The 57,671-nt window shown below is 52.0% G+C and carries 54 protein-coding genes (1 of these 54 running past the window's edge); 30 read left to right on the top strand and 24 right to left on the bottom strand.

The genetic code is table 11. The features are described 5' to 3' along the window. The 4 genes in view from CYQ09_RS17175 to CYQ09_RS17160 are tightly spaced (at most 30 nt apart) and all read left to right on the top strand, a layout consistent with a single transcriptional unit that may run on beyond the window. Window positions 1–69 carry the final stretch of a double zinc ribbon domain-containing protein gene (locus CYQ09_RS17175; RefSeq protein ID WP_106746622.1) on the top strand. Its footprint begins 654 nt before the window's first position, so 69 of the gene's 723 nt are visible here — the last part of the coding sequence; the start codon falls outside the window, past its left edge; the stop codon is at window positions 67–69. 30 nt (window positions 70–99) lie between these two features. After that, entirely contained in the window at window positions 100–354 is a 255-nt protein-coding gene (gene grxC, locus CYQ09_RS17170; RefSeq protein ID WP_106358680.1) for a glutaredoxin 3, read from the top strand. Further along, entirely contained in the window at window positions 354–1,184 is an 831-nt protein-coding gene (locus CYQ09_RS17165; RefSeq protein WP_106746621.1) for a carbon-nitrogen hydrolase family protein, read from the top strand. Before grxC ends, CYQ09_RS17165 begins: the two co-directional genes overlap by 1 nt. Further along, window positions 1,184–1,627, top strand: a complete 444-nt coding sequence (locus CYQ09_RS17160; RefSeq protein ID WP_106746620.1) for a MarR family winged helix-turn-helix transcriptional regulator — start codon at window positions 1,184–1,186, stop codon at window positions 1,625–1,627. The genes CYQ09_RS17165 and CYQ09_RS17160 overlap by 1 nt, the downstream gene beginning before the upstream one ends. 2 nt (window positions 1,628–1,629) lie before the next feature. Here the strand turns inward: CYQ09_RS17160 and ubiG are convergent, their stop codons facing one another. Further along, complete coding sequence (gene ubiG, locus CYQ09_RS17155) at window positions 1,630–2,376, bottom strand: bifunctional 2-polyprenyl-6-hydroxyphenol methylase/3-demethylubiquinol 3-O-methyltransferase UbiG (RefSeq protein ID WP_106746619.1); 747 nt, start codon at window positions 2,374–2,376, stop codon at window positions 1,630–1,632. 49 nt (window positions 2,377–2,425) lie between these two features. Between ubiG and pip the strand changes: the two genes are divergently transcribed. From pip to infB, 9 genes are all read left to right on the top strand, one after another. After that, entirely contained in the window at window positions 2,426–3,421 is a 996-nt protein-coding gene (gene pip, locus CYQ09_RS17150) for a prolyl aminopeptidase (protein ID WP_106746699.1), read from the top strand. 59 nt (window positions 3,422–3,480) lie between these two features. Beyond that, window positions 3,481–4,473 carry an ABC transporter permease gene (locus tag CYQ09_RS17145; RefSeq protein ID WP_106746618.1) on the top strand — a complete coding sequence of 331 codons (993 nt, stop codon included), beginning with the start codon at window positions 3,481–3,483 and terminating at the stop codon, window positions 4,471–4,473. Further along, on the top strand, window positions 4,470–5,669 hold the full coding sequence (locus CYQ09_RS17140) for an ABC transporter permease (RefSeq protein ID WP_204353983.1): 1,200 nt from the start codon (window positions 4,470–4,472) through the stop codon (window positions 5,667–5,669). Before CYQ09_RS17145 ends, CYQ09_RS17140 begins: the two co-directional genes overlap by 4 nt. Then, the gene (locus CYQ09_RS17135; RefSeq protein WP_106746617.1) at window positions 5,666–7,312 is read left to right on the top strand and encodes an ABC transporter ATP-binding protein; all 1,647 of its coding nucleotides are present in this window, start codon (window positions 5,666–5,668) and stop codon (window positions 7,310–7,312) included. The genes CYQ09_RS17140 and CYQ09_RS17135 overlap by 4 nt, the downstream gene beginning before the upstream one ends. A 73-nt stretch (window positions 7,313–7,385) precedes the next feature. After that, window positions 7,386–8,927: an ABC transporter substrate-binding protein gene (locus CYQ09_RS17130; protein WP_106746616.1), complete on the top strand. Its 1,542-nt coding sequence runs from the start codon at window positions 7,386–7,388 to the stop codon at window positions 8,925–8,927. 225 nt (window positions 8,928–9,152) lie between these two features. After that, complete coding sequence (rimP, locus tag CYQ09_RS17125) at window positions 9,153–9,728, top strand: ribosome maturation factor RimP (RefSeq protein ID WP_106746615.1); 576 nt, start codon at window positions 9,153–9,155, stop codon at window positions 9,726–9,728. Beyond that, a complete protein-coding gene (gene nusA, locus CYQ09_RS17120) occupies window positions 9,728–11,341 on the top strand; it encodes a transcription termination factor NusA (protein WP_106746614.1) in 1,614 nt (537 codons plus the stop codon). The genes rimP and nusA overlap by 1 nt, the downstream gene beginning before the upstream one ends. 26 nt (window positions 11,342–11,367) lie before the next feature. Next, window positions 11,368–12,003 carry an RNA-binding protein gene (locus CYQ09_RS17115; protein WP_106746613.1) on the top strand — a complete coding sequence of 212 codons (636 nt, stop codon included), beginning with the start codon at window positions 11,368–11,370 and terminating at the stop codon, window positions 12,001–12,003. Beyond that, a complete protein-coding gene (infB, locus tag CYQ09_RS17110; protein WP_106746612.1) occupies window positions 12,000–14,498 on the top strand; it encodes a translation initiation factor IF-2 in 2,499 nt (832 codons plus the stop codon). Before CYQ09_RS17115 ends, infB begins: the two co-directional genes overlap by 4 nt. Before the next feature lie 74 nt (window positions 14,499–14,572). Here the strand turns inward: infB and mutT are convergent, their stop codons facing one another. Genes mutT through CYQ09_RS17095 form a run of 3 tightly spaced genes read right to left on the bottom strand, consistent with a single transcriptional unit; the run spans window position 14,573 to window position 17,032 of the window. Next, entirely contained in the window at window positions 14,573–14,971 is a 399-nt protein-coding gene (gene mutT / locus CYQ09_RS17105) for an 8-oxo-dGTP diphosphatase MutT (RefSeq protein ID WP_106746611.1), read from the bottom strand. Next, on the bottom strand, window positions 14,968–16,182 hold the full coding sequence (gene argJ / locus CYQ09_RS17100; RefSeq protein ID WP_106746610.1) for a bifunctional glutamate N-acetyltransferase/amino-acid acetyltransferase ArgJ: 1,215 nt from the start codon (window positions 16,180–16,182) through the stop codon (window positions 14,968–14,970). Before argJ ends, mutT begins: the two co-directional genes overlap by 4 nt. A gap of 4 nt (window positions 16,183–16,186) precedes the next feature. Continuing rightward, on the bottom strand, window positions 16,187–17,032 hold the full coding sequence (locus CYQ09_RS17095; protein WP_106746609.1) for a peptidylprolyl isomerase: 846 nt from the start codon (window positions 17,030–17,032) through the stop codon (window positions 16,187–16,189). Between the two features lie 183 nt (window positions 17,033–17,215). Here CYQ09_RS17095 and secA point away from each other — a divergent pair, with 183 nt between their 5' ends. Both secA and CYQ09_RS17085 read left to right on the top strand, forming a co-directional pair. Further along, window positions 17,216–19,903: a preprotein translocase subunit SecA gene (secA, locus tag CYQ09_RS17090; protein WP_106746697.1), complete on the top strand. Its 2,688-nt coding sequence runs from the start codon at window positions 17,216–17,218 to the stop codon at window positions 19,901–19,903. Between the two features lie 69 nt (window positions 19,904–19,972). Beyond that, window positions 19,973–20,956, top strand: a complete 984-nt coding sequence (locus tag CYQ09_RS17085; RefSeq protein WP_106746608.1) for a hypothetical protein — start codon at window positions 19,973–19,975, stop codon at window positions 20,954–20,956. Here the strand turns inward: CYQ09_RS17085 and radC are convergent. From radC to CYQ09_RS17065, 4 genes are all read right to left on the bottom strand, one after another. Beyond that, window positions 20,953–21,720 carry a RadC family protein gene (gene radC, locus CYQ09_RS17080; protein ID WP_106746696.1) on the bottom strand — a complete coding sequence of 256 codons (768 nt, stop codon included), beginning with the start codon at window positions 21,718–21,720 and terminating at the stop codon, window positions 20,953–20,955. The genes CYQ09_RS17085 and radC overlap by 4 nt on opposite strands. 73 nt (window positions 21,721–21,793) lie before the next feature. After that, window positions 21,794–22,942 (bottom strand): molecular chaperone DnaJ, encoded by a 1,149-nt coding sequence (dnaJ, locus tag CYQ09_RS17075; RefSeq protein ID WP_106746607.1) that lies wholly within the window; start codon window positions 22,940–22,942, stop codon window positions 21,794–21,796. 75 nt (window positions 22,943–23,017) lie between these two features. Next, the gene (gene dnaK / locus CYQ09_RS17070; RefSeq protein ID WP_106746606.1) at window positions 23,018–24,922 is read right to left on the bottom strand and encodes a molecular chaperone DnaK; all 1,905 of its coding nucleotides are present in this window, start codon (window positions 24,920–24,922) and stop codon (window positions 23,018–23,020) included. A 211-nt stretch (window positions 24,923–25,133) separates the two neighbouring features. Beyond that, a complete protein-coding gene (locus CYQ09_RS17065; protein ID WP_106746605.1) occupies window positions 25,134–25,955 on the bottom strand; it encodes an ABC transporter permease in 822 nt (273 codons plus the stop codon). Between the two features lie 122 nt (window positions 25,956–26,077). On the opposite strand from CYQ09_RS17065, the gene cysQ reads away from it, so the two are divergent. From cysQ to CYQ09_RS17030, 7 genes are all read left to right on the top strand, one after another. Next, window positions 26,078–26,875, top strand: a complete 798-nt coding sequence (gene cysQ, locus CYQ09_RS17060) for a 3'(2'),5'-bisphosphate nucleotidase CysQ (RefSeq protein ID WP_106746604.1) — start codon at window positions 26,078–26,080, stop codon at window positions 26,873–26,875. Further along, window positions 26,875–27,675 (top strand): 3-deoxy-manno-octulosonate cytidylyltransferase, encoded by an 801-nt coding sequence (locus CYQ09_RS17055; protein ID WP_106746603.1) that lies wholly within the window; start codon window positions 26,875–26,877, stop codon window positions 27,673–27,675. The genes cysQ and CYQ09_RS17055 overlap by 1 nt, the downstream gene beginning before the upstream one ends. 91 nt (window positions 27,676–27,766) lie before the next feature. After that, window positions 27,767–28,660 carry a UTP--glucose-1-phosphate uridylyltransferase GalU gene (gene galU / locus CYQ09_RS17050; protein WP_106746602.1) on the top strand — a complete coding sequence of 298 codons (894 nt, stop codon included), beginning with the start codon at window positions 27,767–27,769 and terminating at the stop codon, window positions 28,658–28,660. An 18-nt stretch (window positions 28,661–28,678) separates the two neighbouring features. Then, window positions 28,679–29,695, top strand: coding sequence for a glycosyltransferase family 2 protein (locus tag CYQ09_RS17045; protein WP_239495995.1), 1,017 nt, complete (start codon window positions 28,679–28,681; stop codon window positions 29,693–29,695). Window positions 29,696–29,753: 58 nt separating this feature from the next. After that, a complete protein-coding gene (locus tag CYQ09_RS17040) occupies window positions 29,754–30,734 on the top strand; it encodes a glycosyltransferase family 2 protein (RefSeq protein ID WP_106746601.1) in 981 nt (326 codons plus the stop codon). Then, entirely contained in the window at window positions 30,731–32,434 is a 1,704-nt protein-coding gene (locus CYQ09_RS17035) for a beta-1,6-N-acetylglucosaminyltransferase (protein ID WP_106746600.1), read from the top strand. Before CYQ09_RS17040 ends, CYQ09_RS17035 begins: the two co-directional genes overlap by 4 nt. Then, on the top strand, window positions 32,431–33,864 hold the full coding sequence (locus CYQ09_RS17030; RefSeq protein WP_106746599.1) for a nodulation protein NodH: 1,434 nt from the start codon (window positions 32,431–32,433) through the stop codon (window positions 33,862–33,864). The genes CYQ09_RS17035 and CYQ09_RS17030 overlap by 4 nt, the downstream gene beginning before the upstream one ends. On the opposite strand, the gene CYQ09_RS17025 is transcribed toward CYQ09_RS17030, so the two are convergent. The 8 genes from CYQ09_RS17025 to CYQ09_RS16990 form a co-directional block, all read right to left on the bottom strand. After that, window positions 33,861–34,325: a PTS sugar transporter subunit IIA gene (locus tag CYQ09_RS17025; RefSeq protein ID WP_106746598.1), complete on the bottom strand. Its 465-nt coding sequence runs from the start codon at window positions 34,323–34,325 to the stop codon at window positions 33,861–33,863. The two genes, CYQ09_RS17030 and CYQ09_RS17025, sit on opposite strands and share 4 nt — an antisense overlap. Window positions 34,326–34,356: 31 nt before the next feature. Further along, on the bottom strand, window positions 34,357–34,932 hold the full coding sequence (hpf, locus tag CYQ09_RS17020) for a ribosome hibernation-promoting factor, HPF/YfiA family (protein ID WP_106746694.1): 576 nt from the start codon (window positions 34,930–34,932) through the stop codon (window positions 34,357–34,359). Window positions 34,933–35,165: 233 nt separating this feature from the next. Then, the gene (gene lptB, locus CYQ09_RS17015) at window positions 35,166–35,915 is read right to left on the bottom strand and encodes an LPS export ABC transporter ATP-binding protein (protein WP_106358651.1); all 750 of its coding nucleotides are present in this window, start codon (window positions 35,913–35,915) and stop codon (window positions 35,166–35,168) included. Beyond that, window positions 35,915–36,400 carry an LptA/OstA family protein gene (locus CYQ09_RS17010; protein ID WP_430383359.1) on the bottom strand — a complete coding sequence of 162 codons (486 nt, stop codon included), beginning with the start codon at window positions 36,398–36,400 and terminating at the stop codon, window positions 35,915–35,917. Before CYQ09_RS17010 ends, lptB begins: the two co-directional genes overlap by 1 nt. Before the next feature lie 29 nt (window positions 36,401–36,429). Further along, entirely contained in the window at window positions 36,430–36,957 is a 528-nt protein-coding gene (locus CYQ09_RS17005; RefSeq protein ID WP_239495992.1) for a hypothetical protein, read from the bottom strand. A 74-nt stretch (window positions 36,958–37,031) separates the two neighbouring features. After that, window positions 37,032–38,000 carry a KpsF/GutQ family sugar-phosphate isomerase gene (locus CYQ09_RS17000; protein WP_106746596.1) on the bottom strand — a complete coding sequence of 323 codons (969 nt, stop codon included), beginning with the start codon at window positions 37,998–38,000 and terminating at the stop codon, window positions 37,032–37,034. After that, window positions 38,000–38,611: a ribonuclease D gene (locus CYQ09_RS16995; protein ID WP_106746595.1), complete on the bottom strand. Its 612-nt coding sequence runs from the start codon at window positions 38,609–38,611 to the stop codon at window positions 38,000–38,002. The genes CYQ09_RS17000 and CYQ09_RS16995 overlap by 1 nt, the downstream gene beginning before the upstream one ends. Before the next feature lie 54 nt (window positions 38,612–38,665). Next, window positions 38,666–40,702: a putative bifunctional diguanylate cyclase/phosphodiesterase gene (locus tag CYQ09_RS16990; protein WP_239495991.1), complete on the bottom strand. Its 2,037-nt coding sequence runs from the start codon at window positions 40,700–40,702 to the stop codon at window positions 38,666–38,668. Window positions 40,703–40,852: 150 nt separating this feature from the next. Here CYQ09_RS16990 and CYQ09_RS16985 point away from each other — a divergent pair, with 150 nt between their 5' ends. Continuing rightward, complete coding sequence (locus CYQ09_RS16985; RefSeq protein ID WP_239495990.1) at window positions 40,853–42,202, top strand: polysaccharide biosynthesis/export family protein; 1,350 nt, start codon at window positions 40,853–40,855, stop codon at window positions 42,200–42,202. On the opposite strand, the gene CYQ09_RS16980 is transcribed toward CYQ09_RS16985, so the two are convergent. Beyond that, on the bottom strand, window positions 42,199–42,690 hold the full coding sequence (locus CYQ09_RS16980) for a GNAT family N-acetyltransferase (RefSeq protein WP_106746592.1): 492 nt from the start codon (window positions 42,688–42,690) through the stop codon (window positions 42,199–42,201). The genes CYQ09_RS16985 and CYQ09_RS16980 overlap by 4 nt on opposite strands. Beyond that, window positions 42,687–43,277 carry a YfbR-like 5'-deoxynucleotidase gene (locus tag CYQ09_RS16975; RefSeq protein ID WP_106746591.1) on the bottom strand — a complete coding sequence of 197 codons (591 nt, stop codon included), beginning with the start codon at window positions 43,275–43,277 and terminating at the stop codon, window positions 42,687–42,689. Before CYQ09_RS16975 ends, CYQ09_RS16980 begins: the two co-directional genes overlap by 4 nt. Before the next feature lie 110 nt (window positions 43,278–43,387). On the opposite strand from CYQ09_RS16975, the gene ahcY reads away from it, so the two are divergent. The 3 genes from ahcY to CYQ09_RS16960 all read left to right on the top strand — a co-directional run bounded on the left by ahcY (window position 43,388) and on the right by CYQ09_RS16960 (window position 46,025). After that, window positions 43,388–44,776, top strand: coding sequence for an adenosylhomocysteinase (gene ahcY, locus CYQ09_RS16970; RefSeq protein WP_106746692.1), 1,389 nt, complete (start codon window positions 43,388–43,390; stop codon window positions 44,774–44,776). 117 nt (window positions 44,777–44,893) lie between these two features. Continuing rightward, entirely contained in the window at window positions 44,894–45,556 is a 663-nt protein-coding gene (locus tag CYQ09_RS16965) for an extensin family protein (RefSeq protein WP_239495989.1), read from the top strand. Window positions 45,557–45,683: 127 nt separating this feature from the next. Beyond that, window positions 45,684–46,025 carry a DUF2853 family protein gene (locus CYQ09_RS16960; protein WP_106746589.1) on the top strand — a complete coding sequence of 114 codons (342 nt, stop codon included), beginning with the start codon at window positions 45,684–45,686 and terminating at the stop codon, window positions 46,023–46,025. 212 nt (window positions 46,026–46,237) lie between these two features. Here CYQ09_RS16960 and CYQ09_RS16955 read toward each other — a convergent pair whose 3' ends face one another. From CYQ09_RS16955 to tsaD, 5 genes are read right to left on the bottom strand one after another with little or no spacing between them, the layout of a single operon-like run. Continuing rightward, window positions 46,238–46,633 carry a DUF1761 domain-containing protein gene (locus CYQ09_RS16955; protein ID WP_106746588.1) on the bottom strand — a complete coding sequence of 132 codons (396 nt, stop codon included), beginning with the start codon at window positions 46,631–46,633 and terminating at the stop codon, window positions 46,238–46,240. A gap of 47 nt (window positions 46,634–46,680) precedes the next feature. Continuing rightward, on the bottom strand, window positions 46,681–47,100 hold the full coding sequence (locus CYQ09_RS16950; RefSeq protein ID WP_106746587.1) for an EVE domain-containing protein: 420 nt from the start codon (window positions 47,098–47,100) through the stop codon (window positions 46,681–46,683). After that, window positions 47,100–47,372 carry a YciI family protein gene (locus CYQ09_RS16945; RefSeq protein ID WP_106746586.1) on the bottom strand — a complete coding sequence of 91 codons (273 nt, stop codon included), beginning with the start codon at window positions 47,370–47,372 and terminating at the stop codon, window positions 47,100–47,102. Before CYQ09_RS16945 ends, CYQ09_RS16950 begins: the two co-directional genes overlap by 1 nt. Further along, entirely contained in the window at window positions 47,373–48,335 is a 963-nt protein-coding gene (locus CYQ09_RS16940) for an NAD(P)H-dependent glycerol-3-phosphate dehydrogenase (protein WP_106746585.1), read from the bottom strand. Beyond that, entirely contained in the window at window positions 48,332–49,408 is a 1,077-nt protein-coding gene (gene tsaD / locus CYQ09_RS16935; protein ID WP_106746584.1) for a tRNA (adenosine(37)-N6)-threonylcarbamoyltransferase complex transferase subunit TsaD, read from the bottom strand. The genes CYQ09_RS16940 and tsaD overlap by 4 nt, the downstream gene beginning before the upstream one ends. Before the next feature lie 69 nt (window positions 49,409–49,477). Between tsaD and CYQ09_RS16930 the strand changes: the two genes are divergently transcribed. From CYQ09_RS16930 to CYQ09_RS16920, 3 genes are all read left to right on the top strand, one after another. After that, the gene (locus tag CYQ09_RS16930) at window positions 49,478–50,185 is read left to right on the top strand and encodes a uroporphyrinogen-III synthase (RefSeq protein ID WP_106746583.1); all 708 of its coding nucleotides are present in this window, start codon (window positions 49,478–49,480) and stop codon (window positions 50,183–50,185) included. 91 nt (window positions 50,186–50,276) lie between these two features. Continuing rightward, window positions 50,277–51,431: a COG4223 family protein gene (locus CYQ09_RS16925; RefSeq protein WP_106746582.1), complete on the top strand. Its 1,155-nt coding sequence runs from the start codon at window positions 50,277–50,279 to the stop codon at window positions 51,429–51,431. An 11-nt stretch (window positions 51,432–51,442) separates the two neighbouring features. Further along, complete coding sequence (locus CYQ09_RS16920) at window positions 51,443–52,885, top strand: heme biosynthesis protein HemY (RefSeq protein ID WP_106746581.1); 1,443 nt, start codon at window positions 51,443–51,445, stop codon at window positions 52,883–52,885. Between the two features lie 48 nt (window positions 52,886–52,933). On the opposite strand, the gene CYQ09_RS16915 is transcribed toward CYQ09_RS16920, so the two are convergent. Beyond that, the gene (locus tag CYQ09_RS16915; RefSeq protein ID WP_106746580.1) at window positions 52,934–57,169 is read right to left on the bottom strand and encodes an ExeM/NucH family extracellular endonuclease; all 4,236 of its coding nucleotides are present in this window, start codon (window positions 57,167–57,169) and stop codon (window positions 52,934–52,936) included. A gap of 206 nt (window positions 57,170–57,375) precedes the next feature. Between CYQ09_RS16915 and CYQ09_RS16910 the strand changes: the two genes are divergently transcribed. Then, window positions 57,376–57,671 (top strand): transposase (locus CYQ09_RS16910; protein ID WP_162617716.1); only part of this gene is annotated, 296 nt, incomplete at its 3' end.

Genomic DNA, 57,671 nt, shown 5'->3' with positions numbered 1-57,671 from the left:
GCTGCAAAGACTGCTGGTGCCACACATGTGTCTATTGTTACACTGGCACGAGTTGTCAAAGACGCTTAGATGCAGGGTAACTGTACTAAGGATGAAGCGATGAAAACTGTTGAGATTTACACAAAATCGACTTGCGGGTTTTGCCATATGGCAAAGCGTCTTTTGACGGCCAAAGGCGTGAGCTTTGCTGAGGTCGATATTCTGGCCCAGCCTGATCGACGCGCCGAAATGATCCAGCGCGCGAATGGTGGCAGCACTGTTCCGCAGATTTTTATTGAAGGAAATCATATCGGTGGCTGTGATGATCTGATGGGGCTTGATCGAAGTGGTAAGTTGGATGCTATGCTGGCCTGATGAAGGCCGCACTTTTACAACTCAATGTCAGCGATTCTCCGGAAGCAAACCTGCCCGGAACGGTTGACCTCGTCGCGCGCGCCGCTTCGTTGGGCGCGGGTTTTGTTTTGACGCCGGAAGTCACGAATTGCATTTCGCAAAGCCGACAACAACAGCAAGAAGTCTTGCAGCACGAGGAAGACGACCTAACGCTTGCAGGGTTATGCGCTGCTGCAAAAGACAACGGCGTCTGGCTGTCGATTGGGTCGCTCGCGCTGAAAACGGATGATGTGGATGGGCGATTTGCGAATAGATCCTTCTTGATCAACCCAGAGGGCGAGGTCGTCGCTCGGTATGACAAAATTCACATGTTTGATGTCGCGGTGTCTGAGACCGAAGTTTATAATGAATCTGCAGGTTATCGTCCCGGTTCGCGGGCGGTTGTCGCAGAAACACCGTTCGCAAAGCTGGGGCTAAGCATCTGCTTTGACGTCCGTTTCCCGTATCTCTACCGCGCGCTAGCGCAGGGTGGAGCGGACGTTATTCTTGTTCCATCTGCATTTTCGCCCGTCACAGGTGCCGTCCATTGGGAATCTCTATTGCGTGCCCGCGCTATTGAAACCGGGTCGTACATCTTGGCTGCGGCACAGACAGGTGAACACGCATCCTCGACAGGAAAACCCAGACGGACCTATGGGCATTCGCTCGCAATTTCACCTTGGGGCGAAGTGTTAGCGGATTCTGGCTCGGCGCCGGGCATCGCAATGGTTGATATTGACCTATCAGAAGTGGCAGAAAGCCGGAAACGTATTGCGGCCCTTACTCAAGACAGGGCCTTTGAAGGGCCTTAATGTCGGAAACCACGAATAATCTCGCTGTTTCACTATTTAGTGAGATTCTTGTTGTCGACCAATTGGCGCGGGCAAGTGTCGCGCGGGTATTGCCTAAGGGCATGGAGCTATCGCATTTTTCGGTTCTGAACCAACTTGGTCATGCCGGGATGGAACGCACACCGGCGCAACTGGCAAAAACGTTTCACCTGACGCGCGGTGCTATGACCAATACTGTCAACAAATTGGAACGCGCCGGTTGGGTGCATATTCGTCCGGATTGGGATGATGCACGTCGCAAGATGGTTTCAATTAGCCCGGCAGGCCAAGCAGCCCGAGACGCCGCGCTGGCCGCTATCGCGCCTGTCATCGCCGAAGTTGTTGATAAAGTTGGCGCAGACAAGGTGCGCATTGCCTTGCCCGTTCTTCGTGAATTACGTCTAAAGCTAAGTGAGCTCGAGTAGCATTAAGTAATTGGCTTTGTTGCGGCTGTGACATAATTCACGGATAAATCGCGGTCTGATATCGACCATGTGAAACGGGCAAAGTTGAATACGAAACCTTTCCGGTCAACGGGGGTCATTCCTGCATTTTTAATCAATGAAAACAGTTCATCCGGTGTGATGAACTTGGCCCATTCATGGGTACCTTTGGGTAGCCAACGCATGACCCACTCTGCCCCGACAATCGCCATTGCAAAGGATTTTGGGTTTCGGTTGATGGTAGAACAAATATGAATGCCGCCGGGTTTCAATAGTTGCTGGCAGGCGGTCAGGTAGCCAAGCGGATCTGCAACATGTTCGACCACTTCCATATTTAGCACGGCATCAAATTGCTCTCCAGCGTCAGCCAATGCCTCGGCAGTCACGTGACGATAGTCGATATCCAGCCCGGATTGTTCGGCGTGCACCATAGCGACCGGAATATTTCCCGCCGCTGCGTCAGCGCCTACGACAGTCGCGCCCAACCGTGCCATGGGTTCGCAAAGTAACCCACCACCGCAGCCGATATCTAGTATGCGCAGGCCCTCGAACGGCTTGGGTTCGGTCAAGTCACGCCCGAATTCAGCGGCGATTTGGCGCGTGATATAATCCAAACGCACCGGATTCATCATATGTAATGGCTTGAACTTTCCGTTCAGATCCCACCATTCTGCTGCCATGGCTTCGAACTTGGCGATTTCAGATGGGTCGACGGTGTTGGTGGCAGACATGCGCTTGCTCCGGATGGTCAGTGCTTCTTAGACGCGATATAGGATGATTATGGACAAAGTCGTAGGACAAAAGAGCGCATACGCATATCTTTACCCGCCCATTGACCCATTTGATCGGCAAATGCTGGACGTGGGCGATGGGCATCAGATCTATGTTGAACAATGCGGGAACCCGAATGGTATACCTGTTGTCGTGCTTCATGGGGGTCCGGGTGGCGGCTGTAGCCCAGCAATGCGCCGATATTTTGACCCGGCGGTCTATCGCGTGGTGCTGTTCGATCAACGCGGGTGCGGTCGGTCACGCCCCCATGCGAGCGTAGAGGCAAATACAACTTGGCACTTGGTCGCTGATATCGAAATGATCCGATCTGTTCTAGAGATCGGTTCATGGGTGGTCTTCGGCGGAAGCTGGGGCGCGACACTTTCTTTGATCTATGCCCAAGCGCATCCGGACCATGTATTGGGCTTGGCCCTGCGCGGTGTTTTCTTGATGACACAGCCAGAGCTAGACTGGTTCTATGGCGGCGGCGCGGGCAAGTTCTGGCCAGATTTGTGGGACCGCTTTACATCTTTGATCCCCGAAGATGAACATGATGATCTTATCGCCGCATATCACCGTCGTTTATTCGGTGGCGACCGTTCTGAAGAAGTTAAACATGCCCGTGCATGGGCGGCTTGGGAAAACGCGTTGGCCGCGATTGATAGCGATGGGGTAACAGGTGAAGCGCCGGCTGAATATGCCCGTGCATTTGCAAGGCTCGAGAACCATTATTTCGTCAACAGCGGATTTTTGGCGGAAAACCAACAAATTTTGCACCCCGATCAGATGGCGAAAATTGCGCATATTCCGGGGGTCATTGTGCAGGGTCGTTACGACATGATTTGTCCGCCGACATCTGCGCATAAGCTATCGAAACTATGGCAGAATTCCCGGTTGACGATGGTTGGCCGTGCTGGTCACGCATTGTCCGAACCGGGCATTAGCGCAGAGCTCGTCCGCAGCATGGATATGTTCAGCGCCAAAGGGGACTTCTTGGGTCTTTAGGGTTTACAGCTGAATTCTAGCCGTTACTGTTACGTCTAACTAACTGGGAACACGTTATTTTGGACAATGTCCTAAAGATTATCATGCAGCGTCTTGCGCTGGGCTTGCTTACTTTGCTTATCGTATCAGTGGTGATCTTTGTTGCAGTGAACATGCTGCCCGGCGATTTCGCGCAAGCGATTTTGGGGCAAGGCGCCACCGAAGAATCCGTTGCGGCAATTCGCCGTGATCTTGGTTTAGATCAGCCAATGATTACGCGGTATTTTGATTGGTTGGGCGGTGTTGTTCAGGGTGATTTTGGTGCAAGTTTTGCTAGCGCAAACGCTGCCAGCTTTAGTGGCACAACATCTGGCGTAAAAACGGTGGCGCAACAGATCGGACCACGTTTCGCCAACACGATGTTCCTTGCGGCGGTAACTGCTGTCATTGCGGTCCCTCTGGCTGTCACTTTGGGTATCTTGGCCGCGCTTTATCGCAATTCGGTGTTTGATCGCGCTGCGAACATTTTCACGCTCACGTCGATCTCTAGCCCTGAATTCTTTCTGGCCTATGTCTTGATCTTGTTCCTTGCTGTGCTGAACCCGATCTTTCCATCCTTGTCGAATATTTATGACGGGATGGCGTTTAGCGAACGGTTGAACAAATCCATGTTGCCTGCGCTGGTACTGACCCTTGTTGTGACGGCGCACATGATGCGTATGACACGCGCGGCGATCATCAATCTGTTGGCCAGCCCATACATCGAAATGGCGCGCCTTAAGGGGATGTCTCCGATGCGGGTGATCGTTAAACATGCGCTGCCAAATGCGCTCGCACCGATTATCAACGTAGTTGCATTGAACTTGGCCTATCTGATCACCGGCGTTGTCGTGGTCGAGGTGGTGTTTGTTTACCCCGGTATCGGCCAGTTGTTCGTTGATAGCGTTAAGACCCGCGACATTCCGGTTGTTCAGGCCTGCTGCCTGATCTTTGCCGCCGCTTATATTTTGCTGAACCTGACGGCTGACATTATGTCGATCCTGTCCAACCCACGTCTGAGGCATCCGAAATGATACTATGGATCGCAGCAGTATTGATTGGCATGGGCGCTTTGGCGTGGGTGTTTCGCTTTGCCGGGCAGGCCGCGACAGGGAACGCACCCAAGTTTCGCGATATGCCGTTTGGTGTCGCCTACGGTTATGTCTTGGCGGCTTTGGTCGTTGGCTGGTTGATCTGGGCCTATTTTCAGGGTCGCAGCAGTGATCCTGCCATCGCGAATAAGTTCTTCTTTCTACGCATAGGCATCGAAGGTTTCATTATCTTTGCCATTGCGGCATGGTTGTTCCGTCTTGCTGGCCGTCGGGTCGGCACCGCGTGGAGCCGCAAGATGTTCCGCGCCATGCCTTTGACTGCGGCCTTTGGCGTCATGATCATTTTGATCTACGCGATCTTGGCAATCTTTGCTGGCCTGCTGGCACCATATGGCCAAGAACAAATCATTCCGGGCGTTGCCGCCAACATCACCCCCGGTGGGGACCCTGCGTTGGGTGGTAACCTTGATTTTCCATTGGGCACGGACCAGATTGGTCGCGATATTCTGAGCCGCTTGATTTACGGCGCGCAGAACACAGTTGGTATTGCTTTTGCAACAACGCTTCTGGCGTTCTTCTTGGGCGGCACGCTCGGGTTCTTGGCCGCGACATTCGGCGGTTGGTTGGACCAAGTGCTATCGCGCATGGTCGATGTGCTGATGGCGATCCCTTCACTGATCTTTGCATTGTTGTTGATGACAATCGCAAGCGTCTGGGCGCCGCGTCTGGGTATCCCGCTCACCGTGTTCATGGTGATCATCATCGCTGTAATCGACAGTACGCGTGTTTTCCGCCTTTCGCGTGCAGTCGGGCAGAACATCGTTGTGATGGACTATATCGAGGCTGCAAAGCTGCGTGGCGAGGGCTTTGGCTACATCATTTTCAAAGAAATTCTGCCCAACGCGACTGCACCTCTTCTTGCTGAATTTGGCCTGCGCTTTTGCTTTGTGTTCTTGACCATTGCCGCACTGTCGTTCCTTGGTGTGGGTATCCAGCCGCCATTGGCCGACTGGGGCACGATGGTTCGCGATCTAAGTGGTTTTGTGAACTACGCACAATTTGCGCCAATGGCTGCGACTGCACCACTGTTGGCGGCGGGTGCGATTGCGCTGCTAACCGTCGCTGTGAACTTTGTTGTCGACTGGATGCTGCATAAATCATCGGGGCTAAAAGAATGACCGAACCGCTGTTGAAAATGCGCGGCGTCAAGATCGAAGGCCGCAGTGACGAAATGTGGAACCCGATCATCAATGGTGTTGATCTAACGTTAGCTCGTGGAGAGGTCCTTGGCCTGATCGGTGAATCTGGCGCGGGGAAATCCACGCTGGGTCTGGCCGCGATGGGTTATACCCGCGATGGCGTTCGGATTAGCGACGGTACGATTGAATTCGACGGTATTGATCTGCTGACCGCATCTGCTGCGGTCAAACGTGAATTGCTAGGTAAGCGGATCGCATATGTCGCGCAGTCCGCCGCCGCCAGCTTTAACCCTGCACATCGCCTGATCGACCAGCATGTCGAAGGTCCTTCGCAACATGGCGTGATGAGCCGGGCCGAAAGCGAAGCCGACGGGATGGAGCTGTACCGCAAGCTGCGTTTGCCAAACCCGGACGAGATCGGCTTTCGCTATCCGCATCAGGTATCTGGCGGACAATTGCAGCGCGCAATGACCGCGATGGCGATGTCATGCCGTCCTGATTTGATTGTTTTTGACGAACCGACAACTGCGCTAGATGTGACCACCCAGATCGAAGTGTTATCGGCCATCCGCGATATCGTTGATCAGTTTGGCACCGCTGCGATTTATATCACGCATGATCTGGCCGTTGTGGCGCAAATGGCTGACCGGATTAAGGTGCTGCTAAAGGGTGATGAGGTCGAAACCGCCGATACCCGCACCATGCTCGACGCGCCAACACAAGAATACACGAAATCGCTTTGGGCTGTGCGCAGCTTTGAACGCCCGGCCAAACCTGCGATTGCGACCGGCGCTGTGCCTGTTGTCAGTGTGCAGAATGTCGATGCCGCATATGGGACGACCCCTGTTCTGCACGACGTTAGCTTTGACATGCACGAAGGCCGCACTGTCGCTGTGGTTGGTGAATCTGGGTCAGGTAAATCCACGACTGCACGGTGTATTACCGGGTTGCTGCCCCCAACGTCTGGACAGATTTTGCTAGACGGAGAGGCCCTGCCGGCGAGTTACAAAAAACGCAGCAAAGATCAGTTGCGTCAGGTGCAGATGATTTATCAGATGGCCGACACCGCGCTAAACCCACGTATGTCCATCGGTCAGATCATCGCGCGCCCGGTCCAGTTTTATCTGGGGCTGACGGGTGCTGCGAAACGCAAACGCGTCGATCAGTTGTTAGAACAGATCGAGCTAGAGCCGTCAGAATACTATAACCGCCTGCCATCAGAACTGTCGGGTGGTCAAAAACAACGGGTTGGAATCGCGCGTGCCTTAGCGGCCGAGCCAAAGTTCATCATCTGTGATGAGGTTACATCCGCGCTGGATCAACTCGTTGCCGAAGGCATCCTGCGTTTGTTGGCTAAATTGCAGGACGACTTGTCACTTTCATATATGTTCATCACACATGACCTCGCGACTGTGCGCGCAATTGCAGACGAAGTCGTCGTGATGAAAGATGGTCGCGTGGTAGAGCAGGGCCCAAAGGCCGACATGTTTACCCCACCGCATCACGCCTACACAGATCTATTGCTTAGCTCGGTCCCTGAAATGGATCCGGATTGGCTGACTAATCTGCTGAAAGAACGCGGAGTTGATAACGTCGGCGACGCAGCAGTCGATAAGATGTAACACGAATCACCCATTCTAAGATGGGATAAGCGGGCAAAATATCGCCCGAATAAGATAACTGGGAGTACGATCAATGAATGGAATTAGTAGACGCGGTCTGTTGAAAACGGGTGTCGCCGCTGGCGTATTGGGTCTGTCCGGTATGCCGCTGCGCGCGCAAACACGTGGCGGTAAATTCACCGCTGGCCTAAACGGCGCAAACACATCGGATAGCTGGGACGGGCGTACGCACGCCGATATGTTCATGATCGGTGCCGGTATGGGCGCTGTTTTTGATTGTCTGACCGAAAACGGTGCTGACGGTTCGCTCAAAGGTGAATTGGCAGAAAGCTGGGAAGCAAGCCCAGATGCCAAAGTTTGGACATTCAACCTGCGTCAGGGCGTGACATTCCACAACGGCAAATCTTTTGGCGCTGATGATGTGATTGAATCCCTTCAACTACACGTGGCCGAAGGTTCGAAATCTGGCGCGCAGCCGATCGTCTCTGCGATCACCGAGATGAAGAAAATCACTGAGCATCAGGTTCAGTTCACGCTTGCCTCTGGCAACGCTGATTTCCCATATCTGATGTCTGACTATCACCTGTTGATCTACCCTGCTGGTCAGATCGAAGAGGCGATTGCAAAAGGTATCGGTACGGGTCTGTACGAAGTCGTCGCATTTGATCCCGGCGTACGTTTTGTCGGTAAGCGTTATGAAAACCACTACAAAGGTGACAGCGCTGGTTTCTTTGATGAAATCGAATACATCGCGATCAACGACAACACGGCACGTATGAACGCACTGCTGACTGGTCAGGTTGATGCGATCAACCGGATCGACTTTAAGGGCGAAGCGCTGCTGAACGCGAACCCTGCTGTGCGCGTGCAAGAAGTGACTGGCAACCAGCACTATACTTTCCCAATGCACACCAATACCGCGCCATTTGATGACGTGAACGTGCGTCAGGCGCTAAAGTACGGCATCAACCGTCAGGAAATGGTCGACAAGATCCTTCTTGGTCACGGTCAGGTTGGTAACGACAGCCCAATCGGTCCAGCGAACCAATACTACAACGCTGATATGGAACAACTGGCTTACGATCCAGACAAGGCAAAGTTCCACCTGCAGCAAGCCGGGCTTGATAGCCTTAGCATCGATCTGTCTGCATCCAACGCAGCGTTCGAAGGTGCAGTTGACGCGGCACAGTTGTTCCAAGCATCTGCATCTGCAGGCGGGATCAACATCAATGTAGTGCAGGAGCCCGCTGATGGGTACTGGTCCAACGTTTGGCTGAAGAAACCATTCTGTGCGTGTTACTGGTCTGGTCGCGCGACAGAAGATTGGATGTTCTCATCTGCTTATGAATCCGGCGCACCTTGGAACGATACCAAGTGGGAAAACGCGCGCTTCCAAGAGCTATTGATTGCGGCACGTGCAGAGCTGGATAGTGATACGCGCCGTGATCAATACGGCGAAATGCAACAAATCCTTAGCACTGAAGGCGGTGCATTGGTGCCAATGTTTGCGAACTACGTACAAGCTGTGAACAACCGGATCGCATCGCCTGACGTTGTTGGTAACCTATGGCAGATGGATAACTGCCGCATGGCAGAGCGTTGGTGGGGTGCGTAAGTCGCACCGTGTTAACCAATCTAATGCGCCCCTCCGAAAGGTGGGGCGTTTTTGCTTTGGGGCGGCATTTTGGCGTTCTTAAAATAGCAAAACGCGGAGGGGTTGCAGACTCGGGCGTCTCGGCGTATATGATCGGCAATAGCGGCGCCTTGGCTTCCAAAACCAACGGCTCCACCGGGAAATATCAACGGGCCGCGCGCCCGTTTTTTTGTGCTTGAGAGAGATATGAACGACCTGATCGCTAAAGCGGCCATCGACCGCCGTATCGCTGAAATTATTACCCCTGTCGTCGAAGGCATGGGGTTCGAAGTTGTGCGGGTTCGTCTGATGACCGGCAAGGAAAGTATTTTGCAGATCATGGTGCAAAAACCTGATGGCACGATGGAAGTCGACGATTGCGGGCACGTGTCCACAGCGCTTAGCGCGGTGTTGGATGTCGAAGACCCGATTGTTGATGTATATAACCTTGAGGTGTCCAGCCCGGGTATCGACCGTCCGCTGACCCGCCTAAAAGACTTTGACCAGTGGGAAGGCTTTGAAGCCAAGATCGAAACCGATGAGCTGATCGACGGTCGTCGTCGCTTTAAAGGTGCGTTGGCTGGGACTGATGGCGACGAAATCCTGATCACGATCCCAGAGGGAACGATTGGTCTGAAATTTGAATGGCTGTCAGACGCCAAATTGGTGCTGACAGATGAATTGATCCGCGACGTGCTGCGCGGACGCAAAGATGCGGGCCAGATTGATGAGGCCCAATTTGATGAGATTGAAACCATAATCGACGGTGAGGAGAACACCTGATGGCATATACTTCCGCGAACCAGCTGGAACTTTTGCAAACGGCCGAAGCCGTCGCGCGCGAAAAGAACATCGAAGCCGGCTTGGTTGTCGAAGCGATGGAAGAATCGCTCGCTCGGGCTGCTAAATCCCGTTACGGCGCTGAAATGGACATTCGTGTTTCCATCGACCGCAAGACAGGTAAGGCGACGTTCACACGTGTACGCACCGTCGTCGAAGACGAAGAACTGGAAAACTACCAGTCCGAATTCACGGTAGAGCAAGCCAAAGAATACATGGAAAACCCCGAAGTGGGTCAGCAGTTCATCGAGGAAGTTCCCCCCGTTGAACTTGGTCGTATCGCTGCACAATCTGCGAAACAGGTTATCTTGCAGAAGGTCCGCGAAGCTGAGCGTGACAAGCAATACGAAGAATTCAAAGATAAGGCCGGTACAATCATCAACGCGCTGGTTAAGCGCGAAGAATACGGCAATGTTATCGTTGATGTGGGTGCTGGCGAAGCTGTCCTGCGCCGTAACGAAAAAATCGGCCGCGAGGCATACCGCCCGAACGATCGTATCCGTTGCTTTATTAAAGAAGTACGTCGCGAACAGCGCGGTCCTCAGATTTTCCTTTCTCGCACAGCGCCAGAATTCATGGCTGAACTGTTCAAAATGGAAGTCCCTGAAATCTACGAAGGCGTGATTGATATCAAAGCCGTCGCACGTGACCCAGGTTCACGCGCTAAGATCGCTGTAATTTCTTACGACAACTCGATCGATCCCGTCGGTGCCTGTGTTGGTATGCGTGGTAGCCGTGTTCAGGCCGTTGTAAACGAACTGCAGGGCGAAAAAATTGACATCATTCCTTGGAATGAAGATATGCCAACGTTCCTTGTGAATGCGCTTCAGCCTGCCGAAGTGTCCAAAGTTGTTTTGGACGAAGAAGCTGGCAAAATCGAAGTTGTTGTTCCTGATGAACAATTGTCACTGGCCATTGGTCGTCGTGGTCAAAACGTGCGCCTTGCTTCGCAACTGACTGGTTTGGATATCGACATTCTGACCGAAGAAGAAGAATCTAAGCGTCGTCAGGCTGAATTTGAACTGCGGACGAAATTGTTCATGGATGCACTTGATCTGGACGAGTTCTTTGCCCAACTACTCGTATCAGAAGGGTTCACCAACCTTGAAGAAGTCGCATACGTTGAAGTTGATGAATTAACAGTCATCGAAGGCGTTGACGAAGATACAGCAAGCGAATTGCAAACCCGTGCTCGAGAGTTTTTGGAAGCAAAAGCCAAGAAAGCTATGGATGCTGCCCGTGAGTTGGGTGTGGAAGATAGCCTCGCAAGCTTTGAAGGCCTGACCCCGCAAATGCTTGAGGCATTGGGTAAAGATGGCGTTAAGACGTTGGAAGACTTTGCAACCTGCGCTGACTGGGAACTGGCCGGTGGTTGGACCATTGTTGATGGTGAGCGGTCCAAAGACGACGGCGTTCTAGAACCATTCGATGTGTCCTTGGAAGAGGCGCAGAATATGGTCATGACTGCGCGTGTAATGTTGGGTTGGGTTGATCCGGCTGAACTCGAAGCGGACACAGACGATGAAGACGAACTGACAGAGGAAGAAGAGGCCTAAATTTAGGCCTTTTAAGGGGATAATATATGGCGCGTGGTGGCCACAACAAACTAAAAGACGACGAGGCGACACGTAAGTGCATCGTCACCGGAGAGGCGCAGCCAAAAGCTGGGCTCATCCGGTTCGTTGTGGGCCCTGACAACCAAGTTTATCCTGACGTGTTGGGGAAATTGCCCGGCCGCGGCATGTATGTGTCTTCAACGCGTGAAGCATTGGAAGCGGCGACAAGGGGGCAATTTTCCCGTTCTGCCAAACAGCCGGTCACCGTGCCCGACGGTTTGGCGGATGAAGTTGAACGTCAGCTTGCGCGTCATACGGTAGATATGATCGCAATGGCCCGTAAAGCGGGGCGTGCGGTTTGTGGATTTGAAAAGGTAAAGGGTTGGCTCGCCGGTGGCGAGCGGGTCCGCGTCTTGGTTCAGGCCTCTGATGGGTCCGAACGCGGCAAGGCGAAATTGTGGACGCCCGAAGGTGCCCGATATTTTGGCTGTTTTACTGCTGAAGAATTGGGTTTGGCTTTTGGGCGGCAAAGTGTGATACATGGCGCGCTTGCGACTGGCGGACTCAGCAATCGTGTTGTAGACGAAGCCACAAAGCTACGTGGCTTGCGCGAAGTGGACGGTGGCGATACGGCCTCCGGGAAGGATAAAGAAGCTAAATGAGCGATAACGACGGTAAAAAGACACTCGGTCTCGGTGGTTCGCGTCCAAGCAACGTGAAGCAAAGCTTTAGCCATGGGCGGACCAAGAACGTCGTGGTGGAAACCAAACGTAAACGCGTTGTGGTGCCAAAGCCCGGCACGGCCAAACCATCTGGTGGTTCAGGCCCGATTGGTGGCGACCCTTCAAAACGGCCCGCAGGCATTTCGGATGTCGAGCTGGAACGCCGGATGAAGGCGCTTGCGATGGCGAAAGCCCGCGAAGCCGAAGAACAAGCAAAGCGCGAAGCCGAAGAAAAGGCCCGTGCAGCAGAGCGTGAAGCACGCCGTGCAGAGATCGAAGCAAAAGAAGCTGAAGATCGCGCCCGTGAAGAACGCGCAAAGGCGAAAGCCGAAGAAGAAGAGCGTAAGCGCGTAGAAGCTGCAAAAGCGAAGGCGAAAGCCGCTGCACCTGCGCCAGCCGCACCTGACGCGGCGGCAGTTCCTGGTGAAACAGCGGTTACGCGCCCATCTTCTGCGCCACGTAAAACAGACCGTGATCCTTCTGGCCGTGATAAAGCAACAAAAGCAAAGCCAGGCCGCGGTGGCGCCAACGATGGCCGCCGTTCCGGCAAACTGACGTTGAACAACGCAACGGCAGGCCGCGAAGGTGGTCGTCAGCGTTCTATGGCTGCAATGAAGCGCAAGCAAGACCGCGCCCGCGCCAAGGCGATGGGTGTTTCTGCCGAGCGTGAAAAGGTATTCCGCGACGTTGCCCTGCCAGAAGCGATCACCGTTTCTGAATTGGCAAACCGTATGTCCGAACGTGTTGCTGATGTCGTCAAGGCATTGATGACAAACGGCATTATGGCGACGCAAAACCAAACAATCGACGCTGATACCGCTGAATTGATCATCGAAGAATTCGGCCACAAAGTGGTCCGTGTTTCTGACGCTGACGTTGAAGACGTGATCACGAAAATCGAAGACGATCCTAAAGATCTGCAATCACGCCCGCCGATCATCACGATCATGGGTCACGTTGACCACGGTAAGACGTCGCTTCTTGATGCGATCCGTAACGCGAAAGTGGTCGCTGGCGAAGCTGGCGGGATCACACAGCACATTGGTGCTTATCAGGTTACAACAGACAGCGGCGCTGTTCTGTCATTCCTTGACACACCGGGTCACGCGGCCTTTACATCGATGCGTTCGCGCGGTGCTCAGGTGACAGATATTGTTGTTCTGGTCGTTGCTGCTGATGATGCGGTAATGCCGCAAACCATCGAAGCGATTAACCACGCTAAGGCCGCTAAGGTCCCAATGATCGTCGCGATCAACAAGATTGATAAGCCTGCCGCAAATGCTGACAAAGTGCGCACCGATCTGTTGCAGCACGAGGTTATCGTAGAAAAGATGTCCGGCGATGTGCAGGATGTTGAAGTCTCAGCAATGACGGGTCAGGGGCTTGATACATTGCTCGAAGCGATTGCGCTTCAGGCGGAAATCTTGGAACTGAAGGCGAACCCAGATCGCTCTGCAGAAGGTGCTGTGATCGAAGCTCAACTTGACGTGGGCCGTGGTCCTGTTGCGACTGTTCTGGTTCAGAACGGTACGCTGCGCCAAGGTGATATCTTTGTTGTGGGTGAGCAGTACGGTAAAGTACGTGCGTTGATTAACGACAAAGGTGAACGTGTAACAGAAGCTGGCCCTGCGGTTCCTGTTGAGGTGCTTGGCCTGAATGGTACACCAGAAGCCGGTGATGTTCTTAACGTTGTCGACACTGATGCGCAGGCACGTGAAATTGCGGAATACCGTGAAAAAGTGGCCAAAGAAAAACGTGCAGCCGCTGGTGCCGCTACGACGCTTGAGCAGCTTATGGCAAACGCCAAAGCCGACGAAAACGTCAGCGAGTTGCCGATTGTTGTGAAGGCCGACGTCCAAGGTTCTGCCGAAGCGATCGTTCAGGCGATGGAAAAAATCGGTAACGATGAAGTCCGCGTCCGCGTTCTGCATTCCGGCGTTGGTGCGATCACTGAAACAGATATCGGTCTCGCCGAAGCGTCTGGCGCACCAGTATTTGGCTTTAACGTCCGTGCCAATGCGTCGGCACGTAATACTGCCAACCAAAAGGGCATCGAAATTCGCTACTATTCAGTCATCTACGATCTTGTAGACGACGTGAAGAAAGCGGCATCTGGCCTGCTGTCCGCTGAAATTCGCGAGAAATTCATCGGTTACGCTTCGATCAAAGAAGTCTTCAAGGTGTCCAACGTCGGCAAGGTTGCTGGTTGTATCGTCACCGAAGGCGTGGCGCGTCGTTCTGCTGGCGTACGCCTGCTTCGTGATAACGTGGTTATCCACGAAGGCACGCTGAAGACGCTGAAGCGCTTTAAAGACGAAGTTGCAGAAGTTCAGTCTGGTCAAGAATGCGGTATGGCGTTCGAAAACTACGACGATATCCGCCCAGATGACGTGATAGAAATCTTCGAGCGTGAAGAGGTCGAACGTAACCTGTAACAGGGCGTTTCATAGAAATAAAAAAGGGCGGTCCGAATTGGGCCGCCCTTTGTTTTTTATTTAACAGTTTGAATTTATAGCCAATCGCGCAGGATCGGTATCAGCGGAATATCTGCGGCAGGCATAGGATAGTCGCGCAGTTCATTTGGGCGCGCCCATTTCAGCGTTTGACCTTCGCGTGCTTGTGGTGTGCCTTCCCATTTACGGCAGGCAAACAGCGGCATGAGCAGGTGAAAATCATCATAGCTGTGGCTTGCGAAAGTAAGCGGGGCTAGGCATGACGCCCAGGTGTCGATGCCCAACTCCTCTTGGAGTTCACGGATGAGCGCGGCCTCGGGTGTTTCCCCAGCCTCGATCTTACCGCCGGGAAATTCCCATAGGCCTGCCATGGATTTACCCTCGGGGCGCTGTGCCAACAGCACGCGCCCGTCAGGATCAATCAGTGCGACAGCGGAAACGAGAACAGTCTTCAAGACCGGTAATCCGCGTTGATGTCGATGTAACCATGTGTCAAATCGCAGGTCCAAACCGTGGAATTCCCAGAACCTAACCCCAGATCAACACTGATCGTTAGTTCTTGGTTCTTCATGTAGGCGCTTGCGACTTCTTCAGAATAGTCGGGTGCGCGCCAGCCATTTTCTGCGACAAGGATATCACCAAACCGAATGCTCAGCAGATCACGATCGGCTGCTGCACCAGATTTGCCAACAGCCATGACAATCCGACCCCAGTTAGCATCTTCGCCAGCGACCGCAGTTTTCACGAGCGGAGAGTTGGCGATTGCCATCGCAACCTTGCGCGCGTCCGCATCATCAGCAGCGCGTGTCACATCAACTGTTACGAATTTGGTCGCGCCTTCACCGTCGCGGACGACCTGATGGGCCAGATCCAACATAACGCTATGCATCGCATCGACGAATGCGCCATTTCCGGTGACATCAACTCCCGATGCACCAGTCGCAGCAGCGACAAGACTGTCTGACGTCGATGTATCGCTATCAACTGTGATACAGTTGAACGTCTTGTCGTTTTGCGTGCTAATGATCTTTTGCAGGTCGGTTTGGCTGATCTTGGCATCCGTAAAGATGTAGACAAGCATTGTCGCCATATCCGGCGCGATCATTCCTGAACCCTTAGCGATACCTGCGATCTTAACGGGTTTTCCATCGACCATTACTGTCGCGGTGGCACCTTTGGGGAAAGTGTCTGTGGTCATGATCGCACGCGCGGCTTCTTCGATCTTAGCCGGGCTTTGGTTTGCAACCAATTCACCGACTTTCGCTGTGATCCGTTCGTCGGGCAGCCGTTCGCCGATAACACCGGTCGATGCGGTGAATACCCGGCGTGTGTCGATCTCTAGTTCATCCGCCACGGCGGCACAGATCGCAGCAACACTGCCATCACCGTGCTTGCCGGTGAATGCGTTAGAATTGCCAGAGTTCACGATGATTGCCGCGCGACCCGACGGGTCGCTGCCTAGCTTGGCTTGGCAATCAAGTACGTTTGCTGATCGCGTAGCCGACCGCGTGAACACGCCCGCAACGGCTGACCCAGCAGTCAAACAAGCAAGCATTACATCCGTTCGGCCCGCATAGCGCACCCCCGCAGCCGCAGATGCAAAGGTAACGCCATCGATTTCCGGAAGTTCCGGAAACCGTTCAGGTGCAAGTGGTGAAACAGCCATGTGTTTAGTCCAGCAATTCGAAGCGGCCGATGATTTCTGGATCGAATTGGTCAGCTTCGGGTTTAACGATATCCTGACCCGCAGTCAGTTCGTCCAGATAGGCTGTAATAGCAGCTTCTTGCAATTCGTTAGTTAACTGTGGCGTCATTTCTTCCAACGTTGGCAGAGCCTGCACACGTTGTTCGAGAAGCGTCGCGACATGCCAGCCAAACTGGGTTTCGAATGGCTCGGAAACGCTACCAACTTCGAGGTTGCTAATGGCTGTTTCGAATTCTGGAACCATTGCGCCCGGACCAAACCAGCCCAGATCACCGCCGTTTGGACCCGTAGGACCGGTTGAAACATCGCGTGCAACGTCAGCGAATTCTTCACCTTCGTCGATGCGTGTTTTTGCTGCTGCGGCTTCTTCTTGTGTTTCCGTTAGCAGATGCGCGCCGTGAAATTCGGGTACTTCTTCGGCATCGGCAAAGCGTTCGTCATAGGCGGCCTGGATCATTTCCGGCGTGACAGAGTTTTCGGCGATGTTCGTGATAACTTCACCAGCGAGAAGAGTGCGTTCTTCGTTTTGCAAAGAATAAGTAACCCGCGCTGGGACGTCTTCGATGGCATCTGCAAGAAGCTGCTGTTGCACCAACTGATCCACAAGACCTTCGAACAGCATTTCGTTAGGAAGCGTTGCGTATTGTTCGGGCAGCTGGGTGCGCGCGATCAACAATTCGCCCAGAGTGATTTCAGTTTCGCCGACAGTTGCAATGACTGTACCGGCTGTTACGTCGTCTTGGGCGAAGGCGGCGCTAGACAAAGATAATGTCAGTGCAGATGCACCCAAAAATGTAACATGTTTCAGCATAAATCGATCCCTTAATGACCCACGCGGGCGCGTGGCGTTGACACTGCATATCCGGCCCCTTACATCCCTAAGATGCCTCGACGGGGCTGGTCTCGGCCCTTTGTATGTGGCCAATCACGGGCCTACAAGCGACCTCGTCTCAAATTGATGTCAGACAGGCGCGGATGCGCCGCCGGAGTGAATATGCTGGGTATCGGAACGATTGCCAAAAAGGTGTTTGGCACACCGAACGACCGCAAAGTAAAAGCTGTCCGTCCACTGGTCGGAAAGATCAACGCGCTAGAGCCCGAATTTGAGGCGCTTTCTGACGAAGGCATTAAGGCAAAGACGGAAGAGCTTGCCAAACGTGCGATGGGTGGTGAAACCCTTGATGCGCTTTTGCCAGAAGCATTTGCCAACTGTCGCGAGGCCGCCAAGCGTTCCCTTGGCCTGCGGGCGTTTGATACACAGCTGATGGGCGGCATCTTTCTGCACCAAGGCAATATTTCAGAGATGAAAACCGGTGAGGGTAAGACGCTTGTTGCGACTTTCCCGGCCTATTTGAATGCACTGACAGGTAAAGGTGTACATATCGTTACGGTGAACGATTATCTTGCCAGTCGCGATGCGGAATGGATGAGCCGCGTTTACACTGCCCTAGGTCTGACGACGGGTGTTGTGGTTCCAAACCAGCCAGATGCAGAAAAGAAAGAAGCCTACGCATGTGACGTGACCTACGCCACGAACAATGAGCTGGGCTTTGATTATCTGCGTGATAACATGAAGTCCGAGCTGTCTCAGATGTACCAGCGCCCTCACAATTTCGCGATTGTGGATGAGGTTGACAGCATTCTGATCGACGAAGCGCGGACACCGCTGATTATCTCTGGCCCGGCCGAAGATCGCAGCGAAATGTATGCGACCATTGATAAGGTGATCCCTGAAGTTCAGGACGCGCACTTTACGCTGGATGAAAAAACAAAGCAGGCGACATTTACTGAGGAAGGCAATGATTTCCTCGAGGCTCGGCTAACAGAACTGGGCCTGCTGCCCGAAGGTCAGACGCTGTACGATCCTGAAAGCGCGACATTGGTTCATCACGTGAACCAAGCGCTGAAGGCACATAAGCTGTTTGTCAAAGACGACAACTATATCGTGCGCAATGATCAGGTTGTTCTGATTGATGAATTCACCGGTCGTATGATGGACGGTCGTCGTCTGTCCGATGGTCTGCATCAGGCGATCGAAGCCAAAGAAAACGTCGCGATCAAGCCCGAAAACGTGACGCTCGCGTCTGTTACATTCCAAAACTACTTCCGGCTTTATGAAAAACTGGGCGGAATGACAGGTACTGCGACCACCGAAGCCGAAGAATTCATGGAAATCTATGGCCTGGGTGTTGTCGAAGTTCCAACCAACCGTCCAATCGCGCGTGTCGATGACCACGATCAGGTTTACCGCACCGCCAAAGAAAAATTCGAAGGCGTCGTCAAAGAGATCAAAGAGGCCCACGCGACGGGGCAACCGATCCTTGTTGGTACAACCTCTATCGAAAAGTCAGAGCACCTTGCGCGTCTACTTCAGGCTGAAGGGATTAAATTTAACGTTCTCAACGCGCGCCAGCACGAACAAGAAGCTCAAATTGTTGCTGACGCGGGCCGTCTGAACGCTGTGACAATCGCAACTAACATGGCTGGTCGCGGCACAGATATTAAGCTGGGCGGTAACGTCGAGTTTTCGATCATGGAGGCCATTGAGGCAAACCCCGATGGTGACCACGCGACAATCCGAGCAGAGATTGAAGCTGCACATTATACCGATGAGCAGGCCGTAAAAGACGCCGGTGGTCTATTTGTTCTGGCTACTGAACGTCACGAAAGCCGCCGTATTGATAACCAGCTACGTGGTCGCTCCGGCCGACAAGGCGACCCGGGCCGTTCGTCGTTCTTCCTATCGCTCGAAGATGATTTGATGCGAATTTTCGGATCAGAACGGCTTGATAAGGTGCTGTCTGGGTTGGGTATGAAAGACGGCGAAGCAATCGTTCACCCTTGGGTGAACAAGTCGCTCGAACGTGCGCAAGCTAAAGTCGAAGCACGTAACTTTGACACCCGTAAGCAGTTGTTGAAATACGACGATGTGATGAACGATCAACGCAAGGTGATCTTTTCACAACGCCGCGAAATCATGGAAGCAACTGACCTTTCCGAAATCGTCAAAGATATGCGCGACCAAGTGATCGACGACTTGGTAACTGATTACATTCCCCCCAAAAGCTATGCCGATCAATGGGATGCTGCGGGTCTAGCCGAGGCAGTAAAAGAAAACCTTGGGCTTGAGTTGCCGATTGTTGAATGGGCTGCGGAAGAAGGCGTTGATGATGGCGACATTATTGAACGGCTCGAAGACGCCTGCGACAAATACATGGGTGAAAAGACCGACGCATTCGGTGCCGACACCATGCGCCGCGTTGAAAAGCAGTTCTTGCTGCAAACTATCGACGGTAAGTGGCGCGAGCATCTGCTCACTTTGAACCACCTGCGGTCTGTCGTGGGTTTCCGTGGCTACGCGCAACGTGATCCATTGAACGAATATAAAACCGAAGGCTTCCAATTGTTCGAAAGCTTGCTTGACGGACTGCGCACTGACGTGACCAAACAGCTGTCTCGTATTCGTCCTATGTCGAAAGAAGAACAAGAAGAAATGGTGGCGCAGGCACGCCAGCAGCAACAGGCCATGGCAGCGCAACAAGCCGCTGCAGCAGTCGCTGGACAAGTACGCGAAGGGTTTGACGAAAAGGATCCCACAACATGGGGTAACCCATCGCGTAACGACGACTGCCCTTGTGGGTCTGGCAAGAAGTTCAAACATTGCCACGGGCGTATTGCTTGAATTATTTCTTAATCACTTTGCTAAGTGCTGCTATTGTGCTTGCAGAGTGATTAGTTATCGGAAGTTTCAATGCCCCGCATGTCAACGATAAAGACGGTCCTACGGACCTTCGTAGTTGCGTTGGGAATTGGATTCTTTGTGCAATACGGGGAAGCACCCGTTGCTAACACTGGAGAGCCGCTGACGGTGCCGCGCCCCGTTACGGTTGTGACAAATAGGAAAGCGCATTCTGTTTTTGGAGTGGCTGAAAACCCTCATCGGTTCACAGAACACATTTCCGATGTTCAAACAGTTGCGCTGGTCAATCAGGAATACACCGAAGAACGGCTGCCAGAGCTGAGCATGATTTCCGCAACGCGTGTGATTGATGATGCGTGCAAAGTGTCGCTGTCAGCACAGGCTGCGCCTGCAGCGATGGCCCGACTGACGGTCAATGCGCCCTGTCACAAGCGAACAGAATTCACACTTATTCATAGCGGTTTGCGTTTTTCGAACCGCACTAATGCTGACGGTCGGGCCATTGTATCGCTGCCTGTACTATCCGTAGATGCGAAAATTTCATTACTTATCAATAATGTTGAACAGGCGCACGTTGCTCTTTATGCACCCGAAGTTCCCCAATATGATCGCACGATCCTGCAATGGCGCGGATTTGCTAATCTCCAACTTCATGTGCTTGAGGATGGTGCCAGCTTTGGTGAGGTCGGCCACATCTGGACTGGCTCTGTTCACACGCCAAACTTTGCGATTTTAGGGCAGCATGGATTTGTTAGCCGATATGGAACGCGGTACGCAGACATCCCTTATCAGGCAGAGGTTTACACCTATCCTGCGCGTTTGGTGCGCCCTGATATGGCGGTTATGATGCCTGTTGGGGTCATGGTAACTGATGAACTGTGCGGGGTTGCGTTGAATGTTCAGATTATCCAAGTAATTTCGGGTCAGGTAAATGCGCCTATAGACGTGTCAATCAAGGCGCCATCCTGTGACAACGTGGGGCAGTTTATTGTATTGCCTGACGTTCTTAGACCGGTTACCGGCGGTCTTCGTTAATAGTTATCACCAAATAGCCCCGCGGCTCTAAAGCTAACCTCACAAGATTTACCAATTATTAGGTGGTCGTGGACAGTGATACCCAAGGCTTTGGCAGCTGCGTTAATTTTTCCAGTCATTTCAATATCAGCCTGTGACGGCGTGGGGTCGCCTGATGGGTGATTGTGTACTAAAATCAAAGCTGCGGCATTTAGCTCTAGTGCGCGTTTGACCACCTCGCGCGGGTAAACGGGCACGTGATCCACTGTGCCCTTCGCCTGTTCTTCATCGGCAATAACAGTGTTTTTAGTATCCAAAAATAGAATCCGAAACTGTTCGGTATCTCGGTGGGCCATGGTGGTGTGGCAATAATCTAGCAAGGCGTCCCAACTCGACACGACATGCCTTTGCATAACCTTGGCACGAGCAAGGCGATGTGCGGCTGCCTCTATGATTTTGATTTCTAGCGCGACAGCGTCACCAACACCTTTGATTTGTTGCAGTTGATGTAAAGGAGCCGAAAGAACCCGGTTGAAGTCACCGAAGGTTTTGATCAAGTCATGGGCAAGTGGTTTCACATCCTGCCGCGGGATTGCGCGGAACAGGATGAGTTCGAGAAGTTCATAGTCGGGCACCGCAGTTGCCCCGCCCGTCAAAAACCGTTCACGCAATCGTTTTCTGTGGTCGCGCATGTAAGACGGTGTTCTGCCAGATGGAACAGGCACAGGCTCGACGACTTCGTCGATTTCGGAAAATAGGGAACGGGATTCGGCAAAATGGGACATGCCCCAAGTGTCTGCCATAATCAGTTAATGAACGGTGAATTTGGCCCCGACGATAGCTATCGGGGCCAAATATCTAGCCTTTCATCGAATCCCAAAAATTTTTGACAGACTTAAAGAAGCTGGACCCTTGTGGGTTGTTGTCTTCGCTAAGTTCGTCGAACTCTTTTAGGATTTCGCGCTGGCGCGCGGTGAGTTTCACCGGTGTTTCAACGGCCAGTTCAATGAACATATCGCCGCTGCCACCACCACGAAGCGCTGGCATACCTTTGCTACGCAACCGCATCTGACGACCAGATTGTGAACCTTCTGGCACCTTCACACGGCTACGGCCACCGTCGATGGTCGGTACTTCGATTTCACCACCAAGCGCTGCAGTCGCCATTGAGACAGGGACCCGACAGAAAAGATTGCTTGCTTCGCGTTCGAACAGCGCGTGGTCGTTCACCTCGATAAAGATGTACAAATCACCTGTTGGACCGCCACGCATTCCGGCCTCGCCTTCGCCAGCAAGGCGAATACGTGTGCCAGTTTCAACGCCGGCCGGGATGTTGACCGAAAGCGATTTCTCTTTCTCGATGCGGCCCTGGCCATGGCATGATTTGCATGGGTTCTTGATCGTCTGGCCCATGCCCGAACAGGTTGGGCACGTGCGTTCGACGGTAAAGAAACCCTGCTGCGCGCGGACCTTGCCCATGCCAGCACAAGTCGGACATGTCTGAGGTTCAGAACCACCTTCGGCGCCAGTACCGTTACAGGCATCACACCCAACAGCAGTCGGAACAGTGATCGTCTTTTTTAGGCCAGCGAATGCATCTTCAAGATTAATCCGAAGATTGTAGCGCAGGTCATTACCGCGTTGTGCGCCGCCACGACGACCACCGCCACCGCGGCCACCACCCATGAAATCGCCAAATAAGTCGTCGAACACGTCAGAGAATGCGCTGCCAAAATCACCTTGGCCGCCACCCGGACGTTGACCGCCACCACCCATGCCATTTTCAAACGCAGCATGGCCATAGCGGTCATAAGCAGCTTTCTTGTTCTCGTCCTTTAGGACTTCGTAAGCTTCGTTAGCTTCTTTGAACTTTGCTTCGGCGGTTGGATCGTCGGCATTGCGGTCAGGGTGCAGCTCTTTCGCCTTTTGACGATAGGCTTTCTTGATGGCAGCAGCGTCGGCACCTTTGGCGATACCAAGCACTTCATAATAGTCACGTTTTGCCATGATAAATTTCCCCCTTGGGAATGGAAAAGACCGACCCGGATTTGGGCCGGTCCATTTTCCTAAACGCGCGCTGGCTTATTCGCCGCGCTTGTTGTCATCCAGATCTTCGAAATCGGCATCAAGGATGTCGTCATCGGCCGCTGGTGCTTCGGGTTCTGCTTCACCAGCTTCTTCCTGAGCAGATTTGTAGATGGCTTCACCCAACTTCATCGCGGATTCAGTTACGTTCTGAATGCCGGATTTGATCTTCTCGGCGGTGCCGTCTTCAAGGTCATCCTTAAGTGCCGCAATTGCGAGTTCGATCGCTTCGATCGTTGTTGGGTCAACCTTGTCAGAATGCTCTTCCATAGACTTTTCAGTCGAGTGGATCAGGCTTTCAGCTTGGTTTTTCGCTTCGATCAGTTCACGACGATCTTTATCAGCCTCGGCGTTATCCTCGGCATCTTTGACCATTGCTTCGATGTCGTCATCGGACAGACCGCCAGATGCTTGGATCGTGATCTTCTGCTCTTTCCCGGTGCCTTTGTCTTTCGCGCCAACTTCAACGATACCGTTGGCATCAATGTCAAAGGTGACTTCGATCTGTGGCAGGCCGCGTGGCGCTGGTGGGATATCTTCGAGGTTGAACTGACCCAACATTTTGTTGTCGGCAGCCATCTCACGCTCACCTTGGAACACGCGCAGTGTCACAGCGTTCTGGTTATCTTCGGCAGTCGAGAAGACCTGAGACTTTTTCGTTGGGATCGTTGTGTTGCGGTCAATCAAACGAGTGAACACGCCACCCAGTGTTTCGATACCCAGCGACAGTGGCGTCACGTCCAAAAGAACAACGTCTTTCACGTCACCTTGCAGAACGCCGGCCTGAATAGCAGCACCCATCGCAACAACTTCATCCGGGTTCACACCCTGATGTGGCTCTTTGCCAAAGAATTTGCCGACTTCTTCTTTTACGCGTGGCATGCGGGTCATACCACCAACAAGAACAACCTCGTCGATATCGCCAACTGACAGGCCAGCATCTTTGATCGCGTCTTTACATGGCTTGATCGAGTTTTTGATCAGGTCAAGTACAAGCGATTCCAGCTTTGCGCGGGTCAGTTTCATGACCATGTGCAGTGGCTGACCATTTGAACCCATAGAGATAAACGGCTGGTTGATTTCAGTGCTGGAAGAAGAAGACAGTTCGATCTTCGCCTTTTCAGCAGCTTCTTTCAGACGCTGTAGCGCCATTTTATCTTTGGTCAGATCGACAGAGTGTTCTTTTTTGAATTCATCCGCGAGGTAGTTGACGATGCGCATGTCAAAGTCTTCACCACCCAGGAACGTGTCACCGTTGGTAGATTTCACTTCGAACAGGCCGTCGTCGATTTCCAAGATGGTTACATCGAATGTACCGCCACCAAGGTCATAAACCGCGATTGTCTGTGTGTCTTTTTTATCAAGGCCATATGCCAGCGCAGCCGCTGTTGGCTCGTTGATGATGCGCAGTACTTCGAGGCCAGCGATCTTACCGGCGTCTTTCGTCGCCTGACGCTGAGCATCGTTAAAGTATGCAGGAACCGTGATAACGGCTTGGGAAACTTCTTCGCCAAGGTAGCTTTCGGCGGTTTCTTTCATCTTACCAAGGATGAACGCAGAGATTTGGCTAGGGGAGTACTTCTCACCCTTAGACTCGACCCATGCGTCGCCGTTGCCGCCGTTGACGATGTCAAACGGCATGTTTTTCTTTTCTTTCGCCAGATCAGTATCGTCGAAACGGCGACCGATCAGACGCTTAACAGCAAAAATTGTGTTTTCTGGGTTTGTGACCGCCTGGCGTTTCGCCGGCTGACCGACAAGACGTTCGTCGTCGGTGAACGCGACGATAGATGGCGTTGTGCGCGCACCTTCTGCGTTTTCAATCACACGTGGTTTAGAGCCATCCATGATGGCAATACAAGAGTTAGTCGTTCCTAGGTCGATACCAATAACTTTGGCCATTTCAAATCCCTCTACATTAGGCGGTTTGAGTAGCGCGAACCCGTTTCGGCACCCGCGCCAGTTACGTTCTTATGATCAGGGGAAGCCCCCAAACAAATGATCTAGGCGTATATAGGGATGCATAAACGTGGCTGCAAGCGCTCTAAGGGGACTCAATAGGCAAAAAATAGGCATTTTTTCGCGGAAAAGTTAATGTAGTCGGGTCTTTGGCTTATCGCCCAGCGCTCCAGCTGGCGGATACGTGTTGTCTGGTGAAAAACATACCCATCATACCTATCACAAGCAGTGTTAGCGACACGTAAAGTGGATACGAAATAGTCGTGAAGTGTGGGTTGTAGTGCAGGAACACAAAACCTTTGTTTTGGTCGATGATATGAAACAGCGGGTTCCAGTCAAACAATGCGATCATGCTTGCCGGTAGTGAATTTACCAAGAACATTTTACCCGAAGCAATCATGTTGAGCCGGCGGTACATTTGCCCGACGATACCCATCGTGCGCGGAAACCAAGGCGTAATCGCGAGAAACACAATCCCAACGCCGATACCTGAAAACCAAGCTAGCAAAAGCATTCCCAATGCACCTATCGGATCGTCAATGCTGATTGGGGTGAACGCGCAGTGATAAATTGTCAGGACAATAATGATGGATAAGATTTGTTGATATAGTTCCGCGAGCGCTGCCGAAGCCATCGTAACGATGGGATTCATCGGCGCGTATAGCATCATTGGAGCAAGGGCGCCGCCCGCGCTTTGAACGGCTTTTACAGTTTGAATATGTGCTCGGAACAGCAAAACGCCGGACATAATGTAAAGCAGGAAGTCGCCCCGTATCGGAGAGCTGCGCATTCCGATCACCATGTACATGAGCAGAAACACGGCGACCAAGACCATACTTTGCAAAACAGTGATCACTAAGCCTACGACAGCATTCCGATTACCGCCACGGACAGCCCTTACTGTTACGTGGTATATCAACTCTAGATTGCTAAAGAGACTTCCCGCTGTGCTCGCATTTCGGCGTGTCTGAAACATGATTATGCTTTCACTGCGTCCCTACCTGAACCGGCACGTATGTCCCGGGATCAGCTTGCCCAAATGGCGATGAACATTCATAACGGCTATATCGTAACTTTTCAATAAACAGGACCCGTCATATGGATTTCGATAAGCTGACAAAAGTAATGCGAGAGCTAGCGTTGTTAGCTGGTGATAAGATTATGGAAATCTATGCAGCCGATGATTTTGAAGTTCGTGCAAAAAGCGACGAAAGTCCAGTCACCGCAGCAGACGAAGCAGCGGACGCGATTATTAGTGCGGGGCTGCGTGAGGCCTTTCCAGATGTGCCGCTTGTCACCGAAGAACAATCTGCTTCGCATGGTCAATCTGTCAGCACGTTCCTGATCGTAGATCCGCTAGACGGTACAAAAGAATTCATCAAGCGCAGAGGCGACTTTACGGTGAATATTGCGTATGTTGTCGACGGCGTTCCTGTACGTGGCATTGTTTATGCTCCTGCAAAGGATCGGCTGTTTTATACATCTGCAGATGGATCAGCCGTCGAGGAAACCGGAGAATTCGCAAAAGATGTCATTGGGAATACGAAACCAATCCGGGTTTCAGTACCTGATAACGACGCTCTTTTGGTCGTTGCTTCGAAATCTCATCGTGATCAAGCGACGGATGATTACATCAGTAAATATAATGTAGCTGACATGAAGAGCGCCGGGTCGTCGCTTAAGTTTTGTTTAGTCGCGACTGGTGAGGCCGATCTGTACCCACGGGTTGGCCGTACGATGGAATGGGATACGGCTGCAGGGCACGCTGTGCTTACTGGCGCCGGTGGGCAGGTTGTGCGGTTCGATGATCATACCCCGTTGGTCTACGGTAAGCCTGAATTTGCGAACCCTTTCTTTATCGCGCTTTCACCTGATGTGAAGTTGGAGAAAGCTTAATGCCTGTATTAATTGTTATTCCAGCGCGCTACGCGTCTACACGTTATCCGGGTAAGCCTCTTGTTGAATTGCGCGGCGCTGACGGTGAGGCGAAAAGCCTTATCCGTCGGTCGTGGGATGCGGCCATGCAGGTGAACGGCGTCGATCGTGTTGTCGTAGCGACCGACGACGACCGGATCGCAGACGCAGCGCGTAGTTTTGGCGCCGATGTTGTTATGACTTCGGTGGACTGCCAAAATGGTACAGAGCGATGCGCAGAGGCTGTCCAAAACATTGACGGAGATTACGATATTGTCGTCAATTTGCAGGGCGACGCACCATTGACCCCGGCATGGTTTGTCGAAGACCTTGTCGCGGGCCTGCGTGCGCAACCCGATGCGGATGTGGCGACGCCTGTTCTGCGTACCGAGGGGGGCGCGTTGAACGGATTTTTAGCTGATCGCCGTGCAGGGCGCGTTGGTGGTACAACTGCAGTATTCGGAACCAACCACAATGCATTGTATTTTTCAAAAGAAGTGATCCCTTATACGGGAAAAGACTTTGCGGATGATGATGAAACTCCGGTCTTTCATCACGTTGGAGTTTATGCGTATCGACCTCAGGCATTGGCAGCATATCCAGGGTGGGCATCTGGGCCCCTAGAGCAACTAGAAGGTCTTGAGCAGCTTAGGTTTCTTGAGCGGGGCACCCCAGTTCTTTGCGTAGAAGTCGATGGAAAAGGTCGCGCGTTTTGGGAGCTGAACAACCCAGAAGATGTGCCGCTTATTGAGGGAATGTTAAACAAGATGGGGCAGGCTTAGGAATTGGTTATGATCGTTTGAGCTTTACTCTTATGTTCCTCAGTTGCCCACGCTAAGCTGCCATCAATAATTTTAGTAAAAAGGGACCGTTATGAAAAGAAAAGTAACCAAAGCGATTTTTCCTGTAGCAGGCTTAGGGACCCGATTTCTTCCTGCGACTAAATCTGTTCCCAAGGAAATTATGACGCTTGTTGATCGTCCGCTCATTCAATACGCAATTGATGAAGCGCGCGCAGCAGGGATTGAGGATTTCATTTTTGTAACCTCTCGGGGTAAATCGGCCCTTGAAGATTATTTCGATCACTCGCCCGAGCTGGAAAGTGCGCTGCGTAAATCTGGTAAGACAGATTTGTTAGACACGCTTAAAGCAACCAACATGGATAGCGGTGCGATCGCGTATATTCGTCAACATAAGGCCTTGGGGCTTGGACATGCGGTTTCATGTGCAAGAAAGCTGATCGGGGATGAACCTTTTGCGGTTATTCTTCCGGATGATTTGATTGCATCTGAAAAGCCATGCCTTCAACAAATGATCGAAGCCTACCAAGACACTGGCGGCGCTATGGTTGCCGCGATGGAAGTGACACCGGAGCAAACGTCGTCTTACGGTGTGCTTGACGTGCTAAGCGAAGACGGTTCCGTTGTTAAAGTGAAGGGCATGGTTGAAAAGCCTGCTGCGGGAACCGCGCCATCAAACCTTGCTGTGATTGGTCGTTATATTCTTACGCCAAGAATTATGCAGAACTTTAAAAATATCGAACGTGGCGCAGGCGGAGAAATTCAGCTGACCGATGCGATTGCATATGAGCTAACAGCAGGCCGCGATATCTTTGGTTATAAGTTCGAAGGTGAACGCTTTGACTGCGGGTCGAAGGCCGGCTTTTTGCAGGCTACTGTTTCCTTTGCGTTGAAGCGACCAGAATTGCGCGATGAAATGGCAGGTTTTCTGAAAAGCTTGGACGTGGATAAAGCGTTAGCTGGATAAAGGCCTAATTTGAAAGGTATGATTGGCGACGCATGGTTGAACTATCGGATGCGCTGGAAGCGGCGGCGGTTATTGCTGCGGATTTGGCGCAAACGTAAACAACTTAAATGCGTCGCTGACAAGACCAGTCAGATCGCACCTAACGCTATCTTGGCGTTTTCAACGGTACGAAATGAAATGCTGCGATTGCCGCATTTTTTAGAATATTATCGTAAGTTAGGCGTCGCGCATTTTCTGTTTGTTGATAACGCGAGCGATGATGGCACAGCAGAATATTTGGCTGCGCAACCAGATGTTTCTGTTTGGGTTGCAGATGCGAGTTACAAACTGTCTCGTTTTGGGATGGATTGGCTGGGCTGGCTGCAATGGCAATTCGGGCATGGGCATTGGTGCCTAACGGTGGATGCGGATGAATTGTTGGTCTACCCCTATTGCGATAGTCGGGACCTACACGCATTGACCCGTCATTTGGACGAACAAAGCATCCCTGCGTTCGGTGCCGTCATGTTGGACATGTACCCAAAGGGCCCCACGATTTCCGCCTCATATAAGGCTGGCGATGACCCAATTTCAGTTATCCCTTGGTTCGACAGTCATGGCTACAGACACAAACGCCACGCCGTTTTTGATAACCATTGGATCCAGGGAGGTGTGCGTGATCGGATGTTCTTTTCAGAACAACCCGATCGCGCACCCACGTTGAACAAGACACCTCTCGTGAAATGGCATTGGCGCAATGTTTATGTCACTTCGACGCATCACATGTTGCCGCGGAGGCTGAACAGGGTGTTTGATTGGCCTGAACAGGATTTGCTGACTGGCGCATTATTACACACCAAATTTTTGCCTGATATTGGTATTCGCTCGTCTGAAGAACTGGATCGAAAGCAACATTTCGAAAATAGCGCGCTTTATGGACAATATTATGAACAGTTAATGACCGGCCCTGATTTGTGGACCGACGCGTCAGTTATGTATATGGGCTGGCAACAGCTTGAGACGTTGGGACTTATGTCGCAAGGTAGTTGGAGCTAAGTTTTGCCAGTGCAAAAGAGGAACTAGTTTGGGAGCATGGACTTCATATCGTTTGCGGATGCGCCGAAAGCGTTGGAAGTTGCGCGCGCGCCGTAAGGGGCGCGAGCTGACGGCTGTGCAAGATCGTACACATTCAATCCGCCCGACCGATATTATCCTGTTCTGCACATTTCGAAACGAAGACATTCGATTGCCGTTTTTTCTGCAGTATTACCGGGATTTAGGTGTGAACCACTTTATCTTTGTTGATAATGGCAGCGATGATGGTGGGGCTGACTATGTTTCAGGCGATCCTGATGTGTCGTTATGGAAAACAGATGGTGCATATGGGCGGTCGCGGTATGGCATCGATTGGCTTACTTATCTTCAAGACAAATATGCGCATGGTCATTGGGCTTTGACTGTCGATGTGGATGAATTTTTTGTTTATCCGTTTTGCGATACCCGGCCGATACGTGCGCTTGCCGATTGGCTTGAAGCATCCGAGGTACGTTCATTTGGGACTATGATGCTGGATATGTATCCAAAAGGTCCCGTGGCAGCCGCCGTATATCGGCGTGGTGACGATCCGTTTAAATGGGCGAATTGGTTTGATCCCGGGAATTATACAATCAAGCTAAATGATCTTTATCGCAATTTGTGGATTCAAGGTGGCCCCCGCGCGCGCGTTTTCTTTGACGACAAGCCCAGTCAATCGCCCGCGCTCAATAAGATACCATTTGTAAAATGGGATAGGTCATACACCTATGTGAGTTCGACCCATATGTTGCTGCCGCGTGGGCTAAACCTTGTTTACGGGCAAAACGGCGGCGAAAAATCGTCAGGCGTATTACTGCACGCAAAGTTTCTTAACATCTTTTCTAAACGGGCGTTGGAAGAGGCGGATCGTGCGGAACATTATAGCCACGGGCGTGAATACAAATCCTATGTGACTGAAAACGATACCGACCCTGAGATTTGGTGCCAGTGGAGCGAGCAATACATTAACTGGCGTCAATTAGAGGCGCTTGGCTTAATGTCGAAGGGAAACTGGGCATGACATTTGGTGTTGTCATGTTGGTGCATGCCGAATTCGATCGTGCCGAGCAGGTGATCCGGCATTGGGTTGGTGGCGGTTGCCCCGTCGTGGTTCATGTAGATAGCAATGTTGACGTTGATGCCTATGGCGGCTTTGCGCGGTCACTTGCAGATTTAGAAACCGTGCAGTTCTGTCAGCGCTTTCGTTGTGAGTGGGGAATGTGGGGGCTGGTCGAAGCGACGCAGGCTGCCTCTGAAATGATGTTGCGTAATTTTCCTGAAGTGAGCCACGTATTTCTAGCGTCTGGATCATGCTTGCCGTTGCGGCCGGTATCCGAGCTGCGCGCGTTTCTATCCAACCGGCCTAAAACGGATTTCATTGAAAGTGCGACCACGGCAGATGTGCCGTGGACAGTTGGCGGCCTTGATCGAGAACGGTTTACGTTGCGATTTCCGTTTTCGTGGAAAAGCCGCCGCAAATTGTTTGATAGGTATGTTCGTTTACAGCAGGTTCTGCGTGTGAAACGCAGAATACCAGCAGGCTTAGTCCCCCATATGGGGTCCCAGTGGTGGTGCTTAACGCGTCATACATTAGGCGCGATTTTAAACGATCCGAAACGTCGCACCTACGATAGATATTTCCGTCGTGTTTGGATCCCGGACGAAAGCTATTTTCAAACTCTTGCTCGTTTGCATGCAAAGCGAATCCAAAGCCGGTCTTTGACGTTGTCAAAATTTGATTTTCAGGGAAAGCCGCATATTTTTTACAACGATCATGCTGAAATATTGCGCCGATCTGAATGTTTTGTGGCGCGCAAGATTTGGCCAAATGCCGGACTGTTGTATCGCGTTTTTCCTCGACAGCCGGATAGCCAGTTGACAGATGCAAAGCCAAATACCGGAAAAGTTGATCGAATTTTTGGTCGCGCTTTAGAAAGACGAACGCGCGGTCGGCCAGGTCTTTATATGCAAAGCCGCTTTCCTAACGTTGCACGTGCAAATGGAATTACGGCGGTCCCGTTTTCTGTGATGCAGGGCTTTGACTGCCTGTTTCCAAACTTTGAAAAATGGCTCTCTGGGCAAACGGGGGCGCAGGTGCATGGACATATTTATGCAAAAGATAAGGCGCACTTTGCGGGTGACGCCCCGATTTTTAGCGGTGCTTTATCCGACAGCGCTGTTTTACGGGACTATAACGCTGCGGGGTTTTTAACCAATCTGGTTTGGAACGCCCGAGATACGCATCAGTGTATTATGTTTGGTCCCGATGATACCCAATCCATCCGGTGGTTGCTGGCGCATGACACAAATGCGCGTGTCTGGGTGATCACTGGTGCGTGGTCCATTCCGCTATTTCTATCGGGTAAACCAGCAGGCAAAGTACGTGCAGAAGCGGCTCGGCTGCAGCGGATTGAACATAAACTACTAAAGGTATTGCGTGCGCCAGATGCTCATGCGCGCATTCAAATCTGCACACTGGCCGATTTTCTTGAAAACCCACGTGCTATTCTACAAGAAGTGGTTGATGAGATCGCGGGCCACAAGGCAAAGGAAGTGTCAACATTACCCGAAATGGCTGATTTGACGGGGCTGGCAGAGTTTCTTCAGGAGCTAAAGAACCAGGGGATGCACCCCTTCCTCACTGGGGATATTTTGGCGGATGCGGAAAAGCGGCCGCCGCCCACGTCAGAGCCAAAGTCATATGTGGTTGGTCATAAATGAGAAATTTCGACTACTTTATAGTGTTGGCCGAAATGCGCACGGGGTCCAATTTTCTAGAGGCAAACCTGAATGCACTTGATGGCGTCAGCTGTCAGGGCGAGGCTTTTAATCCCGCGTTCATTGGTTACCCAAAGACCGAAGACATCTTGGGTATAACTTATGAACAGCGCGAGGCGAATCCGCAGCAGTTGATTGAACGGGTTAAATCCTATGATGGCCTGTGCGGGTTTCGATTCTTCCATAGTCATGACCGCCGGGCATTAAATTTGTGTTTGACTGATCCTCGGTGCGCAAAAATTATTCTGACGCGTAATCCGATTGACAGCTACGTCAGTTGGAAAACTGCTAAGGAAACTGGACAGTGGAAGCTGACCAACGCCACCCATTCCAAATCGCTACAAATTAAGTTTGATTGCGATGAATTCGAAGCACAGCTTTCTGCGATACATGAATTCCAGATTGAGGTGCAAAACGCGTTGCAGCGTAGCGGTCAGACTGCGTTTTATGTCGGTTACGATGATTTGCGTGATGTGGATGTTATGAATGGTTTGGCCACGTATCTGGGTGTCGAGGCGCGCTTGGATAATCTCGACAAAAAACTCAAAAAACAAAACCCAGAGCCGCTTGAAGACCGCGTTAGCAATTTTTCAGAAATGAAAGATGCGTTGCATCAGACTGACCGGTTTGACCTCACGCGTACCCCAAATTTCGAACCTCGGCGCGGTGCCGCCGTTCCAACCTACATTGCGGCTGACAAAGCGGCGTTGCTGTATATGCCGTTACGTTCGGGCCCTGACTGGGCTATTAAGCGTTGGCTCGGTGACCTTGAGGGGGTTAGGCCGCGCGAGTTACAGCGTAAATTCACACAAAAATCGCTACGGCATTGGCAGCAGGATCATGTTGGTCACCGCAGCTTTACAGTGCTTAGGCATCCTGTAGCGCGTGCGCATGCAGCGTTTTGTGATTGTATCCTTGATGATGGACCGGCAAGTTTTCCCGGCATTCGGGCGAACCTGCGCAAGGTTCACCGGTTGGCAATTCCTGAACAAGCACCCGATTTGTCCGATAGATCAGGCTATGACGATAGGCTGCATCGCAAATTGTTTCTGGGCTTTCTAAAGTTCCTTAGAAATAATCTGGCGGGGCAAACGTCAATTCGTGTTGATCCAGCATGGGCCAGCCAACTGACATTACTACAGGGCATGGCTGATTTTTCTGTGCCTGATATGATCCTGCGCGAAGACCGGTTACCGAATGATCTAAAGATTTTGGCAGGGCAGGTCGGGATCGTCGATTGCCCCGAACTTGTTCCATCTGATCATCCGCATCATGATCGATTGACGTCGATTTATGACCAAGAAATCGAAGACGCCGCGCGCGAGGCCTTCACACGCGACTATTCAGTATTTGGGTTTTCGAATTGGGCCTAAGCGGCCTGCGATGACTGGGCTTCGGTTAGAATCGTATGAAGCGTTGCCGGGTCGCTATTTGCGCGCAGTTTTGTACAGGTGGCCGAATCGCGCATTGTCCGTGATACCAAAGCAAGTGCCTTTAGGTGATCAACACCCGCGCATTCAGGCGCAATAAGGCAAAACACCAAATCAACAGGCTGCCGGTCAACTGAATCGAAATTGAGCGGTTTTTCCAAACGCAAAAAGATTCCTTGAACGGCTGTCGCACCAGCGAGCCGCGCATGCGGAAGCGCAATACCATGGCCAACACCAGTTGGACCAAGACCTTCACGCTCGATGAGGGCCTCGATCACTTCGGTCGATTTTAGGTCATAGCTTGTCTCGGCCAATTCACCCAAATCGTGAAACAACCGCTTCTTGCTGGTGCAAGAGGCGATTGTCTTTACCGCCTCTGGCTTTAGAATGTCTGCAACTTGCATGGGTCGCTTCTCTCACCAATTTCGCTGGGGCTTAACCCAGCGTTTTCGGGTCAATCCAGCCAATATTTCCGTCGTCACGTCGATAGACGACATTAATTCCGTTGTGTTTCTCATTGCGGAAAACCAGCACCGGAGCACTTGCAATTTCCATTTGCATCACCGCTTCACCAACCGAGAGTGATGGAATTTTGGTTTCCATCTCTGCGACGATCATCGCGTTTACAGTGTCTTGCTCGGCCTCTTCTGACTCGTCTGTTGGTGCGAGGATATAGGACCCAGCATCAGAAAGTTCAACCGGTTGCGACCGATCAGAGTGGTGATCCTTCAACCGCCGCTTGTAACGACGGAGCTGTTTGTCCATTTTCGCGGCACTGCTATCAAGAGCTGCGTAGATTTCAGTCGCTTTGCCAGTGGCTTGCGCCGTAAGCCCAGTTGAAAGATGCACAACGGATTCGCAGACATATTCGTGACCAGATTTAGAGAAAACGACGTATGCCTCGGTCGGGCGCCCCGCATATTTATTCAAAATATCCGAGAGTTCTGATTTCACATGTGTCTGCAGTGCTTCGCCAATGTCGATTTGCTTACCGCTGATTTGATACCGCATCGTTTCTCCTATCTTGTGGTTGCAGACATACAATACGCCACCGCCAAAGCGGTGCAGCATCGCACGCCTAATCTATGGAAAACGATAACACCCCAAATTTGTTAATCTTATTCCCTACACCCAGCACAAAAGCCGGCGAGGTTGCGGGAAAAGAAGTTTGGTCAGTCATCTACTACAGTTGGCGACGAAAATGGGATTTTGTCAATATTGCAGTGGCCAGAGACGGCAAAGAATCAGTTTACGCGAAAGCTGTCGCCAAGATACACGCGCCGGACATTTTCGTCTGCGATCACTTCGGCGGTGGTTCCATGCATCAAAACTGTTCCATCGTGTAGAATGTAGGCACGGTCTACGATTTGAAGCGTTTCTTGGACGTTGTGATCTGTGATGAGAACGCCAATCCCACGATTTTTCAGGTCAGCGACCAAGTGCCGGATTTCGCCAACGGCGATTGGATCGACGCCCGCAAAGGGTTCGTCAAGCAGTACATATTTTGGCCCTGCCGCAAGACAGCGCGCGATCTCGACACGGCGACGTTCGCCACCAGAAAGGGCCATTGCCGACGCACGGCGCAGATGTTCGATGGAAAATTCGGACAGTAGCTCTTCCAACCTTTCGCGTCGCCGATGACGGTCTTTTACGGCGATTTCCAAGATCGACATGATGTTGTCTTCGACATTCATGCCACGAAAGATTGACATCTCTTGTGGCAGATACCCGATGCCAAGCTGCGCGCGGCGATACATCGGGAGCGTGGTGACCTCGCGACCATCAATGATGACTTTGCCACCTTCGGGCGCGACGAGGCCAGCGATGGAATAAAAGCACGTTGTTTTGCCAGAACCATTCGGTCCGAGCAACGCAACGACCTCTCCGCGGCCTAAATCGATTGTTACATCACGGATAACTGGGCGCTTGCGATAGCTTTTACGCAAGTTAACGATATGTAACCCAATATCAGAGTTTAGCGTTGAGCCATCCATCAGTTACCGCCTTGCTGAAGAACGGTGCGCACACGACCTTCCATTGATGCTGTGCCGGTCGACACATTGACCACCATAGTTTGCGCTGAAATCGCGCTTGCGCCTTGCGTTAACAGCACGTCACCCGTCAGCGTCAAAAGCCCTGACGTAATATCATAGTTAGCGCTTTGCGCTTCTGCGGCTTCGGTTGCCGTGACGAATGTTACGCCGCCAGTTGCAATGAGCTGGGCGATTTCGCTGTTTTCAGCTGCATAAACGACCTCAACTTGGGCCGCTGACAGGCGCAGATCACCTTGGCCAATAATAACGTTGCCGGTGAATGTTGCCTTGCCACTGTCTTGATCGACCGCAAGACTATCGGACGAAACTTCGATTGCAGCAGCCGTATCGACGGTCATGCCGCCCAAATTAATATTGGTTTGAGCATAAGACGCGCTGCCAGCGGAAAACATGATAGCCGACAATATGGCGATATTCTTGAACACTTGGCTGAGTTCCTTTGCTAATGCGGCGATCACTCTTGCGGTTTGTATATCAGTTTGACGCCATTGGTGAATAGCATCTGCTGTCCAACATGATCAGAGGAAACCTGAAACGTTACTTTTCCTGCAGTCAATTCGCCGAACGGGGCGTGTATTTCCAGCAATCCATCTGATGTGACGACCCCGCTATCAAGTTCAGCGATCAGACCGTTTGTCTCCATCTTATATCCGGTCGAGGTTTCAAGCCGCGCGAGCCCTAAAAACCGTGCAATCCGCGCAGGTCCATCCAATTCGCCATTCGTCGCTGTTACGTCGATTGAGCTACCGCCGGGATTGTCCATTCGCATTTGAATGCTATCGATCGTGACCGTGTCTGGATTTGTTAAACTTGGGTGCGCGCTACGTGCCACAATGGATAAAACGGCACCATCGTCGGTAACCCCAGAAAACTTTGGAGAAGACAGCCGCTGCTCGCGCGCAATCTCTGCAACTTCGGTAAGATCAATATCTGCAGGCTCGTTTGGATCACGGGCAAACATAAATAACGTGGACAGCAACACAAGGGCACCAATTGGCAGTACAATTTTTGCCAGCCCCACAATTCTAGAATACGTGTTGTCCCGCCCGCCCATGATTAAACGACCCCCGCACGAAGGCAGTCATGGATGTGCAGTATCCCAGCAATTTTATCTGGAGTGCTTTCGTCGGCGGCAAATAAGCACGTAATTTTGCGGGTATTCATAATGGCCAATGCCTCTGCAGCGAGCGATTGCGATGAAATGACAGTTGGGGTTTTTGTCATGATTTCACCTGCACTATGATCAAGGAGCCCTGACATATGCCGCCGCAGGTCGCCATCGGTGACAACCCCGATGAGCGTTTGATTATCGTCCACCACTCCGACCACTCCAAAGCCCTTTTGGCTGATGATCAATAAGGTTTCAGTCATCGGCGTGTTGAAGGAAACGACGGGGACGGTTTGGCCAACGTGCATGAGGTCAGAAACTTTGGCCAATTGAGCACCCAATTTGCCGCCCGGATGAAATTCCCGAAAATTTTCGGGGGTGAAATTTCGATGCTCCATTAACGCAACCGCGAGCGCGTCACCAAGCGCAAGAGTCATGGTCGTCGACGTGGTCGGAACAACGCCTGATCCGCATGCTTCGCCAAGTTGCGGTAGTGTGATGCTGACGTCGGCTTGCTGCAGTAGCGTGCTGTTTGGGCGGCTGGCGACACCGATCATCGGAATTCCAAAACGGCGTGTATAGGTCACGAGGTCTGCTAATTCAGGTGTTTCGCCGGAATTCGATAGTACCAGTACCACATCCCCTGATGTCATCATGCCAAGATCGCCGTGGCTCGCCTCGGCTGGGTGGACGAAATGTGCAGGCGTGCCGGTGCTTGCAAAGGTCGCCGCAATTTTTCGCGCAATATGCCCGGACTTACCCATTCCAGACACGATAACGCGCCCTTTGACCGCAAGTAAAAGATCAACCGCCATTGCAAAACTGTCGCCAAGCCCGTCTGCCAATTGCTGTAACGCAGTCGCTTCCTCGTGAATAACGCGTCGGCCGGTGCTTAGGAATTTATCTGAATCTGCCATCAGTGCGAAAAGATGTCGACGTCAGGCCAACCAGCAAGATCCAGTTTGGCGCGCATGGGCAGAAAATCAAAACAAGATTGTGCGATTTCAGTGCGGCCTTCGCGGTCCAGCATGGCATCAAGCGCAGATTTGAGTTTATGCAGATGCAAAACATCAGAGGCCGCATAGTTTAGCTGCGCATCTGTAAGCTTTTCGGCACCCCAGTCGCTTTGTTGTTGGTGCTTCGAAATATCCGTGCCGATCAAATCTTGCAGCAATGTCCGAAGCCCATGCCGGTCAGTGTATGTGCGGACCAATTTCGAAGCGATTTTTGTGCAATAAACAGGCGTGCTGAGCGTACCAAAGGCATTATAAAGCGCCGTGATATCAAAACGACCAAAGTGGAACAGCTTTAGCACATTTGGGTCGTTTAGCATGGCGCATAAATTTGGCGCATGTGTTTGCCCTTTCGTGACTTGGACTAGATGGCACTCACCGTCACCGCCAGACATTTGAATCAGGCACAACCGGTCGCGCTGAGGATTAAGGCCCATTGTTTCGCAGTCGATTGCAACGATGGGTCCAAGGTCCAAGCCGTCTGGCAAGTCATTCTGATAAAGATGATTGGCCAATGGTGTTTCCTTTGCGCTATCTCTCCTCTCAAATACGTTGTGGGGACTCAATCCTCAAGTGTGCTGGATAATTTGTGTATCTGGTGGTGGGATGTGTAGGGTGGTTTTCGCGTGTTTTTCAAGCCAAGCTCGAAACTCAGCGGCGGGCATTGGTTTGGCATAGCCATAGCCCTGAGCAATCGCGCAGCCGCGATCATTTAGATGTTGGGCCTGAACGTCTTCTTCGACTCCTTCGGCAACGACACTTAGGCCAAGTTCACTTGCCAGCGCCAAGATAGCGCGAATTACACTGTCGGCGGCGGCATCAGGAAGCGGAGCGACAAGCGAACGATCAAGCTTAATTCCATTTAATGGTAATTGGGTCAGTTTTGAGAGCGAAGCGTAGCCAGTTCCGAAGTCGTCTAATTCGATCCCGATCCCACATTCAGATAAGCTATCTATGTTGATCGCAGCCATGTCGTCCGCGCCATTGATTAACGTCGTTTCTAAGACTTCGATGTTGACTTGATCCACGCCAAGACCTGACCGCTGTAATTCAAGTAAGAAGCGTTCAATGAGGTAGGGGTCCGAAATCGTATCTGGCGCGGCATTCAAGGAAATGCAGGGGCGCCAAAGATCTTCTTTTTGCCACAGAACGGCGTATGCCATTGCCGAGCGCCAAATCGTGTGGTCCATGTCAATAATAAGCCCGGCACGTTCAGCCGCAGGTATAAAACGATCGGGCGTAAGTAGCCCACGGGTCGGATGCCGCCAGCGCGCCAAAACTTCAACGCCATGAAGCCGCCCATCGCACAATCGAATTTGAGGCTGGAACCACGGTTCGATTTCACCACGTTTTATCGCGTCATCAATTTCCGTTTGAAGCAACTGAAGGTTATTCGCGTCCACTCGCAACGATTGGGTAAAAAGCTGTGTACTGTTTTCGCCCAAGCTTTTGGCAGCATGCAGTGCAACGGCGGCATTTGCGATGACCCCCATTGGATCGGCGTCTTTTGAGTTGAATTCAAGATATCCAATGCTGACATTAATCGCGATGCGGCGCCCTTTAACGTCGAATGGGTCGGTGACAGAAGCATGTATTCGCCCGATCAGCTCTTTTGCAGGTTCGTCAGTGACAACAACAAACTCGTCGCCGCCAACGCGGGCAACCATGTGGTCTTCGTCAATGCAGCTTTGTAATGCTTGGCCAACGGCAATCAGCAAACCGTCACCACAATCATGTCCGGCAGAGTTGTTGACAGACTTAAAGTTGTCGAGACCAATAAACAGTATCGACAATTCTTTGGTTCTTTTCCGCTTACTCATCTTTTCTAAATATGCCGCGAGATGCGCGCGATTGGGTAGACCGGTTAGCGGATCTTGGTGAGCAATCTGTTCTAATTTAGAATTTACTTGCTGAAGCTCTGACCGTGAATCTCGTAATGTCGCTGTTTGGCGTTGTAGCTGCTGAATGGTGGACTGAACGGCGAGGTGGGTTGGTAAAAAGACAAACCCAGCCTCAGCAAGAAGTGCGATCGCTGAAATAATCAATATTGCGCGCTGCAGTGATGACAGGCGTTCGGTATCGTTACGTGCCTGTTGTTCCATAAGCGCGGTCGCTGCAGTGAGGTGGGTTTGTAATCCTTGTTCGACATACAATTCGTTGAGTTGTTTTGCTAAGTTGCGACGTTGTTCAGGTGTCGCCTGATCAAGGCGCTTGGCGGTATCTGTAAAACGCTGCACCATGATACTGATCGAATTTGCTGCATCAAATGACCTGAGCCAGCGCTGGTCCGTCATCGAAATATCATAGCTATTTTCTAATTGCGCGATTGCTTCGTTAAGGTGAGAAACATCAGAGTGATCGCTGATCGCCAGTTTGTCGGCGATTAAGATAATTTCGTGCGCGTGCATGATTTGCGATTGGGATGCGCGTATTTCGGTGGCGGCGACCATTTGCCGTTCGATGATGGTCCGGTTGATGGATTGGGTCGCGGCCAGCAAACAGAGGATGGTTAACAAGGCCACGCAAGAATGAACCCAGAGCCGTTCTGGTCGGCGCTGAGTGAACATTTTGCTAAGGCGTAACGCTGTGGGTCTTATAAGCGGCATTAATCGAATCCTGCGGGACAACTTGAAGCAAAATGGACTCGATTGCTTAAGGTAAGGTTAGGTGTAATCGCTTTGCTTTTATTAAGTAATCGTTAACCACTATTCGTTCATTCTGCGGCTTGGGGCGTCGGTAGGAATGAGAAAATTCAATTGCTTCGATTGATCATGCAGCCGTGTCATGCACTGCTTGGATTGGCCCTGATATTACAGGGGTGTGGTGCTATCTATGTGTCGCCACGGGTTGTACAGCAAAGTGACGTTGTATTGGTGCGCCAGCTTACTAGGGAAACCTTGGTTAGTGCTAATATGGCGGATTACACACCTCGTCGTCTTCCCGATTATTTCACCCAGAATGCTCGTGTGTCGGGCAATGCCTTAGGTGTTGGTGCATTGCCAGAACTGGGTGCCCCCCCTGTGATTCCGTTGATGGAAACAAGTTTACCGCCCGCTGTTGATCCCGGCCCATATTTGATCGGGGTGGGGGACGTTGTGTCGATCCAAACACAGTTACCGCATCGCTTATCGGAGAGTTTAGCTGGTGGCGTAGCAACCCAAACCCACTCCCAAGAATATACTGTGCGCGATGACGGGGGGATCACGATACCTGATGTTGGCAGCGTGATTATAGGTGGGTTAACTGTTGATCAGGCAGAAGCTGCGTTATTCCAAACCCTGATTGCTGCGCAAATAAATCCTAAATTTAGTTTCGATATTATCCAGTTTAATGCTGCAAGCGTGTCTTTAGGGGGCGCAGTGAATGCGCCTGTCGTGATCGCGATGGACCTTACTCCGCTTTATTTGGACGAGGCGCTGACCCGTGCTGGTGGCGTTACGGTTGCGGACCGAAAATATGTGTCGATTCGAATGTACCGCGATGGCACGCTATATCAGATCCCATTCGCGCAATATTTAGACGATCCGGGACTTCAAAAGCTGCGGCTTGTCGCGGGGGATAGCATTTTCGTGGACATCACTTTTGAACTGGACCAGGCGCAGGCGTATTTCGAAAAACAGATCGCGCTGACACAGTTGCGACAGCAGACGCGGAGGCAGGTTTTGGCAGCGTTAACCGCTGAAATGGATTTGCAGCGCGCTACTCTTACAGAACAACGCACCAGTTTTCAGGATAGGGCGGTGTTGGACGCCGTGCCGCGCGATTACGTTTACCTAACAGGAGAGGTAAGTGCGCCCGGCCGATTTGCCTTGCCGTTTGAAAGCTACGCTTCGCTTGCTGATGCATTATACGCGAAGGGCGGGTTTTCCAATAAAACCGCTAATTCATCTCAAATCTATGTGTTGCGCGGCGACGAAAACGGTCAGATCACTGCGTGGCAGCTCGATGGGCGCAATACAGCAAATCTTGTGCTGGCAACGCGCATGACTATGCTGCCCAACGACATCATTTTCATTGCAGAACAGCCAGTGACACGGTGGCATCGTGTGATTCAGCAGATTGTGCCATCTTTGATTACCAGCGGCGCAGGTCTGGCCGCGAACTAAAGATCAAAGCGTTTGCGTATGCGGTCCACTGGTGTGCCATCGCGTAGTGGAATATTGCGAAGCCGGTCATAGTCCTGAAACCCAAGTCCGGAATAGTACCGCAGCCCCACCACGTTATCGGCGCGGATCGTGGCATCTATTACCTGTGTTCCAGCTTCCAGTGCCGCTGCTTTGGTTGCATGGAACAGGTGCTGGCCGACGCCCTTTCCTGAGGCGTCCGGCGAAACAAAGCTTGCGATAACCCCCCAACCTTCGGGCATCGGGTCATCAGGTTCCTCTGCCCAGCCTAGCCATTGAAAACCGATGACGGCCCCGGCGTCGTGTGCGATTTGGCAACTAATCAATGCCGAAGGCGCGATGTAGTGGGATTGCATTTGTGCCACGTCAAACGGAGTTTGATGCGCCGTAGAGCCACCAAGTGCGATGATTTTGTTCAGCAGCGCTGTCATGTCTGCGGCATCTGCGTGGATCGCGGCACGAATAATCATAAGGCGTCCATTAGTTGTTGATGTCGCTTTGTGAATTCGTCGCGCACCTCGATCGGAGCGCGCAATCGGATCGATAGCTTCTCGGTCAGCGATGGATCTTGCTTGCCGAAAAACTTGTTCGCTTCGGCCTCGGTGAAACCGGCGATTTGCACGGCCTCTAACCATGCTGAAAGTTTGTCGGCTTTTTTGATGTGCCGCTTTACCGTCGCGGGGATCTGCGCGGGCAGTCCGAACCTGATGTGGATTGCGGCAGTTAGCCGGGTATCTAAGGCTTCGTAATCGGGGCCGACAGCGGCTTTCACCGGGCTGATCATATCGCCAATCACATATTCAGGGGCGTCGTGAAGTAAGGCGGCCAGCTGCCATTTTACAGGCGCGCTGGGCTGTTGCAGTTTGAAAATCTCGGCCACAAGCAGCGAGTGTTCGGCAACCGAATAGGCGAAATCGCCACGCGTCTGCCCGTTCCAACGCGCCACAAAAGCCAAACCGTGTGCAATATCTTCGATTTCAATATCTACTGGCGTGGGATCCAGCAGGTCTAGTCTTCGCCCTGATAGCATCCGTTGCCATGCGCGTGGTTGCTTCATAATAAATCCGCCTTAATTAACGACTGAATGGACTGGATAATACGTGGCTTTGGATTGTGGCAAGGTGCTTGCAATGGTATTGGCACTTAACCTTCTTAGGAGAATGAATGATGTCGCAAGATTATGTTGTAAAAGATATCGACCTCGCCGCGTTTGGTCGAAAAGAATTGGATATTGCTGAAACCGAAATGCCGGGCCTAATGGCACTGCGCGCAGAATACGGTGACAGCAAGCCGCTAGCCGGTTCACGGATCGTTGGTTCGCTGCACATGACGATCCAGACTGCGGTTTTGATCGAAACACTGGTCGCGCTGGGCGCTGATGTGCGCTGGGCGTCTTGCAACATCTTTTCAACCCAAGATCACGCCGCTGCGGCAATCGCTGCTGGCGGTACACCGGTCTTTGCGATCAAAGGTCAGTCACTGGTTGAACACTGGGACTATCTTGATCGTTCCTTCCAGTTCCCAGAAGGCGCGAACATGATCCTTGATGATGGCGGCGACGCGACGCTTTATATCCTTTTGGGTGCGCGCGCTGAGGCAGGCGAAGACGTTTTGTCAGTGCCGACATCTGAAGAAGAAGAAGCAATCTTTAACCAGATCAAAAAGCGGATGGCCGAAACACCCGGTTGGTTCACCAAAACACGTGAAGCAATCAAAGGCGTTTCTGAGGAAACGACAACAGGCGTTCACCGCCTTTATGATCTGCACAAGAAGGGCCAGCTGCCTTTCCCAGCGATCAACGTGAACGACTCTGTCACCAAGTCTAAATTCGACAACAAATACGGCTGTAAGGAATCGCTGGTCGACGGTATCCGTCGCGCAACCGACACTATGCTGGCTGGTAAAGTTGCAGTCGTTTGTGGTTACGGCGATGTTGGTAAAGGCTCTGCCGCGTCGTTGGCTGGTGCTGGCGCCCGCGTGAAAGTCACCGAAGTCGATCCGATCTGCGCGCTTCAGGCGGCAATGGACGGTTTCGAAGTTGTTGTGCTTGAAGATGTCGTCGACAGTGCGGACGTGTTCATCACAACCACCGGCAACAAAGACGTTATCCGTATCGAGCACATGCGCGAGATGAAGGATATGGCTATCGTTGGTAACATCGGTCACTTTGACAACGAAATTCAGGTTGCCGCGCTTAAGAACCACAAGTGGACTAACATCAAAGAGCAGGTCGATATGATCGAGATGCCTTCTGGTAGCCGTCTGATTCTGCTTTCTGAAGGTCGTTTGTTGAACCTTGGTAACGCGACTGGTCACCCATCCTTTGTGATGTCTGCGTCGTTCACGAACCAAGTGCTGGCGCAGATCGAGATTTGGACCAAAGGCGAGGAATATGCGCCTGGCGTGTTTATCCTGCCCAAGCATCTGGACGAAAAAGTTGCCCGCCTTCACCTTGATCGGATCGGTGTAAAATTGACTGAGCTGAAGAAAGAACAGGCTGACTATATCGGCGTTACAGTCGAAGGTCCGTTCAAGCCAGAACACTACCGCTACTAAACGAATATGCGAAATGGCATACGTCAGGCAAAGGCGCAGAATGCCAAAGTAGAACAGAAAAGACGTGGCCGTCCCTTATTACGAGGGGCGGCTGTTTTATTGTTTCTAGGGGGCTTGGTGGTTGCCGGTCATCAATTGTTGATGCATCCGAACACGCCTTTGCCATCTAGTTGGAACCCTGTTCACCCATTAAAAATATCAGACCCGCTGACGCCATTCACGCAATGGAAACTGTCGCAGGCAGCGTCGGAACCCGCTGTGTGCCTTCGCGTGCTTGAGGAATATAGTTCGGTCACTGCGATGTCTGACTTTGAACATACGGATCAGTGCTATATCCGAAATCGTGTAGAGGTTTCAGGTGTCGGGGATGTATCAATTGATGCTGTCGAAACCAGTTGCCCCATCGCGTTGCGCCTTGCCATGTGGGAACACCATAGCCTGCAACCAGCGGCGATGGCGCTTTTGGGCGTGTCCGTTCAGAAAATTAACCATATCGGCAGCTATAACTGCCGGGCGATGCGGACCGGCAGGGGGGAAACCACAAGAATGAGCACTCATTCCACCGCTGCAGCAATTGATATCAGCGGCTTCCAGCTTGCTGATGGTCGCAGGCTGAGTTTGATCGACGATTGGCCGGGTGGAACTCTCGACGCACAATTTCTGCATCAGGCCCGCGATGGCGCATGTCGGTTTTTTAAACTGACGCTTTCACCAGACTATAACGCGCTTCATGCTGACCATTTCCACCTGCAATCACGTGGTTGGGGCTTGTGTCGGTAAAGGCGAAACATCGCCGTCGTTGGGCTTTTTTCTTTACGAATTGCAACTTGCCCCTTTAACGTGCACCCAGCGCTGCACGAACGTAGGGCATTGACTAGAAGATAACACCAGCACTGGGGACAATCTCATGGGTAAAAGAGACGATTTGATCGCAAAATACGCGGATGACCTGAAAAATAAGTGTGACATCACACCTGATATGGATCTGCTGACTAAAGTGACCATCGGTTGTGGGCCCGCGATCTATAATGCTGACGCTTCGACCGTCGCATCTAGCCAACCTGATGAGATTGCGACCGTAAAAAACAACTTTTTGATCAAGAAGCTTGGCCTCAAAGATAGCGCTGACCTTGATACCGCAATCGACTCTGTTCTGGAAACATATGGCAAATCAGAGCGTAACAAATACCGCGCCGTCGTTTATTACATGCTGACAAAGCACTTCAAAAAAGAATCCATCTACGGCTAACGCGTTAAAGTACAAACGGTTAAACGCCCGCAAATGCGCGGGCGTTTTGCATTTTAAGTAAATTCAAAATTCTATTCATTTGTCTGGATTGGACGAATGATGCTAACTACCAATCAAGACCAGTAGGTCCGGACCTAGAAATTCATATGCGTGTGGTGGCTTAGGAACACGCGGGGTGAAAAGAGGGTTCGGATTGTATCTGAACCCTCTTTTTAGAACAGGGTTAGTACCAAACCGATAATCGTTGCTGCCGCGGTGGCGTATCCGCCGTCAATAACCGCTAGCTTCCAAGGACGATCTGAATACCCTGTATTGATGAAAATCCATGGTGTGATGAAAAATAGCCCGACACCCAGACCGGACTGAATACCTTTGCCTATTGTGTTGATATCAGACAGCGTAAAGACATGTCGCATCATACCTGCGACAAGAATAATACAAATGAAAGATACGATGTAGGGTGTTGGATTGCTGCTGTTGACCGGGTTGCCGTCAGGGTCCGTCTTGATACCAGCGGCTTCGATCCATGGTTTGGACAGCACCATGTAATATCCTGCGCCGAACACAAATGCCGCAGCTGCAGCAATGATTACAGACAAAAGTCCCATTTTTTCCTCCCACTTTTGTTGATTATGGGTCGGAAATATATTTCGGGCTAGGGTTTTGTTTCGCCCATTGCACAGACAATTTCCCATTCTTCATCGGTGACTGGCTGCACGGATAAACGCGAACTTTTCACCAACGCCATCTCGGTGAGCCGATCATCTGCTTTGATCTGTTCAAGGGTGACAGGTTTGATGAAGGGGCGCACTGCTTTGATATCAACGCAATCCCAGCGGTCGTCATCGGTGGTGCTGTCTTGATGTGCTTCGGCACAGACTTCGACGATGCCGACAATCTCAAGCCCGGTACGCGAATGGTAAAAGAACCCGCGGTCACCCAGCTTCATTGCGCGCATGTTGTTGCGGGCCTGATAGTTGCGCACGCCGTCCCATTCTTCGCCGGTGTCGCCCTTTGCGACCTGTTTGTCCCACCCCCAAACGTCAGGTTCGGATTTGAACAACCAATGTGCCATTAGCCCACCACCTTTTTCCAAGCTTGAATACGAACGTCGCTAAACAAACCCGCCTTTGCATATGGGTCATTATCGGCCCAAGCCCGCGCTGCGGCCATGTCGGCAACCTCTAGTACGATCATTGATCCGCACATCTGATCGTTGTCGTCCAAGAACGGCCCCGCCATTTCGACCACACCGGTTTCAGCAATATATGTCAAATGGGCATCGCGGTTGTCTTTGCGGGTTTGCAGCGCGCCGGGTTTGTCGGTGGTGATCAGGGCAAAGCGCATTTATTCTTCCTTTAATGGACGCGAAAGTAACGCGTTTAGCGCGCTCATCACGTCAGTTTTGTTTTCTGTTAGATCTGCCACGACTGTGCAGATTGGCATATCAATGTCCAGATCAGTCGTAAGCTGACGCACGGCGCGGGCCGTAGCGGCCCCTTCGACGGTCGTGTCGCTGTCAAAGCTTTCTGCGCGCCCAAGCGCCAGACCATATCTGAAATTCCGTGACTGTTCTGACGTGCAAGTCAACACGAGGTCACCAAAACCGGACAGCCCCGACAGCGTTTCAGCTTGACCGCCAAGTTCAGTCGCCAGCCGCTGCATTTCCGGAAAACCGCGCGTAATCAGCGCGGCGCGTGCGCTTTCACCAAGCCCCGCGCCAATGGCGACCCCAGAGGCGATCGCCATCACGTTCTTCAATGCACCGCCCAACTCTGTGCCGATTGTATCGGTCGTTCGGTAGATACGAAGCGATGTCGTCGAAAGCGCTGTCTGAAGGATCGCGCCATCTGTATCGTCGGCACAGGCAAGTGTGAGCGCCGTGGGCAGGCCGCGCGCAATATCTGCGGCAAAGCTGGGGCCAGTCAACATTGCAGCAGTCGCATCGGGGACTAAATCCCGGATCGTACTTGCTGGCCCGGTCATTCGCTTGAGGTCGATGCCCTTGCAACAAGCGACAAGGTATTTGCCTTTCAGTCGTTCAACATGCTCGTTCAAGAACGCTGGCAGTGTTTGTGCCGGGATCGCCAAAAGGATGGTGTCGCAAACAAGAATAGACTCTAATTCATCTGAAAACGTAATATTCTTGGGCAGCGTCACACCGGGTAGTTTAGGATTGGCGCGGTCATTTTGCATTGTGGCAACGGCGTCCGGATTACGCGCCCACAGCGAAATTTCATTGCCATCAAGCGCCAGCGCAACGCCCAATGCAGTCCCAAACGCCCCGCCGCCTGCGATCCCGACCTTCATGCTTTTGCTCCCTTTTTTCCCGATCCGAGCATGGGAGCAGCCCGTTGGTCAAGCGGCCACCTTGGTCTTGCGGTCAAGGTAAGATCATCGCGATGCCCTGCGCGCATCATTTCGATCCCAGCATAGGCAATCATCGCGGCGTTATCTGTACACAAGCGTAGTGGCGGAGCGACAAAATCAGTCTCTAATCCCGCACAAAGCTGCATTAAACCGTCGCGGATCGCACCGTTGGCTGCGACGCCTCCTGCAATCGCAAAACTGCGTTTTGCAGGGTTCAGGTCAAGATAAAGCTGCATCGCGCGACGTGTCTTTTCTATCAGGACATCGATGACTGCGGCTTGAAAGCCAGCGCATAGATCGGCTTGATCTTGGACAGTTAGCCCGCCCTTTTCCGCGACCACGCTATCGCGGGCCCGAAGAATAGCGGTTTTTAGGCCAGAGAACGACATATCGCAGCCGGGTTGGTTCAATAGTGGGCGTGGCAGCTTAAATCGTTTTGGATCACCTGATTTTGCGGCTTTTTCGACGGATGGGCCACCGGGCTGTGGAAGCCCAAGGATACGCGCGGTTTTATCAAACGCCTCGCCGGGGGCGTCGTCGATGGTCCCGCCGATCCGCTGATATTTGTCATGCGCTTCGACAATCAAAAATTGGCAGTGGCCGCCTGAAACCAGCAGCATCAAATATGGGTAGGGTATTTGATCAGTCAGGCGGGGTGTCAGTGCGTGCCCAGCTAGGTGATTTACGCCGATCAAGGGCAGGCCAGTCGCGGCAGAAATACCCTTTGCGCACATCACGCCAGATAGAACACCGCCGATCAGCCCGGGGCCTGCTGTAACAGCGATTCCATTCAAATCAACCAATTTTAGACCCGCATTTTGCAATGCTTCTTCGATGCAGTGGTCCAGCTTTTCGGCATGTGCGCGTGCTGCAATTTCGGGAACGACCCCACCAAAGTCAGCGTGCAAATCGGTTTGCCCATAGACGACTGAAGACAGCACCTCTGTGTCGCGTACGACGGCGGCAGCGGTGTCATCGCAGCTGCTTTCGATTCCTAGAATGGTCAGTGTCATGGTGTAACTCGGTTGCGCGTGTGTTCTAGGCAGGTAACATTGCACAACCTTCCAAACAATGGTGAGCAGATGATGCCGACCCTGATCGTGACAAGACCTGCGAAGCAGGGAGAAGAGTTCGCACGTGTCATGCGTGACCGATTTGGAGATCGTGTTGAAATCGTTCTATCGCCTTTGATCGAAATCGTTCCAGTCCCTGTGAATGTTGACTTAGAACATCTTTCAGGTGTGATATTTACGTCTGTTCACGCTGTGAATGCTGTTGAATTGCCTGCAGGGATTACCGCGTGGTGTGTCGGTCCGCGCACTGCTGCTTGTGCAACGAAAGCTGGGTTTCATGCGATAACGGGCCCCGGCGACGCAAAGGCGTTATGTGATGTGATACAAAAACAGGCACCCTGCGGCCCATTGGCGCATATCAGGGGCGTGCATACCCGCGGAGAGATCGCGAGAACGCTCACCAAAGCCGGCCTGCCATGCGGCGATGTTGTTGCCTATGAGCAGCAAGATTTACCACTAAACAGTGACGCATTATCAGTGCTCAAGGGGGAATTTCCTGTGGTATTACCCCTATTTTCCCCCCGTACAGCTACCATATTTAGTAGTCAGAGGCCGTTTGTTGCGCCTCTACACCTAGTGGTAATGAGTAACGTTGTAAAAAAGGCAACAGGCACGGTTGATGCGCAAACCATCGCCGTCGCCTCGCAGCCAAATGGCCATTCGATGATTGGGGCAACGTTTGCGCGTCTTGATGCCTTGCTTAATAATGTTTCATAGCTAAGCCGACGGTTGAGCGTCTGGCATTGCCGCGCTAGTGTATTTAGGTTCTTCACGCAAACAGTGGATGAATCTGGGAAAGGGTTAAAACGTGGCAAAACAGCCAGCAACGGGCCGTAAGGTACCATCTAAATCCACCGAAGCGGTGACTCCGCTGATCGACTCGATCCCTGCTGAAGTTTACCCGTCAGATGTACCTCTTGCTGTCGACGTGAAAGCGCCCGAAGCAGAAGCGGTATCGCAAGTTGTGCCAGACCCAATTGTCGAAGAACCAGCGCCTGCACCGACCAAAGAGAGTGGCAGTAGTGGGTTTCTGCCCTTGTTTCTTGGCGGTGTTATCGCTGGTGGGATTGGGTTTGCAGTTGCGTCGCTGACAATGCCAACTGCCGATACTGAGCTGTCGAACCAAGTCGCAACCCAAGCAAGCGCGATCCAAAGCCTAAACCGGCAGGTTGCGGCCATGGATGAAGTCAACGTAGCAGGCATTGAGAATGCGCAGGATGATTTATCCAGCCATATTGTCATGCTTGAGACAGAGTTGCGTGCGATTTTGGCCGATTTGGAAGAACGTACCACAGTTTTGGAGACTGTACCTCGTGGTTCTGGTGGTGGTCTTTCGACCAGCGCATATCAGGCAGAGCTTGATGCGCTGCGTGCGCAGCTTGCTGATATGACCGAAGTTGCGGAGACCCGTTTGGATACCGCCCGTGCCGAAGCAGCAGCGATCGAAGAAAACGCAGCCGCAGCCGCGCGAAATGCGGCAGCGCGTGCTGCATTGGCCCGTGTTCAAACTGCGCTGGAAAGCGGTGCGCCGATTGGGGCAGCCTTGGGTGACCTTGAAGACGCCATTGGTGAACCCACGCCACAAGCGTTAATTGCAGTTCAGGGTGGCGTACCAACAATGCAAAATCTACGCGAAGGTTATGCCGATGTTGCACGTGCTGCGTTGGCGACAGCCCGTAACGAAGGTGTGTCGGGCGAAGATGTAAGTGGTTTTGGTGCGTTCCTGCGGGATCAGTTTGATGTGCGGTCCACCGCCCCGCGCGAAGGAAACGACGCTGATGCGATCCTGTCGCGGGCTGAATCAGCGCTGAATAGCGGGCGCTTATCGGATGCGTTAGCGGAAATTAGCGGTTTACCTGAAGTCGCTCGTGCTGAAATGTCAGAATGGTTAACCCTTGCCGAGTCACGCGCAGATGCGCTGGCTGCTGTCGATATGCTTTCAACCTCACTCAGTGACAACTAAAGGCGATTTGTATGCTCTGGTCCTTGATAAAAATTATTGCTTTTGTTGTTGCCGTCACTGCGCTGACCTTTGGCGCAACGATGTTGATGGACGTCGAAGGCGGTGCCACAATAGGCGTCGCTGGAAAAGAAATCACGCTTAGCACGCTGGAAATGGTTTTTGCGCTGGTGGCGCTGGCCGTTACCGTTTGGCTGGGGCTTAAATTTCTCGCGTTTTTGGTGGCGGCGTTTAAGTTTTTGAACGGCGACGAAACAGCGATTTCGCGGTACTTTGATCGGAACCGTGAGCGCAAAGGATATGAGGCGCTGTCCGAAGGCATGATGGCGCTTGCTTCTGGTGAAGGCCATCTTGCGATGACCAAAGCCACCCGTGCGGATAAGTATCTTAAGCAGCCACAGTTGACCAACCTGTTGACTGCGCAAGCTGCGGAGATGACAGGCGACCGTCGAAAGGCCGAAGAAACTTACAAAAAATTGCTTCAGGATGATCGGACCCGGTTTGTTGGTGTGCGTGGTATCATGAAACAAAAACTGTCTGAAGGTGACACAGAAACCGCTTTTGCATTGGCGCAAAAAGCATTCGCTTTGAAACCAAAGCATGAAGAAACGCAGGATGTTTTACTGCGTCTTCAGGCTGATAAGGCAGACTGGGCTGGGGCACGCCAGACACTGGGTGCAAAACTTAAGTCCGGTTACCTACCGCGTGACGTTCACAAGCGTCGTGATGCGGTGCTCGCATTATCTGAAGCGCGTGAAATTTTGGATGAAGGTAAAACGATTGAGGCGCGCGAAGCCGCAGTTGAGGCCAACCGTCTGTCTCCTGATTTGATACCTGCGGCGATCATGGCTGCACGCAGCTATATTGCCGATGGAAATGCCCGTTATGCGACACGGGTTCTTACAAAAACATGGAACGCGCAACCGCATCCCGATATTGCCACCGCATTTGCTGAAATCGTGCCGGATGAAAATCCAGAGCAGCGTATTAAGCGGTTCCGTACATTGACTAAATCTACTGCCGAGCATCCAGAAACAAAGATGTTGTTGGCCGAGCTTCATATCGCGGCAGAAGATTTTCCCGCTGCTAAACGTGCGTTGGGCGACCTGAATGAAAAAGAACCGACAGCCCGTAGCCTAACGTTAATGGCCGCAATTGAGCGGGGCGAAGGCGCTGAGGATTCTGTCGTGCGTGGTTGGTTGACCCGTGCGCTTACTGCGCCACGTGGCCCCCAGTGGATTTGCGACAACTGCCAGCATATTCATCCGAAATGGGCTCCGACGTGCGGCAACTGCGGTTCGTTCGATACACTTTCTTGGAAAAACGCACCAACCGAAGAGGTTGCGATGCCGTCCGGCACAGAGATGCTTCCGCTGATCGTAGGGCGGGATACGCCGAAAGAGCTTCCTACTGAAATCGCGATCACTGATGCTGATGTGGTTGAACCAGAGAAATGAACCTCTGCTACAGGCGCGCTGGATTAGCGCGCCTGCCATCGTTTCGTATTAGGCGACGAGCAGGTCATTAGTTGTCGTGAAATCCAGCCCGATGATAAGCGGGTCATGGTCAGATGATGCGTAGACCCCATCGTTATAGAAACCTGGATCGTTATAATCGGTATCGTACCCGATCAAATCAGGCTCGTCGGCGTTGATGTGCCATTCGGTAACGCCAGTCACGTTATCGGCGATTTCGCTATCGCCTAGCCCTTGGTCAAGCGTCCCTTGCTGCCCGTTGAAGACATATGAATAGGCGTCGTCCTGACCGATAAATGTGTCGATCAGATCGGTTAGCCCTGCATCGTCATCAAGGTACTGCACCGCGTCTTCTTCAGCGTAGGAGTTCATATCGCCTAACAGCAAATAGTTCGTGACGCCCCCGCCGTTGTAGTCGTTGGCGACCCAATCGGCGAGTTCAACAGCCCCGTCTAGACGCACAGCGTTCCAAAACCCCTGACCGTCGCCTTGGTCAAAGTTGGGGTCGGCGTAGAGATCCGCCAGTAGATTAGTGACCTGAGCATAATCGGCCGATCCTGCATTGGCGCTATCTGCAAGCCAGACTTCTGCAGCATCTGCAACATCTTGCAGGTCGCTATCGCCTTTGGACTTGAAGTGCGAAGAAACCACCGTAAAGGTTTCGCCGCTTTCGTTATCGGTGAACGTTGCGGCGACAGATGGGCGGTTGCGCTGATAGTCGTTGAATTCTTCGCCAACAAGCCCGCCAAGTGAAGATGCAATCCCGTATGTTGCGTCAGCCGAGGTTTCATCGAACACGATGTAATCGGAGTAGACCAAAGTCACCGCAGAGCTATCGTAAATGATGCCTGTCGTGATCGCATCCGTTCCTACGAAATCGCCAGTGCCAGTTGGATCGACATAGGCGTAGGTTGCGTCAGTCCCTTCTGCGTTTAGAATATCGACAAGGGTTCCGATTGCCTCGGTGCCGTTGTTTTCAATCTCTTGCAGGGCGACGACTTCAGCGCCTGTTCCAATGATCCCTTCAGCAATTTTAGACGATTGGCGGTCGAATTCATCCTGATTGTCTGCGCCACGTGGGCTTAAATCGCCGTCTGGTCCCGTCCCACCAGAGAACGTAGTGAAGAAGTTCAACACATTGTAAGACGCGACCTGAAGCGTGCCACCAACATCGGCTGGTGTTTCTTCGCGCGCGCCAGAATTGGTGTCTTCGACGAACTCAATCGTGTCGGTGACGTTTAATGTCCATTCATCGTACGAGAACGTCAAAACACCATCAACAGAATCTGCAATCTCTGCGCCAAGCCGAACAGTCGTTCCTGTGTCAGCAAAATCATCGCCGCTATCTAGCACACCGTTGCCATCATCACCCGCACCGCCCGGCAGATACGCAAATTCGGTTGGGTTCTCGACCGACGACCCATCGTCCAGTAGCAGGCTGGCGTTTTCGTTGGCTTCGGTAAGCGCGGTGATTTCATCTGCTTGCGTTTGTGCATCGTAAATTTGGGTCGGCTGTGTTTGAATGCCCGCGGCGATGGAAATTTGCCCGTACCGATCAAGGTTAAAGTTTTCGGTCACTGTTAGGGCTTCGTCTGTGCCAGTCTCGACTGACAGCAGCATACCTTCAAGCGCTTCGTAGTTAGGTGCGATGTCAGGTGATAGCGTAACAGTCGTGAGCGCTGGCAGGTCCGCATTTGAATATGTCACCTCAAAAGAAGTCACCGATGTGATTTCGGTCAGCCCGAAAAATTCTGTGACCGTCCCGGTGACCTGCACCAAATCAGCGACCGACACCGCATATGCGCCAGCCGTATAAACAAAGATTCCTTCAGAAGTGAGCGCATTTCCGTCGCTATCGGCGTCTTCTTCCTGAAGGTAAAATCCGTCATCGGTCACAAGAGTAACCACGGCAGAAACAGCCGCAGTTTCGCCATCGTAATCGGATGCATCACCTTCGCCTTGGATCGCCGAGATGAGCATGAGCTCTGGTTCAGGATCGACCGAAGGTGTTTCTGGGTCTGATGTTACAATCACATTGTCAAAAAAGATCGCCTCGGACGCGGAATTGCTGTCGAATTCTACGACAAGCTGTGCGGTGTCTATGTCGTCGCCCAAGGTGGTCGATAGTGTCATCCAGGCACCTTCGACGCCCATGTCATCGATGTCTTGGCCTGTGGTATCTAGTAAGGAAACTGTGCCCTGATCCGTGACAACATAGATGTTGATTAGATCATCAGCCTCCCACCCCGTTGATTGAATGAAGGTATCAAGAGATACTGTGACTTCGCCCACGGCGGATAGGTCAATTTCATCAAATGTCATGACCAACAGGCCATCTGCATCAGATAGTTCATACCCCTGAACGCCGTCCGTATATTCGCCTACAACGCCTGCGAAGCTCTGAACACCAATAAAATCGGCGTCCGAAATTCCAGTGTCGCCGCGTGTGTTGACCCAGCTAAGATCATATCCAAGCTGTGCAGCGGACGCGTCAGTACTATCCACAGTGGCAAGCCCGTCGACATTGAGCAAATCAACAGTTTCGCCAATGCCAACAGTGGTGCCATCTGCGGCCGCAAATTCATATTTGCCACCGGTTGCCTCGGTCTCAAAGCTTTGACCGATATAGAACACCTCTTGGATCGCAACGTTATCGATATAAAGGTTTTCCGCGCTTGAATTACTGTCTAGCTCAACAACCAAGGTCGCTTCGGTCACATCAGCCCCAAGGGTCACGCTTAGGCTTTGCCAAATACCCTCGATATTAAGATCATCGATGTCTGCGCCTGCCGTATCGAGAAGCATCACCGTGCCTAGGTTCGTTTCCACATAGATGCTCACCAAATCGTCGGCTTCCCATCCTGTGTCATTCACAAACGCATCCAATGATATTTTTACCACTGTCGAATCCGCCCGCGCAGACAGGTCCACAGTGTCAAAGGTCAAACGCAACAAACCGTCAGCGTCTTGCATTTCGTAGCCCTGCGCCCCTTCGGGAAATTGGGACACATCGCCTGTGTAATCCGTTACACCAATGTAATCGCCATCAGAAATGCCGGAACCACCGCGCGTATTTACCCAAGACAAGTCAAAGCCGAGCAAACCATCAGATGCAGCGGTGCTATCAACTGTCGCCTGTCCGTTATTCACAAGGTCAACTTCAGCACCATCGGCAAGCACCGATCCATCGGTATCAGCGGCGGTATAGAATCCGCCGGTTGCTTCGGTTTCGAACCCTTGGCTCAACGCAATAGGGTCCCAAATATCGTTGATGGAAACTGACAGATCGGCACTATCCGCTGCACCAAATTCATCTGTTACTGTAATGGTGATTTCATAGACATTGTCGGCGTTCGCATCCGCCGGTGCTTCAAAATCAGGGCTGGACGCAAAAGAGATTTCGCCTGTATCCGCATTAATGGTGAACAGCGCGGCATCGTCACCGGACAGGTCATATGTTAAGTTAGCGCCTGCATCAGCATCTTGCGCGTTGATGCCCGCGGCCACGTCAATTACGCCTTCGTCCATTGAAATAGCAGCATCGTCGACCACAAGAACTGGCACGTCGTTGGTGCCGGTCACAGTTACAGTCACGGTGGCGATATCTGTTCCGCCAAAACCATCGTCTACGGTGTAAGTGAACGTATCCGTCACGGTTTCGCCGTGGGCAAGCGCATCAAACGTAGTGCCGGGCAGATAGACTATTTTGCCACCTAGAAAAGAGATATCGGCGCCAAGGGTAGAAGTCGCATCAACGGAAACAACTGTGATCTCATCCCCGTCAAATTCGGTATCGTTGGCCAACAAAGCGTCGGTATCTAATACCGTTGCGATGTTCTCCACTGCGTTTGCCGTATCGTCGCCTGCTAACGCCGCGTTGTTGCGGCCATCAAGATAGAGCGTGTAATCGTCTTCCTCGAAATATAGCGCCTCGACGTTTTTAATGGTCGAAACCCCCGCGAAATCACCGTTTGCATCATAGGTGGTGACCAACGCTGTTGTGTTTCTCATCCAGCTCCAAGGGTTGCCAAGTAAGGTGATGTCGGCATCCAAAATCGAACCTTGGAACGTCACCGTATCAAAGCCGCGCCCGCCATTGATAAAGTCGAAACCTGAGGAAGCACGAATAACGTCATTTCCCGCAAGCCCGAATATAAAATCTGTGCCAGCAGTACCATTCAGTAGGTCATCACCGCGGCTGCCTATTTCGAATAAGCGATGCGCGGCGTGGTTGTGCGAGATCTTATTGAAGTTCCAATGATACATCTATCTATCCCCAACTTTGGTTTGCTGTGTGGTCTTGATTTGCACTTTTTAGTAACACTCGCATGAAAATTTATTGCGGGAAATGTAATTATAAATTCAATCAGGGGGCGTTTTCCGGCATTGTTTTAATCAAACTGAGTGTCCGTCTGAGGTGCCCCTAGTATTGTAGACACTTTCTTCCCTAATTTTGAGGCAAGGAGGCCGTTATAGGGAAGTCAAATTTCAGTGACGATTTTAAGCGTGATGCTGTGCATCAGATCACGGTACGTGGGTATCCGGTTCGTGAGGTTTCGGAGCGTTTAGGGGGCAGTACTTACTCGCTCTACAAACGGATGAAGTTGTATGCGAAAGCCACGTCACAAGCGTCATCTGTGGATCATGAAGCTGTGAATCGCTGGCTCAAGCGTGAGCTTGCTCGGGTGACCGAGGAGCGCGACATCTTAAAAACCTTTCCTGGTTGGGCCGGCCTGTGCGCTGTAGAAATAGCCTGTGCTACGGTCGC

It is taken from the genome of Yoonia maritima, assembly GCF_002933395.1.
Taxonomy (GTDB): domain Bacteria; phylum Pseudomonadota; class Alphaproteobacteria; order Rhodobacterales; family Rhodobacteraceae; genus Yoonia; species Yoonia maritima_A.
Note: the sequence above shows the minus strand (reverse complement) of the source record. Positions and strands in the feature narration are given on the sequence as shown.

Coding starts and splice junctions, on each gene's coding strand:
- CYQ09_RS16955 (WP_106746588.1), bottom strand. CDS start 46,633: ATGGGACTTTTGTCTGTAATCATTGCTGCAGCTGCGGCATTTGTGTTC.
- hpf (WP_106746694.1), bottom strand. CDS start 34,932: ATGCGGTATCAAATCAGCGGTAAGCAAATCGACATTGGCGAAGCACTG.
- CYQ09_RS17065 (WP_106746605.1), bottom strand. CDS start 25,955: ATGTTTCAGACACGCCGAAATGCGAGCACAGCGGGAAGTCTCTTTAGC.
- pip (WP_106746699.1), top strand. CDS start 2,426: ATGGACAAAGTCGTAGGACAAAAGAGCGCATACGCATATCTTTACCCG.
- cysQ (WP_106746604.1), top strand. CDS start 26,078: ATGGATTTCGATAAGCTGACAAAAGTAATGCGAGAGCTAGCGTTGTTA.
- ubiG (WP_106746619.1), bottom strand. CDS start 2,376: ATGTCTGCCACCAACACCGTCGACCCATCTGAAATCGCCAAGTTCGAA.
- CYQ09_RS17000 (WP_106746596.1), bottom strand. CDS start 38,000: ATGGCAGATTCAGATAAATTCCTAAGCACCGGCCGACGCGTTATTCAC.
- lptB (WP_106358651.1), bottom strand. CDS start 35,915: ATGGATGGCTCAACGCTAAACTCTGATATTGGGTTACATATCGTTAAC.
- CYQ09_RS16930 (WP_106746583.1), top strand. CDS start 49,478: ATGATGCCGACCCTGATCGTGACAAGACCTGCGAAGCAGGGAGAAGAG.
- CYQ09_RS17160 (WP_106746620.1), top strand. CDS start 1,184: ATGTCGGAAACCACGAATAATCTCGCTGTTTCACTATTTAGTGAGATT.
- CYQ09_RS17095 (WP_106746609.1), bottom strand. CDS start 17,032: ATGCTGAAACATGTTACATTTTTGGGTGCATCTGCACTGACATTATCT.
- CYQ09_RS16975 (WP_106746591.1), bottom strand. CDS start 43,277: ATGAAGCAACCACGCGCATGGCAACGGATGCTATCAGGGCGAAGACTA.
- CYQ09_RS17085 (WP_106746608.1), top strand. CDS start 19,973: ATGCCCCGCATGTCAACGATAAAGACGGTCCTACGGACCTTCGTAGTT.
- CYQ09_RS17040 (WP_106746601.1), top strand. CDS start 29,754: ATGCGCCGAAAGCGTTGGAAGTTGCGCGCGCGCCGTAAGGGGCGCGAG.
- CYQ09_RS17025 (WP_106746598.1), bottom strand. CDS start 34,325: ATGCAAGTTGCAGACATTCTAAAGCCAGAGGCGGTAAAGACAATCGCC.
- CYQ09_RS17130 (WP_106746616.1), top strand. CDS start 7,386: ATGAATGGAATTAGTAGACGCGGTCTGTTGAAAACGGGTGTCGCCGCT.
- tsaD (WP_106746584.1), bottom strand. CDS start 49,408: ATGACACTGACCATTCTAGGAATCGAAAGCAGCTGCGATGACACCGCT.
- CYQ09_RS17030 (WP_106746599.1), top strand. CDS start 32,431: ATGAGAAATTTCGACTACTTTATAGTGTTGGCCGAAATGCGCACGGGG.
- CYQ09_RS17055 (WP_106746603.1), top strand. CDS start 26,875: ATGCCTGTATTAATTGTTATTCCAGCGCGCTACGCGTCTACACGTTAT.
- CYQ09_RS17115 (WP_106746613.1), top strand. CDS start 11,368: ATGGCGCGTGGTGGCCACAACAAACTAAAAGACGACGAGGCGACACGT.
- CYQ09_RS16990 (WP_239495991.1), bottom strand. CDS start 40,702: ATGCCGCTTATAAGACCCACAGCGTTACGCCTTAGCAAAATGTTCACT.
- CYQ09_RS17045 (WP_239495995.1), top strand. CDS start 28,679: ATGATTGGCGACGCATGGTTGAACTATCGGATGCGCTGGAAGCGGCGG.
- CYQ09_RS17135 (WP_106746617.1), top strand. CDS start 5,666: ATGACCGAACCGCTGTTGAAAATGCGCGGCGTCAAGATCGAAGGCCGC.
- nusA (WP_106746614.1), top strand. CDS start 9,728: ATGGCATATACTTCCGCGAACCAGCTGGAACTTTTGCAAACGGCCGAA.
- grxC (WP_106358680.1), top strand. CDS start 100: ATGAAAACTGTTGAGATTTACACAAAATCGACTTGCGGGTTTTGCCAT.
- CYQ09_RS16960 (WP_106746589.1), top strand. CDS start 45,684: ATGGGTAAAAGAGACGATTTGATCGCAAAATACGCGGATGACCTGAAA.
- dnaK (WP_106746606.1), bottom strand. CDS start 24,922: ATGGCCAAAGTTATTGGTATCGACCTAGGAACGACTAACTCTTGTATT.
- CYQ09_RS16950 (WP_106746587.1), bottom strand. CDS start 47,100: ATGGCACATTGGTTGTTCAAATCCGAACCTGACGTTTGGGGGTGGGAC.
- CYQ09_RS17035 (WP_106746600.1), top strand. CDS start 30,731: ATGACATTTGGTGTTGTCATGTTGGTGCATGCCGAATTCGATCGTGCC.
- CYQ09_RS16915 (WP_106746580.1), bottom strand. CDS start 57,169: ATGTATCATTGGAACTTCAATAAGATCTCGCACAACCACGCCGCGCAT.
- secA (WP_106746697.1), top strand. CDS start 17,216: ATGCTGGGTATCGGAACGATTGCCAAAAAGGTGTTTGGCACACCGAAC.
- radC (WP_106746696.1), bottom strand. CDS start 21,720: ATGTCCCATTTTGCCGAATCCCGTTCCCTATTTTCCGAAATCGACGAA.
- CYQ09_RS16920 (WP_106746581.1), top strand. CDS start 51,443: ATGCTCTGGTCCTTGATAAAAATTATTGCTTTTGTTGTTGCCGTCACT.
- CYQ09_RS17165 (WP_106746621.1), top strand. CDS start 354: ATGAAGGCCGCACTTTTACAACTCAATGTCAGCGATTCTCCGGAAGCA.
- argJ (WP_106746610.1), bottom strand. CDS start 16,182: ATGGCTGTTTCACCACTTGCACCTGAACGGTTTCCGGAACTTCCGGAA.
- dnaJ (WP_106746607.1), bottom strand. CDS start 22,942: ATGGCAAAACGTGACTATTATGAAGTGCTTGGTATCGCCAAAGGTGCC.
- rimP (WP_106746615.1), top strand. CDS start 9,153: ATGAACGACCTGATCGCTAAAGCGGCCATCGACCGCCGTATCGCTGAA.
- infB (WP_106746612.1), top strand. CDS start 12,000: ATGAGCGATAACGACGGTAAAAAGACACTCGGTCTCGGTGGTTCGCGT.
- galU (WP_106746602.1), top strand. CDS start 27,767: ATGAAAAGAAAAGTAACCAAAGCGATTTTTCCTGTAGCAGGCTTAGGG.
- CYQ09_RS16980 (WP_106746592.1), bottom strand. CDS start 42,690: ATGATTATTCGTGCCGCGATCCACGCAGATGCCGCAGACATGACAGCG.
- CYQ09_RS16945 (WP_106746586.1), bottom strand. CDS start 47,372: ATGCGCTTTGCCCTGATCACCACCGACAAACCCGGCGCGCTGCAAACC.
- ahcY (WP_106746692.1), top strand. CDS start 43,388: ATGTCGCAAGATTATGTTGTAAAAGATATCGACCTCGCCGCGTTTGGT.
- CYQ09_RS16940 (WP_106746585.1), bottom strand. CDS start 48,335: ATGAAGGTCGGGATCGCAGGCGGCGGGGCGTTTGGGACTGCATTGGGC.
- CYQ09_RS17140 (WP_204353983.1), top strand. CDS start 4,470: ATGATACTATGGATCGCAGCAGTATTGATTGGCATGGGCGCTTTGGCG.